This window comes from Dyella marensis, from assembly GCF_900112865.1.
GTDB lineage: Bacteria > Pseudomonadota > Gammaproteobacteria > Xanthomonadales > Rhodanobacteraceae > Dyella_D > Dyella_D marensis_A.
Genome location: NZ_FONH01000016.1, coordinates 57,672 through 99,785, shown reverse-complemented (window position 1 = coordinate 99,785; position 42,114 = coordinate 57,672). Strand labels below are relative to the sequence as shown.

Genomic DNA, 42,114 nt, shown 5'->3' with positions numbered 1-42,114 from the left:
GGCTGATCCGCCAGCGCGAAACGGCGGGCGCGCACTTGCCGATCATCGCGATCACGGCGCGTTCCGGCGGCGATGAAGAAGAGCGTGCGCGGGCGGCGGGAATGGATGGTTTCCTGCGTAAGCCGCTGACGGGCGAGCAGCTGGCCGAGGCGCTGGCGACGGTGGTGGTGGCCGAGCGGCACGTCGAGCCGGCGGCGTATCCGTGAGCTTTCCAGGTTGGAGCCCTTCTCCCTCCGGCGACCCGAAGGTAGTCCCCGTGGGAGAGCACGCGGGGAGCGCACATGGATGTGCGCGGCTCTGAGGAGCGAGGAAGGTGGCGGCAGCCGGATGAGGGTGCGGACGGAGCGGTGCACATCACCCTTGCGCTCCGCCCGTACCCTCACCCCAACCCCTCTCCCGAAGGGAGAGGGGCTCCAATTACATATCGTGCTTGGCGACCTCGATGCCCAGCCGCTTGTACTCCCCCCAGCGCGTGCGCGAACCCTCGCGCTCGGCGGGCTCCGCGGCGACCACTTCCAGCACCCGTTCGTAGCGGCCGGCCGGGCAGGTCTCGCGCAGGTTGATCAGCATCGGGCGGTCCGGCGTTTCCACGCCCGGCGGCACGATCAGCACGGCGGTGTTGTCGTCGTCTTCGTCGCCGGCGATCTGGTGCGGAATCCAGGCGTCCTCGTCGAAGTCCCACAGCAGCTGGTCGATCGCCTCGGCCTGCTCGAAATCGCGGGCGAGCACCAGGGTGGGCTGCTGCGCCGCATAGGCGCGCCTGGCCAGCTCGCACACCAGCAGCAGGGGCTGTTCGCGGAAGCGCGGCTTGTCGATCAGGTAGAAGTCGGCGCGGGGCATGGGCTTTGCCTGGGAATAGAGAATCGGGAATAGGGAATAGGAAGAGCAGGTTGCGCGAGCCTTGGAGGCTTTGCGATTCCCTATTCTCTATTCCCGACTCCCCGCGCGTTCACGCGCCCGCGCCGGAGGCGCGGTCGATCAGCCACTGCGCCAGCAGCGGTACCGGGCGGCCGGTGGCCATGCCCTTGCGGCCTTCGTCCCAGGCGGTGCCGGCGATATCCAGGTGGGCCCAGCGCTGGCCCTCGGTGAAGCGGGCCAGGAAGCAGCCGGCGGTGATCGCGCCGGCGTTCTTGCCGCCGATGTTGGCGACGTCGGCGAAGCCCGAATCCAGCTGTACCTGGTAGTCGTCCCACAGCGGCAGGCGCCAGGCGCGGTCCAGCGAGGCTTCGCCGGCGGCGAGCAGCTCGGCGGCCAGGTCGTCGTGCTTGCTCATCAGGCCGCTGGCGTGCTTGCCCAGCGCGACCACGCAGGCGCCGGTGAGCGTCGCCGCGTCGATCAGCACCTTGGGCTGGAAGGTCTGCGCGGTGTAGGTCAGCGCATCGCACAGGATCAGGCGGCCTTCCGCATCGGTGTTGAGCACTTCGATGGTGAGGCCGGAAAGGCTGGTGAGCACGTCGCTGGGACGGTAGGCGTCGCCGTCGGGCATGTTCTCCACCGCCGGCACCACGCAGGCGAGGTTCACCGGCAGGCCCATCTTCACCGTGGCGACGAAGGCGCCGAGCACGCCGGCCGCGCCGCCCATGTCGTACTTCATTTCTTCCATGCCGGCGCCGGGCTTGAGGCTGATGCCGCCGGTGTCGAAGGTGATGCCCTTGCCGACGAAGGCGTAGGGCTTGTCGCCCTCGGTGCCGCCCTTGTATTCCAGCACCACCAGCTTGGGCTTGTTGGCCGAGCCGCGGCCCACCGCAAGCAGGGAGCCGAAGCTGAGCCGTTCCATTTCCTCGTGATCGAGCACGCGGCACTCGACCTGGTCATGCGCCGCGGCGAAGGCCTGCGCCTGCCCGGCGATATAGGCGGGGTTGCAGATGTTCGGCGGCAGGTTGGCCAGCTCGCGGGCGAAGCGCACGCCTTCCGCGATGGCGGCGGCCTGGTCCAGGCCGGCCTGGCCGTCGTCGCCGCCGGCGAAGGCCAGCGCGCCCAGTTCCGGCTGCGCGCTCTTCTCGCGCGGCTTGAAGGTGGCGGTGTAGCGGTAGGCGGCATGGTCGGCGGCCAGCGCGGCGGTGCGCACGCGCCAGGCGGCGTCGCGGCCGGGCACCTCGACTTCGGTCAGGCAGGACACCGCCGCGTCGATCGGCAGCCGGCCGAGGGCCCGGGTGGCTTCCAGGCAGATCTTCTGGAAACGCGCGCCGTCGAAGGATTTCTGGCTGCCCAGGCCCACCACCAGCACGCGCCTGGCGGTGACGCCTTCCGGGGCGAACAGCAGGTTGATGCTGCCGGCCTTGCCGCTGATGTCGCCGCTCTCGACCTGGCGCTTGATCGCCCCCTGGGCGGCGGTGTCCACGCGGGCGGCCGCACTGCTGAACACGCCGTTCTCGTAGACGCCGACCACCACGCAGGGGGTGTCGACGGTTTCGGGAGCGACGGGGCCGAGGCTGAACTGGAGCGTCATCGATAAGATCCTGCGGAGGTCCTGCCGAAGCGGCGGACAGGCTAGACTTGGGGTTTGCCGGGCCCGAGCGGGGCGAGGCACGGAGCTTTTCACTTTACCTCATGCTGAGCATCCTCGACCGATACTTCCTGCGCGAACTGGCCCAGACGGTCGCCGCCGTGGCCACCGTGCTGCTGGTCATCATGGCCGGCTCGGCGTTCGCTCGCGTGCTGCAGCAGGTGGCCAACGGCAGCTTCCCCGCCAGCGTGATGTTCCAGGTGCTGGGCCTGAACATGCTCGACGGCCTGTCGAACCTGCTGCCGCTGGCCGGGTTCCTGGGCGTGTTCTGGGCGCTGGGACGGATGTACCGCGAGAGCGAGATGCACGTGCTGGCGTCCTCCGGCATGGGACCGACCGGCCTGCTGCGCCCGGTCGGCATCCTGGCGCTGGGGCTGGCGGTGCTGTCGGGCATCATGTCGATGTGGCTCGGGCCCTGGGCGGCGCGCACTTCCGACGCGCTGGTGGCCAATGCCAACCGTTCGGTGATCGCCGCCGGCCTCGACGCCGGCCGCTTCACCACGCTGCCCGGCAAGGGCGGCATCATTTTCGTCGACAGCCTCAGCCGCGACGGCAGCGTGCTGGGCAACACCCTGATGGTCACCGAGCGTCCCGGCAAGGAGAACGGTCCGCCGGTGCTCAAGCTGGTCACCGGCAAGAGCGGCCAGCTGTATCAGGACACCAGCGGCGACGGCCGTTATCTCTCGCTGCACGACGGTTGGCAGTACGAGCTGCCGCTGGGCGCCGACAACTGGCGCAAGATGAGCTACGCGCGCAACGACGCCTCGCTGTCCAACGTGCAGAACGACGACAGCGACGAGGATCCCGCGCATACGCTGGACACCATCGCGCTGTCGCGCGTCACCAATGCCGACGCGCGCGCCGAGCTGGCCTGGCGCGTCACCGTGCCGTTGATGGCGGTGGTGCTGATGATGCTGTCGCTGCCGATGTCCAAGCAGACCCCGCGCGAGCCGCGCTACGGGCGCATGCTGCTGGCGGTGGCGGCGTTCTTCCTCTACTTCAACCTGCTGGCGCTGTGCCGCGGCCAGATCATCAAGGGCCACTGGCATAACGCCGGGCCGATGTGGCTGGTCAGCCTGCTGGTGTTCGCCGGCGCCGCGTGGATGTTCCGCAACCAGTACGTGGCGCGCGCCCCGCGCAAGGGTAAAGCCTGATGGCCGTGTCGCTCCGCCTCAAGCGCGTCGACTGGCTGATCGGCACCACGGTGCTGGGCTCGCTGCTCACCGTATGGCTGCTGCTGACCGGCCTCGACGCCGTGCTGCAGCTGCTGCGCCAGCTCGGCGCGGTGGGCAAGAACGGCTACACGCTCACCAACGCGGTGGTGTACGTGCTGGTCACCTTCCCTCGCCGCATGTACGAGATGTTCGGCCACTCCGCGCTGATCGGCGGCCTGCTCGCGCTGGGCGGCCTGGCTGCCAGCGGCGAGCTGACCGCGCTGCGCGCGGCGGGCATGTCCAAGCTGCGCATCGGCGTGTCGGCGGTGGGCGTGGTCACGTTGATGATCATCGGCGTGGTCATCCTGGGCGAGACCGCGGCGCCGTGGGGCGATCGCCAGGCGCAGGCGATGCAGCTGCGCATGAAGTCGAGCAATCTCGGCATGGCCGGCAATACCGGCCTGTGGGCGCGCGACGGCGACCGCGTGATCAACGCCAAGGCGGCGATGGCCAAGCAGACCGGCGAGCGCAGCACGGTGCAGCTGGCCGACGTGCGCGTGTTCACGCTGAGCAAGGACGGACAGCTCACCCGCTTCGACTGGGCCAAGACGGCCGAGCACGATGGCCGCCACTGGGTGATGAGCGACGTGCGCAGCACCACCTTGGACGACGCCGGCACGCATAGCCGGGTGAGCCCCAGGGAGCAGTGGGATTCGAGCCTCAATCCGCAGGTGCTGGAGCAGTCGGTGATCCAGCCGCAGTATCTGCCGATGCGCGATCTGCGGCGGAATATCCGGTACCTCGAAGCCAATAACCAGAACCCCGGCGTCTACGCGGTGGCGTTCTGGACGCGTGCGCTGTATCCGCTGAATGTGCTGGTGCTGGTGTTGTGTGCAATGCCGTTTGCGTTTGGCACCTTGCGTTCCGGTGGCCTGGGCAAGCGCATGTTCATCGGCATCCTGCTGGCGATCGGCTGGTACTTCCTGCAGAAGGCTATGGTGAATTTCGGTACGGTGTATGGCGTGCCGCCGATGCTGGCGAATCTGTTGCCGGCGGTGATTCTGGCGGTGGCCGCCTGGCTTTATTTTCGCAAGCACGGATAGCCGCCCGCACCACAGGGAAGGCTGGACCGGAAAGTCCACGCGCTATTCGTCTCGGTGGCCTTCGTTGCCGTCACGACGTTTAACCCATGTCATGCTTGCCTGCGAGGCAGCGGATCTTGCCTCTGATCCGGATACAGCTGTTCGATTCCGAGCGGCACGGTCAGCGTTTCGGAATCCATCGATGCCCAGGCGACGCGGAGGCGCCGTGCGCATCATTGCATCGGTATTGCGCCGGATCGGTCCATTGAGGCACGCCTTTAGGCTAGTCCGACATCGGAATCGGAACGATCGCTCTGTGCCTCTTCGCTACGCTTTTGAACGGATGTGGCCTTGCGATCGCGCAGAAACCTCCGTCCGATAGGTAGTTTCGACGTCCACGCATGCAGATAAGAGGCGGCTATCGATGTCAGGCATTTTTCTGGTCGAGGACGACGATCGCCTGTCCGAGCTGATGCGCGACTATCTGACCGGCCATGGCTACCCTGTGACTGTTCAGCGGGATGGCGCCAGGGCCGTGGAAACGTTGCAGCACATCGATCCTGCGGTGGTTCTGCTGGACCTGCAGCTGCCCGGAAGGGACGGCTTCGAGGTATGCAAGGAGATTCGCGCGCATTACCGCGGCGTCATCATGATGCTCACCGCCCGGACCGACGATATCGACCAGGTGCTTGGCCTCGAACTGGGTGCCGACGATTACATCGCCAAGCCTGTACAGCCGCGGGTGCTGCTTGCGCGGATACGCGCGCACCTCAGGCGCAAAACCGTCGAGCCATGCGCGGGAGCGCTCTGTTTCGGGGAATTCAGGATCGAGCGCGCCGCACGTGAGGTCGTATGTCAGGGACGCACGATTGAAATGACCACCGCGGAATTCGATCTGCTCTGGTGTCTGGCCAAAAAGGGCGGGGAGGTGCTGAGCCGGGACGCTCTGATGCGAGACCTTCGCGGCATCGAGTTCGACGGCCTGGACCGCTCGATCGATGCGCGCATCTGCCGCCTTCGGCGCAAGCTCGGTACCGACGATGAAGGGCAGGAGTACATCAAGACAGTGCGCGGCAAAGGCTACCTGTTCTGTCGAAAGAACGGCCTGCCATCGGCATGAAGTGGGGTGGGCTTCGGGCTTCGTTGTTGCCGGTGCGCTATTTCGCGGGTGCTGCACTGTTCTATGTGCTGCTCCTGATGATGCTCGGCGGACTGTTCGGGTGGCTCGAGGCGACCGAGTGGGCCGAGGCCTCCGCTCGCTATGAGCGAGCGAAAATGCAAGGGCTCTACCGCCTTATCGAGCAGCGCTATCTGGTCACGCCAAGGCAGGACTGGGAGGCATTGACCAAGGCCATGAAAAGCGATTTTGCCTATCCGTTCCGGCTGATCGACCATGAGCAGGCGCGGAAAGAATTGCCGGACGCAGAGCACGCCTCCCTGGCGGAGGGGCTGATTGTCCTCGACGCGGAAAGAGTGAACAGCTACAAGGCGATCTCAGGTACGCCAATGGTCGTAGCGCTGAATCCTTATGCGATGAGCGTCTATGGAGAAGACGAATCGAATGCGCTGCTGGAAGAGATCGCCCCCTGGCTGATCATCGCCATGGGCCTCGCCCTGCCGTTCTATGTGCTGGTCTATCGGCTCTGGCGCGATATCCATCTTCTGTATGGCGTGGCATCGCGATTGGGTGCGGGCGATCTATCCACCCGTGCGGACAAGCTGAGTAACCGCCTGATCGTGCCCCTGGGGCATATCTTCAATCGCATGGCCGATGACATCCAGCGCCTGCTGGAGGCCCAGCACCTGCTGGCCCAGGCGGTGGTGCACGAGATACGTACGCCGCTCGCGCGCATGCGTTTCGGGCTTGATCTGATGGATGGCGCCGGCGACGCGGCATCGCGAAACAGCTATCGGGCGAGCATCGAGGCTGATATCGATAGCCTGGATCGACTTGCGGAAGACAGCATGGCGTATGCGCGCGTCGATCGCTGCGGGAGCGTGAACAGGGGTTACGTGGATGCCCGCCGGTTCATCGATACCTGCAGAGCGGAGCTCGCTTCCGGCGGAAAGGCGACGGTGACCTTTGCGGATCCGGACATTGCCGGCTTCCGGGCGGATGCGGAGCTGGTGAAGCTGGCCCTTCGCAACCTGATCGGGAATGCGCGGCGCTATGCGTCGGATCGGATCGAAGTCAGCCTGTGTCGCGTCGATGAGGCGATATTGTTCGTTGTCGAAGATGATGGTCCCGGTGTGCCGGCTGGGTTGCGTGGACGCATCTATGAACCGTTCGTGCAGGTGCGCAACGGTGGCGGCAATTGCGGCCTTGGGCTGGCGCTGGTCCGCGTCGTTGCGGAAAAGCATGGCGGCTGGTGCGACGTAGGCGATTCAAAGCTGGGTGGTGCGCTGTTCCGCCTGGCCCTGTCGGCGTGAGCGATTCGCGGATGAACGACGCGTTGTTTCGTGTTGCCTTCAGGCAGCGCAGTCCGGTTACTTGCTGTTACGAACGAAAAGCATGGCGTTGCCTTAAGGCCATCAAAAGCCTACTGAGAGGGCCTGCTCGTTCCGACAGCATGGCGGTGCGGGAATAGTCCCGCCCTCTGGAGTAGTCCGCCCATGAAATTCAAGAGTACAGCCTTTGTCGCAGCGGCGGTGTTCGCTGCCGCCTCGCCATGCGTCACCCAGGCGGCGGAACAGTCGAGCCGGAAGGAACGTCATGGGGCCTATCTTTTCGGCGACATCGGCTCGGCCAGCGTCCAGGCCGCCGCGCTGCAGGCACGCGTGCCAGGCGGCAAGGCGCTCAAGAAATCGACATCCTCGGCATTGGGATATGGCTTTGGCGTGGGCTATCGCTTCGGCGACCACTTCGCGCTGGAAGGAGGCTACCGCGGCATGTCGGGCGCCAATGTGCCGATGCTTCCCGCCGCTGACGGGCGAGCGCAGGGCAGAAAATTTCGCACGAACGGTCTGCAGATAAGTGCGCTCGGCATCATTCCGCTCGGCCAGCACTTCGAGCTGTATGGCAGGGCCAGCCTTGCATACATGCAGAACAAGTTCGGGCCGATCCCGCGCCAGGCCCAGCCGCCGAAAGCAGGGGCGCGTCGCGGCCGGTCCTCGAGCAATCTCAGCGATAGTATGGGGATCGTCACGTTTGGCCTGGGAGCCCAGTATCATGTGAACGATAAACTGGCGATTCGCGGCGAGATCGGCGGTCTCTCGGCGGCGGGCAAGAAGATCGAGCGGGCTGCCGGCGGTAGAAAGCTATGCGTCGGTCAGGCAACGCTCGGCCTGGTGTATCGCCTGGATTAACTGCGTAGTTCGGACGGGATGTGTTGCAAGCGGATCCGGGTGCATGCGCCGCGTGGCCTGGACCCCTTCTTTTACCAGCCGACTCTGATCCAGCACCAGGATCAGGTCGGCATTGCGCACGGTGGACAGGCAGTGTGCGATATCGCCCGCGCGATCGGCGGGTGCTGGCGCTCGCCGCCGGACAACGAGCGCCCGCGCTGCGCCACCATCATCTCGTAGCGTTCCGGCTTGCGCGCGATGAACGCCGCTGTTTCGGCTGCGACTACGGCAACCTCGATTTCAGGGTGATCGGTGCCGGTCTTGCTCACGCGCAGATTGTCGAGGACCGGGCGATGGAACACGCCGGGATCCCGGTACGCCACGCCAATATTCCAGCGCAGCGATTCCAGTACAGCAAGTTACGAAAACAGGCTATGCGCTCACTAAGGGAACACCAAATCTGCACTGACGGGTAGGGCGGATATCACCAGCATGGCTGAAGGCGATCGTCGCCGATCAAGGAATTTGCCATGACACCCATGCATGTTGCTCTTGCCGCCATTTCGCTGGGATTCGCCGCAGCCGCTCGTGTCGCCGCAGCGGCCAGCCCGGTAAGTCCGGAACAGCGCCACGGCGCATATGTCTTCGCCGCGGTGAAGAAGGTCAATGTCTATGCCGCAGCGGCCTGGGACGGGCTCCGCCACGGTCAGGCCCAGCATAAATCGAAAAGCTCGGGGGCCGGCTACGGGATCGGCCTGGGTTATCGATTCGGTGATCATTTCGCCGTGGAAGCGGGCTATGGCGGAATGACTCGCGGCGCGAACGTGTCCGCGCTGCGGGCTGGCGGCGGTCAGGTGGTCAATGCCAAGTTTCAGAAGGTCGGCGTGCAGTTGAGTGCACTGGGCATCATGCCATTGGGGAACCGCTTCGAGCTGTATGGCAAAGTCAGCCTCGGATACATGCAAGACAGGCTTGGGCCGGTTCGTGACGGTGTGCGTCACAACGCTGAAGCGCGCAATCGTGCCATCCGTACCGGCCGCCCGGTGCGGGTCCAACGATACTCGCGCGATGTCAGCGAAAGCGGCATGGAGCTATCGATTGGCCTCGGGGCTCAGTGGTACCTCAATAAGCAGCTGGCCATTCGCGGCGAGATCAGCAACCTGTCGGCCATGGGCAAGAAGATCGAACGCACCGCCGTCGGCAGGAAGCTGCGAACCAGCCAGATGTCGCTAGGCCTGCTCTATCACTTCGATTGACAGCCGAACCTGCTGCGGTACGAGCCATGGATTGCGCAGAGCTCCGCAGGGGTCGGCGCTATATGGCCTCTTCCGCGTCCGCGGCGAATTTGCCCTCTTCGGCCAGTCGGGCAAACAAGCCCCCGCGCCGGATCAATTCGGCGAATCGGCCCTGTTCCACCAGCCGGCCCTGATCCAGCACCAGGATCAGATCGGCATTGCGCACCGTGGAAAGGCGATGGGCGATCACGAACGTCGTTCGCCCTCGCGTCAGCGCATCCAGCGCCCGCTGGATGCGCGCCTCGGTGGTGTTGTCCAAGGCGCTGGTCGCTTCATCCAGCACCAGGATCGGCGCGTTCTTCAGCATCGCTCGCGCAATCGCCAGCCGCTGCCGCTCGCCGCCGGACAGCGAACGCCCGCGCTCGGCGACCATGGTCTCGTAGCCTTCGGGCTTGTGCGCAATAAACGCCGCCGCTTCGGCCGCCACCACGGCAGCCTCGATCTCCGCCTGATCCGCATCCGGCTTGCCTACGCGCAGGTTGTCGAGAATGGAGCGGTAGAACATGCCCGGATCCTGGAACACCACGCCCACATTCCAGCGCAGCGATTCCAGCGTGATGTCGCGGATATCGTGACCGTCAATGCTGATGCGGCCGGCGCTCGGATCGTAGGCGCGATACAACAGGCTGAGCGCGGTGGTCTTGCCTGCGCCGGTCGGGCCGACCAGCGCAACCGTGCTGCCGGGCTCGGCGCGGAAGCTGAGGTCGTGTAAGGCCGGCTGCACCGGGTCGTAGCCGAAGCTGACATGCTCGAACGCCACTTCGCCGCGCACCGCCGGAAGATCCTTGGCGCCGACGGTGTCGACAATGGCGGGGCGCTCGTCGAGCACTGCGAAGAAATCGCGCAATGACTGACTCTGGAAGAACAGCCCTGAAATAAAGTTCGCCAGCTGCTCCAGCCGCCCGATCAGCATCATCGAAAAGCCCACGAAGCTGACGATGCCGCCCACCGTCACCTCGCCGCGCGCATGCAGCGCACTGCCCAGCGCGAAGATTGCCACGATGGTCAGCGTGCTTGCCGCGCGGTTGAGCACGGACAGGATGGCCCAGCCGCGCAGCACGGGATATTGCGCATCCAGCACGCGGCGCATCATGTCCTTGAGCGCGGCGGATTCGGCGGCCAGGCGGGTGAAGCTCTGCACCACGGTGACGTTGCCGAACACATCGCCCGCGCGCGTGGCGATCTGGTGATGCAGTTCCTCCACCTCGCCCTGCGCGCGGTGCGTGCGGCGCACCGCCACCGCGTTGAAGGTGGCGAAGCTCAGCATCAGCGCGACCATCAGCAGGGCCAGCTTCCAGTTCATCCACAGCGCCAGCGGAATCATCACCACGATGGCCAGCAGGGTCGCCAGCTGTTCGCGGAAGAAGCCCAGCCACAGGCCGAACAGGTTACCCACGCCGTTGTTCATGATGCGCGCGAGGCGGCCGGTGTGATGCTCGCTGTGGAAGCCCAGCGACAGCGCCGCCGCGTGCTCGAAGAACAATGCGATGGCCGCCAGCCGGCGCCGGTGAGCGAGACGGTCCGCATGCAGCGACACCCACACGCCGGCCAGCACGCCGCCGAAACCCACGGCCGCCCACCAGGCGATCAGCCGCGGCGCCCCGGCGGAGGCGGGCGCGGCCAGCGCATCCACCACGCGGCCGAACAGCACCGGCTCCAGGAAGAACACGCCGGCCAGGGCCAGGTTGGCGAGCCCCAGGGTGATCGCCAGGTTGCGTTCCGGCGCCAGCAGGCCGAGCACGCGCAGGTAGAGGCGCAGGAACGACAAGGCGACGGCTTCCCGTAAGGCGCGGTATCGCGTGGCGCGTAGCATCGCATGGCGCGGCGCATGGCTGGAATTCGGCCACATCGGTTAGAGCGGGTGGTAGTCGCTGCAACTTTTGAGCTGGGAGCTTTCTCACGGCGGGAGCATGCGCGGCGCTGAGAGCGAGGAAGGTGGTGGCACCCTCACCTCACCCCCCCTCTCCCGGAGGGAGAGGGGCTCAACGGGCGGTGCTTACAAACGCTTCCCTGTTCCTCGATCTTCAAATTGGAACCTTCTCCCTTCGGGAGAAGGTGGCGGCAGCCGGATGAGGGTGCGGGTGGAGCAGTGCACATCACTTCCGCGCTCCGGCCGTACCCTAACCCCCCACCCCTTTCTCCCACGGGGATTGCCTTCAGGTCGCTGGAAAGACAGGGGCTCGCCCGCGGCTTCATCCGCCCATATCGCGCGCTGTGACAGACACATCACCGCCACGTCACAAAGCCCTTCTAACCTGCCTCACTTTCGCCACCCGTTTTGGGCGGCTTTTCTGGGGGCGGGCCTCAAATCCGCCGGACAAAGGGAAGGAACCACATGAACGTCAGTCCGCGTGCGCGGCTGTTGCCGCTTGTCATCGCTTCGCTGCTGGCCGGCCAGGCCTATGCGCAGAACACTTCCTCCTCGCTGAGCGGCCGCGCGCTCGATGCCGCGGGCCAGCCCGTGGCCGGCGCCCGCGTGCAGATCGTGCACGTGCCCTCCGGCACTACCCAGGCGGTCAGCACCGACGCCGATGGCCGCTACAAGGTGCAGGGCCTGCGGGTGGGCGGTCCGTTCGACGTCACCGTGAGCAAGGACGGCCTCGCTTCCGGCGAGAAGGACGGCGTCTACCTGCAGCTGGCGCAGGAGACCACGCTGGACCTTAGCCTCGGCGCGGCTTCCGCCAATGCCACCAACCTGCAGGGCGTGCAGGTCAGCGCCGACAGCGCCAGCGTCGCCATGGCGCAGATCTTCCAGCCCGATGCCAAGGGCATCAGCACCAATGTCTCGCAGCGCGAGCTGAAGGTGCTGCCGATCCCCAACCGCTCGATCCAGGACATCGCGCGGATGGACCCGATGATCACGGTGACCAACAAGAGCAAGGGCGAGATCTCCGCGCTCGGCCAGAACAGCCGCTACAACAACATCAGCATCGATGCGGTGCCGACCAACGACTCGTTCGGCCTGGAAGACAACGGCCTGCCGGCGCTCAACCAGCCGGTGGCGCTGGATGCGATCGAGGAATACAACATCTCCACCGCCAACTACGACGTGGCCAACAAGCGCGCGGTGGGCGCGGCGATCAACATCGTCACCAAGAGCGGCACCAACGATTTCCACGGCTCGGCCTATTACGCCTACCGCAACGCCGACGGCTGGGTAGGCAAGGACCGCGCCGGCAACCAGTTCACCGGCTACAAGCGCCAGTGGACCGGCGGCGCCACCTTCGGTGGCCCGATCATCAAGGACAAGTTGTTCTTCTTCGCCAACGTCGAGGAATCCAAGACGATTGCCGCCGCACCGAACTTCGGTCCGCTCGGTTCGGGCAAGGGCAATATCGTGCCGATCGCGCAGTCGGATATCGACCGCATCACCCAGATCGCCGGCCAGCGCGGCATGAAGCCCGGTGTGGTCAACGCCGCCGGCGCCGACCAGGACGAGAAGCGCGCGCTGTTCAAGCTGGACTGGAACATCGCCGACGGCCATCGCGTGAGCTTCCGCTTCGACCGCGTGAAGAGCACCCAGCCCAACCTCAACGGTTACAGCACCTCGTCCACCACGCCGAGCCTCAGCCTTTCCAGCTACTGGTTCACCAAGCACCGCCAGAGCAAGCAGTACGTGCTCAACGCGTACGACGCGTGGACCGACAGCTTCTCCACCGAGGCGGCGGTGTCGTACACCACTTATGACGCCACGCCGGTGCCGTTCGCGCAGCAGCCGCAGGTGCGCGTGTTCACCAACGGCAACATCAGCGGCAGCACCATCACCGGCCCCAGCGTATACCTGGGCGAGGAAGAGTTCCGCCACTACAACATCCTCAACATCAAGAGCCTCAACACTTTCTTCGCCGGCACCTGGGCGCTGGGCGACCACAGCGTGAAGGTGGGCTTCGACTTCCAGCGCGACAAGTTCTACAACCTGTTCGGCCGCACCGAATTCGGCGCCTATACCTTCCCGAGCATCGATGCCTTCGCCGCCGGCAACTGGTTCCAGTACACCGTGTTCCGTCCGACCGACGGCGACCTGCAGAGCATCGCCGCGCGCTGGACGCTCAACCAGTGGGGCTTCTTCGCGCAGGACACCTGGCAGATCGGCAACCTGTCGCTGCAATACGGCTTCCGCTACGACCTGCCCAAGGTCGGCAGCACGCCGCTGGCCAATCCGGTCTTCAATGCGGCCTATCCGGGCACGCCGAACAACGCCAGCTTCGACGGCAACGGCCTGTTCGAGCCGCGCATCTCCTTCAACTACAGCTTCGACGGCGAGCGCGCGATGCAGTTGCGCGGCGGCGTAGGCCTGTCCGAAGGCGCACCTCCGGGCGTGTGGCTGTCCAATCCGTACACCAACAACGGCGTGTCGCTGACCAGCTACTCGGCGTCCAATGGCGTCGGCTTCTCGGCCGATCCGAACAACCCGCTGATCCCGGCCGGTGCGCGCAAGGGCGGTTCGCCGGAAATGGACGTGACCGATGCGCGCTTCCGCATGCCGTCGGTGTGGAAGGCCAGCCTGGGCTTCGATCGCCAGCTGCCGTGGTGGAACACCGTGTTCACTGCCGAGGTGGAGCACCTGTCCACGCGCGATGGCGTGTACTTCCAGGACCTCAACCTGGGTCGCGCCAACGGGGCGTTGCCGGACGGTCGCCTGAGCTACTGGAATACCACCGACCCGAACGCCTTCCTGGTCACCGGCAAGAGTCCGACCGGCCAGTCGCTGTGCGCCACGGCGGATCGCAGCTGCGCGGTGGCGCGTGCCAACCGCGACCAGCGCTTCGGCAACGTCATTTATCTCAGCAATACCCGCAACGGCTCGGCCGATTACCTGACGCTCAAGCTCAGCCGCCCATTCACCGCCGACTCCGACTGGTCCGCTTCGCTGGGCGTGGTGTTCGGCCGCTCCACCGACGTCAGCTCCGGCAACGAGAAAGTGGCCGCCAGCACCTGGGCCAATGACGCCGTGTATCAGCCGAATGCGGACCGGGCCAGCCACAGCAATTTCGAGATCGCGCGCCGCGTGATCGCCTCGCTGACCTGGCAGCACCGTTTCTTCGGCGACTACGCCACCAGCATCAGCGCGTTCTACGACGGCCACACCGGACAGCCGTACAGCTGGGTGTTCGGCAACGACGTCAGCGGCATCAAGCCCGCCGGCCTGTCGGCACCGCCGGGGCTGATCTACATCCCGCGTGCGGGCGAGGTGCAATTCCAGAAGGGCACGCCGCAGCAGGCGATCGACCAGTTCTACGCCTTCATCCAGCGCGACGACTATCTGCGCGAGCACCAGGGCAAGGTCGCCGGCCGCAACGGTGCCCACTCGCCGTGGGTGAACGAGCTGGACCTGGCCTTCCGCCAGGAAATCCCCGGCCTGTTGAAGGGCAACAAGGGCGAGCTGCGGCTGGATCTGTTTAATGTGCTGAACATGGTCAACAAGCGTTGGGGTCAGGTGCGCGACGTGGGCTACCCGTACATGCGCAGCCTTGCCAACTTCGCCGGTGTCGATCCGGCGACCGGCAAGTATGTGTATGCGCTGCCGACCGACAAGAACGGCAACTTCAATAGCGGCGGTTATGTGCTGGAGGACGATCGTGCGCAGTCGCGCTGGTCGGTGCAGGCGACGTTGCGCTACACGTTCTGATCGATTCGCCAGGCTCACCGCGTAGGTTGGGGTGAGCCGCAGGCGAACCCCAACAGGTGCCACGCAATATCCGGCGTCCGGTTGGGGTTCGCTTGCGCTCACCCCAACCTGCGTCGCGTTGATTGATCGTCAGAGCTTGATATAGACCTTGCGTTTATCCAGTGTGTGGACGACCAGCCACCACAGGCAGAGGAAAGCCAGCGCGTACGCCAGCGAGGTGACGCGCGGATCGATGCTCCATGCTGTGGCCCACGCGTTCAGTGCGGCCGCCTGTGCCTCTGGCGTAAGCACGAGCGGCAACAGCGTCTGCATGGTTTCCGCGCCCGCGTAAGCTGCGACGGCATTGACGCCGAAGCGGCGGCCGAGTGGCGGCCAGTTGCGCTGGTCAACCAAGGTGTGGAACAGCCATAGCGCCAGCATCGCCAGCCCTGCGGTCCACAGCGCGAACGAGGAAGTCCACAGGTTCTTGTTGAAGGGCAGTGCGTACGACCACGCCCACGCCAATGCGGCGAGCGCGAAGCCAACCGCGATAAGAGGCCGAGTTTGTCCCGCCCGCAGCGTGTGGCCCGCCCACAGGCCAACCAGGCAGGTGGCGAGCGAGGGCAGGGTGCTGAGCAGGCCTTCCGGGTCGTGGCCGCGGCCGGTGGCGGCGTCGAACTGGTAGGTGCCGTGGCCGAACACGAAGGTGTCGAAGCGGTCGGGGATATTGGCGAAGGGTTCCAGGGTGCCGCCGGCCAGCAGCAGTGCCCAATAGCCGATGGCGAGCGTGGCGATGGCGGCCCACCAGCTGCGCGGTCCCGTGTACAGCGCAAATACGCTGACCGCCGCGAAACACAGGCCGATACGTTGCAGTACGCCTGGGATGCGCAGGTGGTTGTCCGGCGAGACCAGGATATCCAGCAGGTGGATTGCCAGACCCAGGGCGATGATGCGCGCGGCGCGTATCAGTGCCGTGCGCAGCAACTGTCCGCGCGCCGCGCCCTGCGCGAGCTTCGGCTCGAACGCCAATGCGGTGGATACGCCGACGATAAACAGGAAGAACGGGAAGATCAGGTCGGTCGGCGTGCAGCCATGCCATGCCGCGTGGGCCAGCGGCGCATAGACATGGCTTTCGTCGCCGGGATCGTTGACCAGCAGCATGGCGGCGACCATGCAGCCGCGCAGGGCGTCGACCGAGGCCAGGCGCGAGCTCATGGCTGGCCGCCGCTCTTGGCCGCGGCCTTGTCCAGCTGCACGCTGCCTATGCCGTAGTAGGGGGCTGCCGGCGCGCCGGTGATGATCAGGCATAGCGCGTGCGAACCTGCGGCGCTTAGCGGCGCCTCCAGCGCGAAATGCGCGGGCGAGGTGGCCGGATCGGGCAGGGGAAGTACGGCAAGCGGCTTGCCGTCGCAGCGATCCATACGCAGTTCCAGTTCGCCGTGCGCCGTCGCGGCCTGGCGCGCCACGATCAGATGGGCATCGTGCGCCAGCGCCACATTGCGCGGCAGGCGCGCCAGCTCGATCGCTGCCGAACGCATGCCATCGGCGGCCAGCGCCGGGGTGATGCGGCAGCTGTCGAAGTTGTTGATCACATAGACCGGCTGCAGCGAGGTGGCGTCGGGCGCGGGCTGCGCGCGCATCTCATCGATGTCCTTGGCGGGACAGGCGGTGATCTCGCTGCCTTCGGCACGGCGCAGCGTGGCGTCGTTGAGCGCACGTTCGCGGGTGGCGGTGAGTTGCAAGCTGTCAGAGAAGGCCGTCGCTTTGATGGTGGTGGGCAGCGGCACTACGAAATCGCCCTGGTATTCCATCGACGCTGTCGTGGGTTCGCTGCCGTCCAGCGTGTAGCGGATTACGCCGCTGCCGACCTGATTGGCCAGATGCACCTTCGCCTTGCCATCGCGCAGTGCTTGTGCACGATCGACCTGGATATCCACCGCATACGCACTGTCGCCATACGCGATCTTCTCCAGGCGATAGCGTGCGAGCTGCTCCGGCAGGCGCCGCAGAAAGTCCTGCCAGTCGTGCCGTGCCGCGGGTGTCCATGCGTTCTCCGCCAGCGCATCCAGGCGCGGGAAGATCGCATGCTGCAGATGCGCCGCGGTGGGCATGTGCTCGCTCCACACATTGGCCTGGGCACCAAGCACGCGCGCGGCCTGGCTGGCCGGCAGGCCAGGCGGAACGATAGGGAAGGTGTACACGCTCTTGAGCGTCTGCACCGGCAGGCGCCCGGCGGTTTCGTCGGCGCGCGCGCTCTGCACGTAATCGAAGTACAGGTAGGGATCCGGCGCGACAACCACGTCGTGTCCCGCAGCCGTCGCCTTGGCGATACCCTTGGTGCCGCGCCACGACATCACCGCCGCATCGCCCGGCACGCCGCCTTCAAGAATCTCGTCCCAGCCGATCAGGCGCCGACCATGCTGATCCAGGTAGCGGCCAAGGCGGCTCATCAGCCAGCCCTGCAACTGCTCCGGGTTGCTCAGGCCCAGCGCCTTCATGCGCTCGCGTATCGCCGGCGAAGCCTCCCACTGATCCTTGATCGCTTCGTCGCCGCCGAGATGGATATAGCGCGAGGGAAACAGCGCCATCACCTCGTCGAGCACGTTCTCCAGGAAATGCAAGGTGGGCTCGTCGACGTTGTAGAGATAGGGATTGATGCCCCAGTCCGCGGAAACGGCGGGGCGCTGCCCTGTCACGCCATATTCGGGATACGAGGCCACCGCGGCCTGCGCGTGCCCCGGCATGTCCAACTCCGGCACCACGGTGATATGGCGCTCGGCGGCATAGGCCACGATATGGCGGATATCGTCCTGTGAATAGAAGCCGCCATAGCGCGCGGGTTCGCCATCCTTGCCCATACCCGGCGGCGTGCGCCATGCACCGATACGGGTCAGCTCCGGATAGCGCTTGATCTCGATGCGCCAGCCCTGGTCATCGCTGAGATGCCAGTGCAGCACGTTGAGCTTGTGCAGCGCCATCTGGTCGAGGATGGCTTCCAGCTCGGCCACGCTTTGCATATGCCGCGCCGAATCGATCATCAGGCCGCGCCAGGCGAAGCGCGGCCAGTCGGCGATGCGGGCAGCGGGCAGGGCGGTCATCTGGCGGTCGCCGGTCGGCAGCAGCAGCTGGGCCAGGCTCATCGCGCCGTTGAACAGGCCGGCTTCGTCGCGCGCTGTAAGCGTGGCGCCGCTCTCCGTCACGTCGAGCACGTAGCCCTCGCGCTGGGCCACGGCCGCCTTGGCATCCAGGCGGATCGCGATAAAGCTGTTTTCCGTGGCCGCCCGTCCCCGCGTCGCCGATCCATCGACGACGGCCAGGGACGGGCCACCATATCGCGCCAGCGTTTGCTTCAGGACCCGGGCGACGCGGAGAGAAGGCGCGTCGTCTGGGTCGACGTGCAGCATCGCCACGGGGCCGATGGCCAGCTGGCCGTCGCGTACTTCCACCGTTGAGGGTCGGGGAATCAGCGACGGTTCGCTGCCCTGGGCAAACGCCAGGCACGAACCGGAAAGCAGGATGCCGAAGCAGAGCGTGCGTATGGTCATGGGCGGCTCAGAACTTGAAATGCGCGTTGAGCATGTAGCGGCGTCCGGTGGTGTAGGTGTTGAGCGGCTCGCGCTTGGTGTCCTGGTACTGGAAGTATTTCTCGTCCAGCAGGTTCATCGCGTCCAGCGTCACCGAGAAGTTCGGATTGAACGTCCAGCCGAAGCTGGCGTCCAGCTCGGTATAGGCATCGACCGTGGCCGGGGCCGCTCCGGCGATGAAGCCGCCGGCCAGGTATTTGCTGCGCCAGCCGTAGATCAGCCGCGCCGACAGCGGCCCCTTCTCGTAGTAGGGGCTGAGGTTGACCGCGTTGTCCGAGCTGTACGGCAGCGCTTCGCCCGCGCTGTTGCGAGCATGGGTGTAGGTGTAGTTCGCCGACAGGCCGAAGCCGCTGCTGCCGAACGGCTGCTGGTAGTTCAGGGTGAAGCCGCGGATCTTGCCGGCGCCGGCGTTGTAGGGGCGGATCACGGTGTAGTCGCAGAAGCCGGAGACATCGCAATTGCCGAGCTGGCCGTTGACATATTTCTGTACGAAATTGTCGTGGTCGCTGTCGTTGAAGCTGTTGTACTGGCGCTCGATCTTGGCGACCTGGTCGATGTAGTTGAGCACGTGCTTGTAGAACACCGACGCCGCCAGCACCGACTGCGTATCGAAATACCACTCGGCCGAGGCATTGAAGTTGTAGGACTTGTACGGTTGCAGACCGCTGTTGCCACCCGTGCCATTGAGGATGTCGTCGTTGAGGAAGGTGTTGGGCACCAGCTGGTTGTACGGCGCCCACGAGATCACCTTGGCCGCGGAGAAGCGCAGCACCACATCGTGCTGGGTGTCGTAGGCCAGGTTGAAGGTTGGCAGCCAGTCGTTATAGGTCGCCTTCGAGGTGCGGTGCCAATCGCCGGGGACCGGGTATACCGGCGCGCCGACCGCCTGGATGTACGTGCCATCGATCTTGGTATGCACATAGCGCACGCCGAAGTTGCCGCGCAGCGAGTCGAAGGAAAAGTTGCCCTGGGCGTAGAGCGCTTCGGCTTCCTGGCGCACGCCCCAGGTGCCGTTGATGTAGTTGGCGGCGCTGACGTCGGAGTAGTCGATCGGGCTGTGGTCGATCCAGGATAGCTCCGCGCCTTTGCTGGTCTGCACGTGGCGGCGCTGGTCGGCCGAGAAGCCGGAGAAGGCGCTGCTGTTGAGGAAGTCCGTGTAGCTGACGCTGCCGACGTCGGCCAGCGAGCCGTTGGTGATGCCCTGGGCGTAGGAGCGGTAGTCCGAGCCTTCGTTATGACGCGTATAGCGTGCGCCGATCAGCAGCTGGTTCACTGCGCCGTCGAAGTCCTTGCTGAAATCCAGCTGGCCATAGACGTCGCGCGAGGACAGCGGATTGCGCAGCAGGCTGTCGCTGCCGTCCGGCGCGATCCAGTTGGCCGGATCGCGCGCCGCCGACGGGTCGTCGAAATGGATGCCGCGCTTGATGTCCCAGGCATAGGCGCCGCCGTAGAGGAAGCCCAGGTAGTACTCCTGCAAGGTGTTGCTGGCCTTGCTGGCCCCGGCCTGGCCGCTGAGATTCCAGCCGTCGCCGCGATAGCTGCCCTGCAGGTCCAGGCCCTTGGTGGTGACGATGGATTTGCGCGCGAAGGAATCGAGGTAGATGGTCGGCGCACAGTTGACCGGATCGTTGCCGCAGACGTGGCCGCCGCGGACCACGCCTTGCTGGGCCGGGGTCTGCAGGCCGTCGAGGTTCTGTTCCGGACCCTGGAAGTACAGCGATTGCTCGAAGTTGCTGAAGTTCTCGCGCACGTACAGCGCGCTGGCGCGGAACTCCAGGCGATCGGTCGGCTTGTACTGCACGGTGGCGGTGACGGTGTCGCGCTTGCGGTGCTGCTGGAACCAGGCGGCGTTGAGCGAATCGGGCATCAGGTCGCTGCCCTGGACCTTGCCGTTGGCGAGCAGGTCCGCCACATAGGGGCTGACCTGCGCGGCGTCGCTCATCGATTCGTAGTTGAAGATCTCGGTGCCCTGGCGATCGGTCTGCTCTTCGTAGTGCGAGAGCGAGACCAGTGCGCCGAAGGTCGACGACGGGTTCTTCCAGCTGTACAGCACCGAGGCGTTCGGGCGGCCTTTGTCGGCCTGGTCGCCGTAGTTGTAGCCGAGCGTACCGGTGACCGTGTTCGCCTTGAGGTCCAGCGGCTCGCGCGTATGCATGACCACGGTGCCGCCGATGCTGCCCTCGGGCAGGCGCGCTTCAGGCGACTTGTAGATCTCCAGGCGGCCAAGCACTTCCGGCGCCAGCAGGGTGTAGTCGAAGCCGCGGTTGGGCTGTTCGCCGACCAGCCACGGCGTCTGCGCCACCGGGTGGCCGTCGAGGAAGGTGAGGTTGAGGCTTGGGTCGGTGCCGTCGATGCTGACGCGCTCGCCCTGGCCGAAGCGGCGGTCGATGGTGACGCCGGGAATCTGCGCCATCGCCTCGGCCACGTTGGTGCTGGGGAACTTGCCGATGTCCTCGGCGGTGATTGCATCGACGATGGCATCGGCATCGCGCTTGGTGTCCAGCGACCTGGCCATGCTGGCGCGGATGCCGGTGACGGTGACGCCGGCCAGGTCCTTGACGTTCTTCTGGTCGGCAGGCGTTTGCCGGGACGCGGCGGCGCCCGTGTTGTCCTGCGCGCTGGCAGGCAGGGCGAGGCAGAGCAGGCTGGCGGCGATGGCCACCGTCAAAACAGACATCCGGTACGGCATGACAGGTTCTCCCCAACGGTCGTGCGTGTGCGGTGGCGGACGATGGCGGCGCGCGCGGCTCCCCCCGGTGCGCGTGGTCGCTTCGGGCTTATGGCGGATTTGGCATGGTGGGTTGCTGCGTGCCGGCGGGCTCCGTCGTGCCAGCGGTGGCGTCATCGAACAGCGTTGCGGGCAGCGCCGGCAGGCCGGCGGCGCGGCGCGCAAGTTCCAGCGCACCCCACAGCGGCGCCTCGTCGGCGAAGTGCGCGCGGACGAGCATGGGCGGGAACGGCACCAGGCGATCCATCAGGCCGGACAGCGTCGCTTCGAACAGTGCGAACTGCCGGTTGATGCCGCCGCCGATGGCGATGCGTTCCACGTCCAGCGCGATGGCCAGGTTCACCAACTGCGCGGCCAGCGCATGCACACGGCGCTTCAGCTCGTGGCGAATCTTCGGATCCTCGCTGGCGAACAGGTCTTCCGCGCGGCGGTCTTCGCCGAGCGCCTGGCGCGCGAGCGCATCGAGCGAGGCGCCGGAGAACGCGCTTTCCATCGGCGCCACGCCATCGCGCCAGCCGCGCCAGTGCTCGGGTGTCTGCGTGCTATCGGCGGGAGTGAGCTGGTAGCCGATCTCCAGCGCTGCGCCATTGCGGCCGCGGTAGACCTCCCCGCCGATCATCGCGGCTGCTGCCAGCCCGGTGCCGACATTGAGGTAGAGGCTCGGATCGCTGCCGCGCAGCGCACCCCAGGCGTGTTCGGCGAGAGCGCCGGCTTTGACGTCGTTGTCGAGGGTGATGCCGGTCGAGGCGAAGGCCGCGGCCAGTTCCTCGAACAGGTTCAGGCCTTCGAGACCCGGCGTGTTCGGGGCCAGCAGCAGGTGCTGGCCGCGCATGACGCCGGGGAAGACTGCGGCGATGCCCAGCGGCGGCGTGTCGTTATCGAGCGCGAGTCCGCGCTTCACGCCATCGATAAGGCGATGCAAGGCCGCGGCGCCGCGCTGGTTCGGCGCATGCGTTTCCAGGCGGCAGCGGCGCAGCGCGCCCGAGGCCGGATCGTAGCTGGCCGCCTGCGTCTTGGTGCCGCCGACGTCGATGGCCAGCAACATGCGCGCGGGCGGGAGGGAGGCGCGGTGATTCATGCATGCTCCGTGCGCAGGCCGTGCATGCGCGACCACAGCCGGTGCGCGATCGAACCCAGCAGCAGCCAGGCAAGCGACCACTGGATCGGATATGCGCCCGGCGCGTTGGCGTTGGCGGAAACGTAGATGTAGCTCCAGCCTGCCAGCGCGATCAGCGCGGGGATCGGATACAGCCACATGCGGTAAGGACGCCGCATTCCGGGACGCCGGCGGCGCAGTGCGAACAGCGCGGCGATCTGCGCGATCGACTGCACCAGGATCATCACCGTGGTGAGCAGCTGGATCAGTGTGGTCAGCGAGGTCGCGCGTCCGACGGCAAAGCCGAGCGAGGTCAGCACGCCCATCGCCAGCAGGCCCCAGGTCGGAAAGCCCAGTCGCGGATGCAGTCCGGCAAAGGCGCGGAAGAAGACCCCGTCGCGTGCCGCTTCGTACGGCACGCGCGAGCCGCCGAGCACGCCGGCGAACACCGAGGCGGCGCAGGTGACCAGGATCAGCACGGTGACGATGCGCGCCGCCGTGGTGCCCCAGGTCTCGGCCAGCACCACCGAGGCGATCGAGTTATAGGCCGGCGAGCTGGTGTCCAGCATGCGATGCCAGTCGACCACGCCGAGCATGCCGACCTGCATGGTGAAGTACACGACGAACATGCCGAGGATCGAATAGACGATCGATGCGGGCAGGATGTGGCCCGGGTTCTTCAGTTCCGCGGCGATATAGGCGGTGGTGTTGTAGCCGAGATAGTCGTAGGTGCCGATGGTCAGGCTGCCGGCAAGGCCCAGCCAGAACGCGACGCCGCCGAGGTCGAAGGCGCCGGGCGGCAGGGTGAACGCGCGTGCAGCGTCGAAGTGAGTGAGCGAGGCGACGATCAGGCAGCCGATGCTGGCCAGCATGATCGCCCACAGCACGATGCCCAGCCGGCCGATCGAGCCCGTGCCGCGCCACAGCGCCGCGATGGTCAGCCAGATCAGCGCCAGCCCCAGCAGATGCCCCTGCATCGAGGTCATGCCCGGCCACAGCCAGCCCGTGTACTGCACGAAGCCGATCACGCCGGTGGCCATGGTCATCGGGATGAACAGCATCGCCGTCCATACGAACAGGAACGGCAGCAGGGTGCCGGTGCGCTTGCCGAAGGCCTCGCGCAGATAGACGTAGGTGCCGCCCGAACCGGGCAGGGCGGCGCCCAGTTCGGCCCATACCAGGCCGTCGCACAGGGCGAGCAGGGCGCCGAGCAGCCAGCCCAGGCAGGCCTGCGGGCCGCCCATCACCGCCACCATCGCCGGGATGGTGATAAACGGGCCGGCGCCGCACATCTGGCTCATGTTGAGCGCGATGGCTGCGGGCAGGCCCAGCAAGGGCTTGAGCCGGGGCGCGTCGGGAAGGGGCGAGGTCGGGTCTTGCATGTGCTCGGGAGGCTCCGGGTACAGCAAACGACTGGCTGGAATAGCCCGCTGGCAGGTTGGGCCAGGGCAAGCAGAACACAGGATTTCTATTAATTCAAGTTGAAGAAATTAATTGCCGCGGGTGTAGTCTGGCTCCGGAATCGCGCCAGGCCGGGCCGTTCCGCTTCGAACCGCCCGTAAAATGCCCAGGCGCCCGAACCCCGCACGGAACAAGCCCCAGTCAGCGATGCACACTTCGTCCCGGTCCAACCGGCCCACCACGGGCACCAACCTCGAGCACGCGCGCCTGCATAACCGCCGGGTGGTGCTGGAGGCGATCCGGCAGGCAGGACGGCTGACCCGGGCGGACCTCACCCGACTGACCTCGCTCACGGCGCAGACCATTTCCAACATCGTGGCCGAGCTGGTCGCCGAGTCGATGCTCACCACCCACGCGCCGGAAAAGACCGCGCGCGGGCAGCCGCCGATTCCGCTGTCGATCAATCCGGACGGCGGTTTCTCGGTCGGTTTCCATGTGGAGCAGCACCAGGTGCTGGCGGTGCTGCTGGATCTGAAAGGCAGCACCCGCGGCCGCCGCGTGCACGCGGTGAGCTATCCCAGCTTCGCCGACGCACTGCCGCTGCTGGCCGGCACCGTCGAAACCTTCCGCGCCAACCTGCCCCCGGACCGCCTGCTCGGCATCGGCATCGCCTTGCCCGGCCCGTTCGGCGTGGAAGGCATGAGCGCGGTCGGCCCCACCAGCATGCCGGGCTGGGACGACGCGGCCAGCCTCGCGCGCCTGCGCGAACTGACCCGGCTGCCAGTGCTGCTGGAGAACGACGCTACCGCGGCGGCGATGGGCGAGCGCCTGTACGGCGTCGCCGGGGGCCTGCGGGATTTCGCCTATCTGTTCTTCGGGCACGGCCTGGGCGCGGGTTTCTATCTCGACAACCGGCTGTACTCCGGCCACTGGCGCAATGCCGGCGAAATCGGCCACGTCATCGCCGTGCCCGACGGCAAGCCCTGCTATTGCGGCAAGCGCGGCTGCCTGGAGCGCTACGTCTCCGGCGCTTCGCTGCTGGAGCATCTCGGCATCGGTGTCGACCAGAACCTGATCGACGTGGATATCGCCGACCCGCGCCACGCCGCCGGCATCGAGCGCTGGCTGGCCGAAGCGGTGCCGGCGCTGCGCCATGCGGTGAACGTGCTCGAATCCCTGCTCGATCCGGAGACGGTGCTGGTGGGCGGCACCCTGTTCGACGACATCCTGCGCCGATTGATCGACGCGGCGTTTCCACTCCATCCCTCGGTAAGCGCGCGGGCGGACCGCGGCCACGAACGCCTGCGGCTGGGCACGGCCGGCCCGGATTGCGTGGCGCTGGGCGCGGCTGCGCTGGTCGTGCTGGCGGAGCTGAGTCCCGACTACCAGGCGCTGTTGAAGGCCTGATCCATGGCGCCGGCGCGTGCGCGACCGGCCGCCTTCATCGCATGAACTTGCCGCGCCCATTGCGCAAGCGAGGACACGCATCCTGCGCCGTGCCGATGCACCCTGAGGCAAGCCGTGCGGCCGGAACGGCCCGTCTCATGGCCAATTTACCCCCCTGCCGTCAGTCTCATTGACTGCCCGGCAATTTCGGTTCAATAATGAGAATGATCGTTCACTCTTGATCTGTCGCCTCCCCATGCGACGGCGACCGAGGTCTTCTCATGTACTCAAAGCGTATTTTCTTGCGCGGTCTGGCCCTGACGGTCCTGGCCGCCTCTGTCCTGGCCCTGGTCGCCTGCAAGGGCCAGCAGGCCGCTCCACAGCAGGGCGGTCCCGCCGAAGTGACGGTGGTGACGCTCAAGCCGCAGGCGGTCACCGTGACGCGCGAATTGCCGGGGCGCACCAGTGCCTTCCAGATCGCCGAAGTGCGGCCGCAGGTGAACGGCATCGTCAAGCAGCGCCTGTTCGAAGAGGGCGCGCTGGTGAAGGCGGGGCAGCCGCTGTACCAGCTCGACGACGCGGTGTATCGCGCGGACAACAACAATGCCAAGGCGGCGTTGGCGAAAGCGAAGGCCGCGCTGTATTCGGCCCAGCTCAATGCCAAGCGCACGAGCGAGCTGGCACGCATCGACGCGGTCAGCAAGCAGGACGATGAAACCGCTACCGCAACATGGCGCCAGGCCGAGGCCGACGTCGCCGCGGGGCAGGCGCAGGTGGAAAGCACCGGCGTGAACCTGGCCTTCGCGCGCATCGTGTCGCCGATCACCGGACGCATCGGCAAGTCCGCGGTGACGCCGGGTGCGCTGGTCACCGCCAACCAGGCCGAGCCGATGGCGCGCGTGCAGCAGATGGATCCGGTCTTCGTCGACGTCACCCAGTCCAGCGGCGAGCTGCTGGACCTGCGCAAGCGCATCGCCGCCGGCTCGCTGAAGGAAGCCGGCGGCACGCCGGTGAAGATTTTGCTGGAAGACGGCAGCACCTATGCGCACGACGGCAAGCTGCAGTTCGCCGACGTCAGCGTCGATCCCGGCACCGGCAGCTTCGCGCTGCGCGTGATCGTGCCCAATCCGGAAGGCGTGCTGCTGCCCGGCATGTATGTGCGCGCCGTGCTCGACAAGGGCAGCAATCCGCGCGGCATCCTGGTGCCGCAGGCAGGCATCTCGCGCGATCCCAAGGGCGGCGCCACCGCGATGGTGGTGGACAAGGACGGCAAGGCGGCGCTGCGCGAAGTGCAGGTCGGCCGCACCGTCGGCGACCAGTGGCTGGTCGAGGGCGGCCTCGCGGCCGGCGACCAGGTCATCGTCGAAGGCCTGCAGACGATCCAGCCCGGCATGCCGGTGCACGCCAGCGAAGCCGGCGCGCCGGCCGCCGCGGCTGCCGGACATGTGTCCGCGGCGCACTGAGGACACCGACCCATGGCACGCTTCTTTATCGATCGCCCCATCTTCGCCTGGGTGATCGCCATCATCGTGATGCTCGCCGGCGCGCTGTCGCTGCTGCGCCTGCCGGTGTCGCAGTATCCGGTGATCGCGCCGCCGCAGGTGACGATCAACGCCAACTACCCCGGCGCCTCGGCGCAGGCGGCGGAAGACTCGGTGACGCAGATCATCGAGCAGAACATGAAGGGCCTGGACGGCCTGCTGTACATGTCCGCCACCAGCGATTCCGACGGCTCGGTGCAGGTGACGCTGACCTTCGAGAACGGCACCAATCCCGACATCGCCCAGGTGCAGGTGCAGAACAAGCTGCAGCTGGCCACGCCGCTGTTGCCGCAGATCGTGCAGCAGCAGGGCATCAACGTGGTCAAGTCGAGTTCCGGCTTCCTGATGGTGGTCGGCTTCGTGTCCCAGGACGGCCGCCTGGACGGCGAGGACATCTCCGACTACGTCACCGCCCACCTGGTGGACCCGCTCAGCCGGGTGGCCGGCGTGGGCAATATCGAAGTGTTCGGTTCCAAGTACGCCATGCGCATCTGGCTGGATCCGAACAAGCTCGACACGTACAAGCTGACGCCGCCCGAAGTGGTGGCCGCGCTGCGTGCGCAGAACCAGCAGGTGGCGGTCGGCCAGATCGGCGGCAATCCCGCGGTGAAGGGCCAGCAGATCAATGCCTCGGTGATCGCGCAGCAGCGCCTGCAGACGCCGGAGCAGTTCCGCCAGATCGTGATCCGCAGCAACACCGATGGCTCCGTGCTGACCCTGGGCGAGGTCGCCCGCGTCGAGCTGGGCCTGCAGGACTACGGCTCGGCCAGCAAGTACAACGGCAAGTCGGCCACCGGCATCGCCATCTCGCTCACCTCCGGCGCCAACGCACTGGCCACGGCCGAACGCGTGAAGGCCGCGCTGCAGCAGATGGAGCCGACTTTCCCGCGCGGCGTGAAGTCGGTGATCGCCTTCGACACCACGCCCTTCGTGCGGGTGTCGATCGAGGGCGTGATCACGACCCTGCTCGAAGCGATCGTGCTGGTGTTCCTGGTGATGTACCTGTTCCTGCAGAACTTCCGCGCCACCCTGATCCCGACCATTGCGGTGCCGGTAGTGCTGCTGGGCACCTTCGGCGTGCTGGCCGCGATGGGCTATTCGATCAACATGCTCACCATGTTCGCCATGGTGCTGGCGATCGGCCTGCTGGTCGACGACGCCATCGTGGTGGTGGAGAACGTCGAGCGCGTGATGAGCGAGGAAGGCCTCTCGCCGCTCGAAGCCACGCGCAAGTCGATGTCGCAGATCACCGGCGCGCTGGTCGGCATCGCCCTGGTGCTGTCGGCGGTGTTCGTGCCGATGGCCTTCCTGAGCGGCTCCACCGGCGTGATCTACCGGCAGTTCTCGGTGACCATCGTGTCGTCGATGGCGCTGTCGGTACTGGTGGCGATCGTGCTGACGCCGGCGCTGTGCGCCACCTTGCTCAAGCCGATCGCCAAGGGCCAGCATGCTTCGGATCGCGGCTTCTTCGGCTGGTTCAACCGCCGCTTCGACCAGGGCACGCGCAAGTACCAGGGCGCGGTGGGCGCGATCATCGCGCGCGGCCGGCGCTTCCTGCTGGTGTTCGTGGCGATGAGCGCGGCGATGGTGGCGGTGTTCCTGCGCCTGCCCACCTCGTTCCTGCCGATGGAAGACCAGGGCTTCCTGTTCACCATGGTGCAGACGCCGGTGGGCGCGACCACCGAGCGCACCGCCCGCGTGATGGGCCGCATCGAACAGCACTTCATGGCCGACCCGGCGGTGGATTCGGTGTTCTCGGTGCTCGGCTTCAGCTTCGCCGGCAACGGCCAGAACGCCGGCATGGCCTTCGTGCAGCTGAAGGACTGGAGCGAGCGCCACGGCAAGGACATGAGCCTGGATGCGGTGGCCGGCCATGCCATGGGCGCCTTCGGCCAGTACAAGGATGCGATGGCCTTCGCCTTCGCGCCGCCGGCGGTGCCGGAGCTGGGCAACTCCGCCGGCTTCGACTTCTATCTGAAAGACAACAATGGCCTTGGCCACGAAGCCCTGGTGGCGGCGCGCAACCAGTTCCTGCAGGAAGCCGCGCAGAGCAAGCTGCTGGCCAACGTGCGCGCCAACGGCCAGGACGACACGCCGCAGTTCCGTATCGATGTCGATTACCAGAAGGCCGCGGCGCAGGGGCTGTCGATCGGCGACCTCAACGACACGCTGAGCATGGCCTGGGGCGGCCAGTACATCGATGACTTCATGGATCGCGGTCGCGTCAAGCGCGTGTTCGTGCAGGCCGATGCGCCGTTCCGCATGGCGCCGGAGGATTTCGAGAAGTGGTCGGTGCGCAACGCCGCCGGTGCGATGGTGCCGTTCCGCGCCTTCGCCAGCACGCGCTGGGATTTCGGTTCGCCGCGCCTGGAGCGCTACAACGGCGTGTCGGCGATGCAGATCAATGGCGAGGCCGCGCCGGGCGTGAGCTCGGGCGACGCCATGGCCGAAGTCGAGAAGCTGGTGGCGAAGCTGCCGCGCGGCGTCGGCCTGGAATGGACCGGGCAGTCCTACCAGGAGCGCGAGGCCGGTGCGCAGGCGCCGATGCTGTACACGCTGTCGGTACTGGTGGTGTTCCTGTGCCTGGCGGCGTTGTACGAGAGCTGGGCGATTCCCACCGCGGTGCTGCTGGTGGCGCCGCTGGGCATTCTCGGCACGGTGCTGGCGGCGACCTTCCGTGGGCTGGATCGCGATGTCTACTTCCAGGTGGCGATGCTCACCACGGTCGGCCTGTCGAGCAAGAACGCCATCCTGATCGTGGAGTTCGCCAAGGAGAACCTGGAGAAGGGCATGGCCCTGCTCGACGCCACCTTGCTGGCGGTGCGCATGCGCCTGCGTCCGATCCTGATGACCTCGCTGGCCTTCGGCCTGGGCGTGCTGCCGCTGGCGCTGGCCAATGGCGCGGGTTCCGGTGCGCAGCGCGCGATCGGTACCGGCGTGCTCGGCGGCATGGTCGCCGGCACGGCGCTGGGGCTGTTCTTCGTGCCGCTGTTCTTCGTGGTGGTGCAGCGCGCGTTCGGGCGCAGGAAGCGCATTGCCGTGAGCGGCGCGGCCGTCGCCGGAGACAGCTCGCATGAATAAGTCTTTCCTTTTGATTTGTGCAGCGGCTCTGGCCCTGGGCGGCTGCGTGAGCCTGGCGCCGAAGCTGCCGGCCGCGCAGCCGGATGTGCCGGCGGCGTGGCCGCTGCCCGAGCACGCGGACGCAGCGGCGACGGGCGCCACGCAAGGGCGCGCAGCCGACATCGGCTGGCGCCAGTTCTATGTCGACCCGCGCCTGGCCACGCTGATCGAGCAGTCGCTGCGCAACAACCGCGACCTGCGGGTCGCCGTGCTCAACGTGGAGAAGGCGCGTGCGCAGTACCGCATCCAGCGCGCCGATCGCCTGCCCTCGATCGCCGCCACCGCCTCGCTGCAGCGCGCCGGCGGCAGCGGCCAGCCGCCGGGGCAGGTGGGGCAGCAGTACCGCGCGGAGCTGGGCACCACGGCCTTCGAGCTGGATCTGTTCGGTCGCGTGAATTCGCTGAGCACCGGTGCGCTGGAGCGTTACCTGGCCCAAGGCGAAGCCAGCCGCAGCGCGCAGCTGAGCCTGATCGCCGAGGTGGCCAATGCCTGGCTGACCCTGGCGGCCGACCGCGAATCGCTGAAGGTGGCGCAGGCCACGCGCGAGACGCAGGAGGCTTCATTCAAATTGACTGAACAACGTCACGCGCTCGGTGCGGCATCGAGCCTGGACGTGAGCCAGGCGCAGACCACGGTCGAATCCGCCCGAGCCGACATGGCGCGCTACACCGGCCAGGTCGCGCAGGACGTCAACGCACTGCGCCTGCTGGCGGGCGGTGCGCTGGACGAGGCGCTGCTGCCGTCGGGCCTGGGCGACGACGCCAGCATGCTCGGCGCGCTGCCGGCGGAGCTGCCGTCCGAGGTGCTGCTGCGCCGTCCGGACATCCTGCAGTCCGAACATCTGCTGCGCGCGGCCAATGCCGATATCGGGGCGGCGCGTGCGGCGTTCTTCCCGTCCATCCTGCTCACCGGCAGCGTGGGCTCGGCCAGCGGGCAGCTCAACAACCTGTTCGACAGCGGCACGCGCGTGTGGAGTTTCGCACCGCAGATCAGCCTGCCGATCTTCCAGGGCGGCCGCCTGCGCGCGCAGCTGGCCGGCGCCAAGGCCGACCAGCAGATCGCGCTGGCGCAGTACGAGCAGGCGATCCAGGCCGGCTTCCGCGAAGTGGCCGATGCACTGGCACTCACCGGCACCCTGGCCGGGCAGCGCCAGGCGCAGGAGGCCCTGGTCGGCGCGGCAGCGCGCGCGGACGAACTCTCGCGTGCGCGCTACAAGGCCGGCAAGGACAGCTACCTGGTGGCGCTGGACGCGCAGCGCGCGCTGTACGCCGCGCAGCAGCAGCTTATTGCGACGCGACTGGCCGAGCAGACCAATCGGGTCACTTTGTATAAAGTGCTCGGAGGCGGCTGGAACGAACGCAGCCCTTGATCCCGACAGCTCATGACCCGTGACGAGAAAATCGACGAAGCATCCCTGAGCCCGCGCGCCCGCGAGCAGCGCGAGCGCATCCTGGTCGCGGCCCAGCACTGTTTCGTCAAGTACGGCTTCCACGCCGCCAGCATGGCCAATATCGCCGAGGCGGCGGCGATGAGCGCAGGCCTGATCTATCGCTACTTTCCCAATAAGAGCTCGATCGTGCTGGCCATCATCGAGCGCCAGAGCGAGATGGAGCTGGAAGACATCCGCGCGCTCAGCGCCTCGACCGATCCGGTCGAGGCGCTGATGGAATGCTTCGTGGAATGGAGCCGGCCCCGCCCCGACATGCGCATCATGAATGCCGCGCTGTTCCTAGAGACCAGCGCCGAAGCCACCCGCGACAAGCAGGTGGGCAAGGCGATCCATCACGCGGACGAGCTGGCCTGCGCGGAGTTTCGCCAATGGCTGGAGCAGCCGGCCGAGCAGGGCGGCATCGGCATGTCCACCACGATCAGCGAGCGCCGCTCGCTGGCCATGATGCTGCTGATCGAGGGGCTGGCGGTGCGTGCCGCGAGGGATCCCAAGCTGGATACGCAGCTGCTGCGCGAGGCGCTGGCGGAAGTGGTGCCTTATCTGATGGGCGAGTGACGTAGAGCCCCTCTCCCTCCGGCGACCCGAAGGTAGTCCCCGTGAGAAAGAGGGGTTGGAGTGAGGGTTCGGGCGGAGCGCAAGGGCGATGTGTGCCGCTCCGCCCGAACCCTCATCCGGCTGCCGCCACCTTCTCCCGAAGGGAGAAGGGCTCCAGCTTGGAACGGTGAGGTGATCCCCTCTCCCACCGGCGACCCGAAGGTAGTCCCCGTGGGAGAGAGGGGCAGGGGTGAGGGTTCGGGCGGAGCGCAAGGGTGATGCGTACCGGTCCACCCGCAGCTTGAGGATTGCAGCAGCAATCGCCAAGCTTGGCCTCCGCCATCGAGGAGCCATGCCGTGGACTGGGTCGACCTGCGCAGCGATACCGTGACCAAGCCCACCCGCGCCATGCGCGAGGCCATGCTGCTGGCCGTGGTCGGCGACGACGTCTACGGCGAGGACCCCACGGTCAATGCCCTGCAGGCGAAGCTGGCGGATGAGCTGGGCTTCGAGGCGGGCCTGTTCGTGCCGACCGGCACGCAGTCCAACCTGCTGGCGTTGATGGCGCACTGCGAACGCGGCGACGAATACCTGGTCGGCGCCGACGCGCATACCTACAAGTTCGAGGGCGGCGGTGCGGCGGTGCTGGGTTCGATCCAGCCGCAGCCGATCCCGCACGACGCCGACGGCACGCTGCCGCTGGACAAGCTGGCGGCAGCGATCAAGCCGGTCGATCCGCATTTCGCGCGCACCCGCTTGCTGGCCTTGGAGAACACCTGGCACGGGCGCGCCTTGCCGCTCGACTATCTGCACGCGGCGCAGAAGTTCGCGCGCGAACGCGGGCTGGGTTTTCATCTCGACGGTGCGCGGCTGTTCAACGCCGCCGTGGCGAGCGGCGTGCATGCGCGCGAGATCGCCGGCTTGTTCGATACGGTGTCGGTCTGCCTGTCGAAAGGCCTGGGCGCGCCGGTCGGTTCGGTGCTGCTCGGCCCGGGCGCGCTGGTCGAGAAAGCGCGGCGCTGGCGCAAGGTCGCCGGCGGCGGTTGGCGGCAGGCGGGCATGCTCGCCGCGGCGGCCATCCATGCGCTGGATCATCATGTCGCGCGCCTTGCCGAAGACCACGCACGCGCGGCCACGCTGGCGACGCGGCTGGGCCATCTGCCCGGCGTGAAGCTGCTGGGCCATCACACCAACATGGTGTTTGTCGACGTGCCGGCCGCGCGCCTGCGCGAGCTGGATGCGCATCTGCGCGAGGCGCAGGTGCGCATCAGCATCGGCTATCTGCCGACCTTGCGCCTGGTCACGCACCTGGACGTGGACGACGACGGCCTCGAGCGCGTGGTGGACGCGTTCGAGGCGTTCTTCACCGCCAGGAAGTGACCGGCGTAGGTTGGGGTGAGCGCCAGCGAACCCCAACGTCGGTGCATTCGGGAGCGGCTGTTGGGGTTCGCTGGCGCTCACCCCAACCTACGTCGTCCGTCAGCCCGCGGGCCGGTCGAAGCGCTTGATGAAATCCCGCACCTGCGGATACACCACCTCGCGCCAGCGACGGCCGCTGAAGATGCCGTAGTGGCCGGCGCCTTCGATCACCTTGTGCGCGCGGCGGTCGGTGGGGATGCCGCTGCACAGCGTGTGCGCCGCCTCGGTCTGGCCCAGGCCGGAGATGTCGTCCAGTTCGCCTTCCACCGTGAGCAGCGCGCTCTTGGTAATGGCGGCGGGCGTCACGCGCTCGCCGCGCACGTCCCACAGGCCGCGCGGCAGCAGGAATTGCTGGAACACGGTGTGGATGGTGTCGAGGTAGTACTCCGCCGGCATGTCCAGCACGGCGTTGTATTCGTCGTAGAACTTGCGGTGCGCCTGGGCGTCGTCCAGGTCGCCGCGCAGCAGGTCGAGATAGAAATCCCAGTGCGAGTTCAGATGGCGGCTGGGGTTCATCGCCACGAAGCCGGCGTGCTGCAGGAAGCCGGGGTAGACCTCGCGGCCATGGCCGGGATAATTCGGCGGCACGGTGTGGATCAGGTTGCCCTTGAACCAGCTCAGCGGCTGCGTGGTGGCAAGGCTGTTGACGCCGGTGGGATTGCTGCGCGGCTCGATCGGGCCGCCCATCATGGTCAGGCTGAGCGGGGTGGTCTCGCCGCGCGCGGCCATCAGCGACACCGCGGCGAGCACCGGCACGGTCGGCTGGCACACCGAGATCACATGCAGACGATGCGCACCGATATGGCGGATGAATTCCTGCACGTATTCGACGTAGTCGTCCAGACGGAACGTGCCCTGTTCCTTCGGAACCATGCGCGCATCGACCCAGTCGGTGATGTACACCTTGTGGTCGCGCAGCAGGGTGCGCACGGTGTCGCGCAGCAGGGTGGCGTGGTGGCCGGACAGCGGCGCCACCACCAGTACCGACGGCTCGTTCTTGAGGCGCTCGATGGTGTCCTGGTCGTCGCTGTAGCGCTTGAAGCGCTTCAGTTCGCAGAACGGCCTGGCCAGCACGGTGCGCTCGACGATGGCGATGTCCTGCCCGTGCGATTGGATCTGGTGGATGTCGAAGGCCGGCTTCTCGTACTCCTTGCCCAGGCGATGCAGCAGCTCGTAGCCGGCGGCCATGCGCTGCGCGCCTGGCACCTGGGCGAACGGGCTGGACGGATCGCTCAGCATCTTCGCGCTGGCATCGGCGTAGTGACTGAGCGGGCCGAGGAAGGCGCGCTGCCATTCGTGGATCTGATAGAGCATGGCTTGGGGAAGACGCGGGCGGAAAGATCTCATTCTATCCGTTATCGCCGTTCCGTGTTGCGATGCCGCAAGAATGTTATGCAAATGTAATCAGTCGCTTGGCGTAGGTTGGGGTGAGCCGCAGGCGAACCCCCAACGTTGCGGTGCGAATAGGGGGCGATGTTGGGGTTCGCCTGCGGCTCACCCCAACCTACGTTTTGCGGCAGACCAGCAGGATTTCGTCGACGCCGGCGGTATCGCCCAGGCCCGCGCGCCATTGCAGCGGCTTCTGCATGCGCACGGCGATCGGCATGAATACGCGGTTGTACCACCACATCGCGCGTTCGCGTTTGTGCGTGAGATACCACTGGCCGATCTCGAGCAGGCGCGAGGATTTCGGCTGCATGCCGTAGATCGCGCTCTGCTCGATGTGGAAGCCGTGCCGTGCGAGCAGCGCGGTGATGTGTTCCGGTTCGTAGCGGCGGCAGTGGCCGACGAATTCGTCGAACGGCGTCCATGCCGCGATATGCAGCGGCACCGACAGCAGCAGCGTCGCGCCGGGCGCGGCCACGCGGGCGAGTTCGCCCAGCGCGCCGTGGTCGTCCGCCACGTGTTCCAGGATGTCGAAAGCGCAGACCAGGTCGAACTGCGCATCCGCATAGGGCAGGGCACCGATGGTGCCATGCACCGCGCTGGCGCCCTGGCGGCGCAGCTTGCGTAGCGCCTCGGTGCTCAGGTCGACGAAGCAGGTGTCCTGCAGCGGCAGGCGCGGGCGCAGGCCCGGGGCGATTTCCAGGCGGCGCGTCGACAGCGCGGCCAGCTCGCGCACCAGCGGCCAGGTATTGAAGCGTTCCGGCGGCACCAGCCGGGCTTCGGCCCACAGCGGCTCGTAGAAGCTGCGATTGGCGGCGAGCAGGTCGGCGTCGCTGCGCGGCGCGGGCGCGAAGTGGGTGGGCATCGGCCTAGTGTGGCGCTGGCCCGGCTGACAAGCGAGTGAATCCGTCCGCGATTTCTTGCGTCAGGCGATGCGGATCAGCTCGGTGCCGGCGATCACGTCGTGCAGCGTGCGGCGGCGCGGATTGGTCAGCGCCCAGGCGAACCAGATCGTCCACGCGACCAGCACGGCCCACAGCGATGCCGCCGTGCCGAGTACGCGGGCCAGTTCCAGCAGCAGCAGCGGCGCCGCGCCGGCGAGCAGGCGGATCGCCGCCTGCGCGAAACGCACCGGTCCGCCGTCGCTGCGCACCAGGCGCAGCCGCCACGGCCGCATGCCCAAGGTCTGTCCGCCGCGCAGCCACGAGGCGATGAAGTACGCCGACAGCACCAGGCCCTGCAGCGGCTGGTACCACCACACGGTTTCCACGTGGCCCGCGGTGGCGATCAGCTGGCCGCCGGTGGCGCGCTGGCAGATGTAGCCGACGGTGGCGACGATCGCGATCACCGCCCACAGGTCGTAGAACAGCGCCAGCAGGCGGCGCGGCAAGGTGGCGGGTACGAGGGCGGCGTTGGGGATGCTCGGGTTCATTCGTCGGCTTGCGTCCGGCGCGCGCTATGCCCAGCATCTCGCGCATGTCAGAGAAAGCCGCAAGTATCGCCGAAGCCGACCAGCGCAGCATCGCCGCCTTCCTCGAGCGGGTGTGGTCGGAGGACGGCCTGTCCGATCGCACGCTCGAGGCCTATCGCCGCGACCTCGAAGGCCTGGCCCGCTGGCTGGCCGGCCGCGGGCTGGGCTTGAGCCAGGCGCGGCGGCAGCACCTGTCCGAGTATCACGGCGCGCAGCCGGTAGCCGTGCGTTCGATGGCGCGGCGGCAGTCCTCGTTCCGGCGCTACTACGGCTTCGTCGCGCGCAACGAGCCGGGTTTCGAGGATCCGACCCTGCTGATCGAGCGTCCGCGCACGCCGCGCAGCCTGCCCAAGGCGCTGGCCGAGCGGGAGATCGAGAGCTTGCTGCAGGCGCCGGACCTGGAAACCACCCTGGGTCTGCGCGACCGCGCGATGCTGGAGCTGATGTACGCGTCGGGCCTGCGCGTGTCCGAGCTGGTCGAGCTGCCGCTGGCCTCGCTCAATCTGCGCCAGGGCGTGCTGCGCGTCACCGGCAAGGGCGGCAAGGACCGGCTGGTGCCGGTGGGCGAGCTGGCGCTGGAACGGATCGAGGCCTATCTCGCCACGGCGCGCCCCGTCCTGGCCAAGGGCCGCCAGCCGGCGGCGCTTTTCTTAAGCAAGCGCGGCGAGGGCATGACCCGGCAGATGTTCTGGACCCTGGTCAAGCGCTACGCGCTGCGGGTCGGCATCGTGGCCAAGCGCATCTCGCCGCACGTGCTGCGGCATTCGTTTGCCACCCACCTGCTCAACCACGGTGCCGACCTGCGCGCCCTGCAGATGCTGCTGGGCCACAGCGCGCTCAGCACCACCCAGATCTATACGCTGGTGGCCAAGGAAGGACTCAAGCGGCTGCATGCGCAGCATCATCCTCGCGGTTAGGACGTGTCCGACAAAGCGTTCAAGCCGCCTGTGCGAGAATCCGCCATCCCCGATCATTCCGTACCCGAACGGAAGCCAGAGAGGTTTGCGATGTTCAAGAATGGATGGCTGGCCCTGTGCGCCAGCGTGGTTTGCGCGTTCGCGTTCGCCCAGCCGGCACGCGCCGCCGACGATGCGGCCAAGGATGCGCCCAAGGCCAGCGCCGAAGACATCGTGCGGCAGGCCGTGACCGGCCTGGCCAGCAAGGCGCAGATCGAATCGATCAGGCCCTCGCCGATCCCGGGCTTCTACCAGGTCATCGCCTCCGGCCAGCTGGTCTATGTCAGCGCCGACGGCAAGTACATGTTCACCGGCAACCTGATCGACCTGGCCAGCAAGAAGGACATGAGCGACCTGCTCTGGGCCGATTTCCGCAAGGCCCAGCTGGACAAGCTGCCGGCGTCCGACCGCATCGTGTTCGCGCCGGCCAGGCCGCGCTACAAGGTGAGCGTCTTCACCGACGTCAACTGCGGCTACTGCCGCGCGCTGCACCAGCACGTGGAAGACTTCAACAAGGCCGGCATCGCGCTGGAATACATCGCCTGGCCGCGCGAGGGCGTGCTCAGCACCGGCGGCAACCCGACCCCGACCTATACCGAGATGGTCTCGGTCTGGTGCGCGGCCGACCGCAAGGCCGCCTTCAGCGCCGCCAAGGAGGGCAAGCAGCCCAAGGCCGCCAGCTGCGCCAACCCGGTGAAGAGCGAGTTCGACCTGGGCGTGCGCCTGGGTGTCACCGGCACCCCCACCATCGTGGCCGAGGACGGCACCGTGCTCGGCGGCTACATGACTCCGGACCAGCTGCTGCAGGCCCTGCAGAAGCGCGGGATCAAGCCGGCCAGCTGAGCCGCCACCGCCAGGCGTAGGTTGGGGTGAGCCGCAGGCGAACCCCAACGGACGTTACGTACGCGGAGGCCTGTTGGGGTTCGCCTGCGGCTCACCCCAACCTACGCCGGAGGCCAGGGGCGGGGCGGGCTCGGATGTTGTCCTGCAGCATGGGGTAGAATGGACGGCTTCTCCGTAGAGCTCCCGTTCCCCGCAATGATCGCACTCGACGGGCAGGCCGCCCTTTCGCCGTTCCGCCTCGAACGCCTCAATGCCCGCCTGGATGCCCTGCATCGCGGCGCCCGCGTGCAGGCCTCCTGGTTCGTCTATTTCATCGACGCTGACGTCGTCCCCGAGGGCGAGCAGCGCCGGCGCCTGCTGGAAGTGCTGGAGGCCAAGGACAGCGCCGCCGAGACCGCTTCGCTGTGGGTGGTGCCCCGCCTGGGCACGATCTCGCCGTGGTCGAGCAAGGCTACCGACATCCTGCATGGCGCCGGCTTCGCGGTGCGCCGGGTCGAGCGCGGCGTGGCCTACCAGATCGCCGGCCTGCCCGAGCCGGGCGCGCCGGAATACGACGCGATGATGGCCGTGCTGTGCGACGCCATGACGCAGTCGGTGCTCCACCGCATCGACCAGGCCGGCGGCCTGTTCCTGGCCGGCCAGCCGGGCGAGCTGGTGCACATCCCGCTCGGCGGCGACGCCCGCGCCGCGCTGGCCAAGGCCAATGCCGAGCTGGGCCTGGCCCTGGCCGAGGACGAGATCGACTACCTGGCCGAGCGCTACGCCGAGCTGGGCCGCGATCCGACCGACGCCGAACTCTTCATGTTCGCCCAGGCCAATTCCGAGCACTGCCGCCACAAGGTGTTCAACGCCAGCTGGACGCTGGACGGCCAGCCGCAGGACAAGAGCCTGTTCGGCATGATCAAGAACACCCACCAGCACTCGCCCGCGTACACGCTGTCCGCCTACAAGGACAACGCCGCGGTGATCGAGGGCAGCCATGGCAAGCGCTTCTTCACCGACGCCGACGGCATCTGGCGTCGCCACGGCGAGCGCATCGACTACGCCATCAAGGTGGAGACGCACAACCATCCCACCGCGATCGCACCCTGGCCGGGCGCGGCCACCGGCGCCGGCGGCGAGATCCGCGACGAGGGCGCCACCGGTCGCGGCGCCAAGCCGAAGGCGGGGCTCACCGGTTTCTCGGTGTCCGACCTGCGCATCCCGGGCCATCCGCAGCCGTGGGAAGTGGAACGCCCGCTGCCGCCGCGCATGGCCAGCGCGTTCGAGATCATGCGCGATGGCCCGCTGGGCGCCGCCGCGTTCAACAACGAATTCGGCCGTCCCTGCCTGGGCGGCTACTTGCGCACCTACGAGCACGAGACCGGCGAAGCCGGCGTGCGCCGCGGCTACGACAAGCCGATCATGATCGCCGGCGGCCTGGCCAACATCCGCTCCGAGCATGTGCAGAAGCGGGACATCCAGCCCGGCCACAAGGTGATCGTGCTGGGTGGCCCGGCCATGCTGATCGGCCTGGGCGGCGGCGCCGCCTCGTCGGTGGCTTCCGGCACCTCCAGCGCGGAGCTGGACTTCGCCTCGGTGCAGCGCGACAACGCCGAGATGGAGCGCCGCTGCCAGCAGGTGATCGACAGCTGCTGGTCGCTGGGCGACAACAACCCGATCGTCAGCGTCCACGACGTGGGCGCGGGCGGCCTGTCCAACGCGATTCCGGAACTGCTCAACGACGCCGGCGTCGGCGGCGTGATCGATCTCTCCAAGGTGCCGTGCGACGACCCGTCGCTGTCGCCGATGCAGGTGTGGAGCAACGAATCGCAGGAGCGCTACGTGCTCGGCATCGCGGCCGAGCGCCTGGCCGAGTTCGAGGCCTTCTGCGTGCGCGAGCGCTGCCCCTACGCGGTGGTCGGCGACGCCACCGCGGAGCGCAGCCTGCTGGTGACCGACCCGCGCCGCAACCTCACCGTCATCGATCTGCCGATGGACGTGCTGTTCGGCAAGGCGCCGCGCATGCACCGCGACGCCAGGCGCGTGAAGCCGCGCATCGACGTGGTGCCGGATCTGTCCGGCATCAGCATGGACGAGGCCCTGCGCCGCGTGCTGCGGCTGCCTACGGTGGGCAGCAAGAGCTTCCTGGTCACCATCGGCGACCGCACCGTCGGCGGCCTCAATCACCGCGACCCGATGGTCGGCCCCTGGCAGGTGCCGGTGGCCGACTGCGCGGTGACCATCGCCGATTTCGACGGCTACGCCGGCGAAGCGATGGCGATGGCCGAGCGCGCGCCGGTGGCCCTGCTGAGCAGCGCCGATGCGGCGCGCCTGGCGGTGGGCGAGGCGATCACCAACCTGGCCGCCGCGCCGATCGCCTCGCTGGGCGAAGTGCGCCTGTCGGCCAACTGGATGGCCGCGGTCAATCATCCGGGCGAGGACGCCGCGCTGTTCGACGCGGTGAAGGCCGTGGGCATGGAGCTGTGCCCGGAACTGGACATCTCCATCCCGGTCGGCAAGGACTCGCTGTCCATGCAGACCGTGTGGACCGACGGCGACCAGCCGCAGCGCACGATCGCGCCGGTGTCGCTGGTGATCACCGGCTTCGCGCGCGTCAGCGACGTGCGCCGCACGCTGACCCCGCAGCTGCGCCTGGACCGTGGCGACTCCGACCTGTGGCTGCTCGACCTCGGCGGCGGCCGCGACCGCCTCGGCGGTTCCGCGCTGACCCAGGTGTTCAACCGCGGCGGCGGCGTGCCGCCGGACCTGGACGACGCCAAGTACCTCAAGGGCCTGTTCGAGCTGGTGCAGGAGGCCAATGCGGCCGGCCTGCTGCTGGCCTATCACGACCGCTCCGACGGCGGCGCCATCGTCACCCTGCTGGAAATGGCCTTCGCCGGCCATTGCGGCCTGGAGATCCAGCTCGAAGGCTGGGCCGAGGCGGCGCTGCGTGCGCTGTTCAACGAGGAGCTGGGCGCGGTGGTGCAGGTGGCCCAGGCCAACCGCGAGGCCTTCGAGGCGCTGCTGGTCAAGCACGGCCTGGCCGGCATGAGCTATCGCATCGGCCATCCGAAGGAAAAGCTCGGCATCAAGCTGTTCCACGGCGGCGAGAAGCAGTTCGCCTGGAAGTGGACCGAGCTGTTCGCGGCGTGGAACGAAACCAGCCACCACATGCAGCGCCTGCGCGACAACCCGCTCGGCGCCGATGCCGAACTGGAATGGCGCCTGGACGACGCCGACCCGGGCATCAGCCCGAAGCTGTCGTTCGATCCGGCTGACGACGTGGCCGCGCCGTACATCGCCAAGGGCGCGCGTCCGCGCGTGGCGGTGCTGCGCGAGCAGGGCGTCAACGGCCAGGTGGAAATGGCCGCCGCCTTCGACCGCGCCGGTTTCGACGCGGTGGATGTGCACATGTCCGACCTGGCCAGCGGCCGCATCAAGCTGGCGGACTTCCGCGGCTTCGCGGCCTGCGGCGGCTTCTCCTATGGCGACGTGCTCGGCGCGGGCCGCGGCTGGGCCACCTCGATCATGTACAACGAGCTGCTGCGCGCGGAGTTCACCGCGTTCTTCGCCGATGCGAGCAAGTTCGCGCTGGGCGTGTGCAACGGCTGCCAGATGCTGTCGCAGCTGAAGGACATCATCCCGGGCGCGCAGCACTGGCCGAAGTTCCTGCGCAATGCGTCCGAGCAGTACGAAGGCCGCGTCGCCACGCTGGAAGTGCTCGATTCGCCGAGCATCTTCTTCAAGGGCATGGCCGGCTCGCGCATTCCGGTGGCGGTGGCGCACGGCGAAGGCCGGGTCAGCTTCCCGCAGGTCTGCAGTCCGTCGAAGTCCGGCGGCGCGGTGCGCTTCGTCGACAACCGCGGGCGTCCGACCGAGCACTACCCGCTCAACCCGAACGGTTCGCCGGGCGGCCTGGCCGGCTTCACCGCGGCCGACGGCCGCGTGACGATCATGATGCCGCACCCCGAGCGCGTATTCCGCACCGCGCAGATGAGCTGGCATCCGGACCACTGGGGCGAGGATTCGCCGTGGATGCGCATGTTCCGCAACGCCAGGGTGTGGTGCGGCTGAGGGTCGCCCATGTCTCGATGAGCGGGCGCGCGGCGTGAGCTCGTCGCCCGGCCAGCGCTTCGCCAGCCGGCTGTTGTTTGCCGGATGGGCGGTACTGCTGGCGTTGTTGCCATGGTGGCTGGGGTTGGCGCTGCTGTTTGCGCTCACCGTGGGTGCGGTGCTCTGCACGCGCCGCTCCCATCCTTGGGGTGAGCTTTGCCGCAGCGGTCTGAA

Annotated in this window: 30 protein-coding genes (1 of these 30 cut by a window edge); 18 read left to right on the top strand and 12 right to left on the bottom strand. The window is 67.3% G+C overall.

Features of this window, described 5'->3' with window-relative positions; translation table 11 throughout:
* Window positions 1–206: response regulator (locus BM172_RS17300; RefSeq protein WP_177218835.1), on the top strand; the 206-nt coding region annotated here is incomplete at its 5' end.
* Between the two features lie 211 nt (window positions 207–417).
* Here the strand turns inward: BM172_RS17300 and BM172_RS17295 are convergent.
* Window positions 418–840: a DNA polymerase III subunit chi gene (locus BM172_RS17295; RefSeq protein ID WP_026635619.1), complete on the bottom strand. Its 423-nt coding sequence runs from the start codon at window positions 838–840 to the stop codon at window positions 418–420.
* Between the two features lie 109 nt (window positions 841–949).
* Window positions 950–2,449, bottom strand: coding sequence for a leucyl aminopeptidase (locus BM172_RS17290; RefSeq protein ID WP_026635620.1), 1,500 nt, complete (start codon window positions 2,447–2,449; stop codon window positions 950–952).
* A gap of 101 nt (window positions 2,450–2,550) precedes the next feature.
* Between BM172_RS17290 and lptF the strand changes: the two genes are divergently transcribed.
* From lptF to BM172_RS17265, 5 genes are all read left to right on the top strand, one after another.
* Entirely contained in the window at window positions 2,551–3,660 is a 1,110-nt protein-coding gene (lptF, locus tag BM172_RS17285) for an LPS export ABC transporter permease LptF (protein WP_026635621.1), read from the top strand.
* On the top strand, window positions 3,660–4,763 hold the full coding sequence (gene lptG / locus BM172_RS17280) for an LPS export ABC transporter permease LptG (RefSeq protein ID WP_026635622.1): 1,104 nt from the start codon (window positions 3,660–3,662) through the stop codon (window positions 4,761–4,763). Before lptF ends, lptG begins: the two co-directional genes overlap by 1 nt.
* Window positions 4,764–5,166: 403 nt before the next feature.
* Window positions 5,167–5,862, top strand: a complete 696-nt coding sequence (locus BM172_RS17275; protein ID WP_026635623.1) for a response regulator — start codon at window positions 5,167–5,169, stop codon at window positions 5,860–5,862.
* 32 nt (window positions 5,863–5,894) lie between these two features.
* Window positions 5,895–7,172 carry an ATP-binding protein gene (locus BM172_RS17270; protein ID WP_231504212.1) on the top strand — a complete coding sequence of 426 codons (1,278 nt, stop codon included), beginning with the start codon at window positions 5,895–5,897 and terminating at the stop codon, window positions 7,170–7,172.
* Window positions 7,173–7,355: 183 nt separating this feature from the next.
* The gene (locus tag BM172_RS17265) at window positions 7,356–8,048 is read left to right on the top strand and encodes an outer membrane beta-barrel protein (RefSeq protein ID WP_026635625.1); all 693 of its coding nucleotides are present in this window, start codon (window positions 7,356–7,358) and stop codon (window positions 8,046–8,048) included.
* A gap of 101 nt (window positions 8,049–8,149) precedes the next feature.
* Here BM172_RS17265 and BM172_RS17260 read toward each other — a convergent pair whose 3' ends face one another.
* Window positions 8,150–8,389, bottom strand: a complete 240-nt coding sequence (locus BM172_RS17260) for a hypothetical protein (protein ID WP_155964715.1) — start codon at window positions 8,387–8,389, stop codon at window positions 8,150–8,152.
* 168 nt (window positions 8,390–8,557) lie between these two features.
* On the opposite strand from BM172_RS17260, the gene BM172_RS17255 reads away from it, so the two are divergent.
* Window positions 8,558–9,283 (top strand): outer membrane beta-barrel protein, encoded by a 726-nt coding sequence (locus BM172_RS17255; protein ID WP_026635627.1) that lies wholly within the window; start codon window positions 8,558–8,560, stop codon window positions 9,281–9,283.
* Window positions 9,284–9,341: 58 nt separating this feature from the next.
* Here BM172_RS17255 and BM172_RS17250 read toward each other — a convergent pair whose 3' ends face one another.
* On the bottom strand, window positions 9,342–11,090 hold the full coding sequence (locus tag BM172_RS17250) for a glucan ABC transporter ATP-binding protein/ permease (RefSeq protein WP_026635628.1): 1,749 nt from the start codon (window positions 11,088–11,090) through the stop codon (window positions 9,342–9,344).
* A gap of 567 nt (window positions 11,091–11,657) precedes the next feature.
* On the opposite strand from BM172_RS17250, the gene BM172_RS17245 reads away from it, so the two are divergent.
* Complete coding sequence (locus tag BM172_RS17245) at window positions 11,658–14,951, top strand: TonB-dependent receptor (protein ID WP_026635629.1); 3,294 nt, start codon at window positions 11,658–11,660, stop codon at window positions 14,949–14,951.
* A 129-nt stretch (window positions 14,952–15,080) separates the two neighbouring features.
* Here BM172_RS17245 and BM172_RS17240 read toward each other — a convergent pair whose 3' ends face one another.
* The 5 genes from BM172_RS17240 to BM172_RS17220 all read right to left on the bottom strand — a co-directional run bounded on the left by BM172_RS17240 (window position 15,081) and on the right by BM172_RS17220 (window position 23,720).
* Window positions 15,081–16,145, bottom strand: a complete 1,065-nt coding sequence (locus BM172_RS17240; RefSeq protein ID WP_026635630.1) for an acyltransferase family protein — start codon at window positions 16,143–16,145, stop codon at window positions 15,081–15,083.
* A complete protein-coding gene (locus BM172_RS17235) occupies window positions 16,142–18,475 on the bottom strand; it encodes a family 20 glycosylhydrolase (RefSeq protein WP_051548770.1) in 2,334 nt (777 codons plus the stop codon). Before BM172_RS17235 ends, BM172_RS17240 begins: the two co-directional genes overlap by 4 nt.
* A gap of 7 nt (window positions 18,476–18,482) precedes the next feature.
* Window positions 18,483–21,203 carry a TonB-dependent receptor gene (locus BM172_RS17230; protein WP_026635631.1) on the bottom strand — a complete coding sequence of 907 codons (2,721 nt, stop codon included), beginning with the start codon at window positions 21,201–21,203 and terminating at the stop codon, window positions 18,483–18,485.
* Window positions 21,204–21,291: 88 nt separating this feature from the next.
* A complete protein-coding gene (locus BM172_RS17225; protein ID WP_081805189.1) occupies window positions 21,292–22,320 on the bottom strand; it encodes an ROK family protein in 1,029 nt (342 codons plus the stop codon).
* Complete coding sequence (locus BM172_RS17220) at window positions 22,317–23,720, bottom strand: APC family permease (RefSeq protein WP_026635632.1); 1,404 nt, start codon at window positions 23,718–23,720, stop codon at window positions 22,317–22,319. The genes BM172_RS17225 and BM172_RS17220 overlap by 4 nt, the downstream gene beginning before the upstream one ends.
* A gap of 226 nt (window positions 23,721–23,946) precedes the next feature.
* Between BM172_RS17220 and BM172_RS17215 the strand changes: the two genes are divergently transcribed.
* The 6 genes from BM172_RS17215 (at window position 23,947) to ltaE (ending at window position 33,150) form a co-directional block, all read left to right on the top strand.
* Entirely contained in the window at window positions 23,947–25,146 is a 1,200-nt protein-coding gene (locus tag BM172_RS17215) for an ROK family transcriptional regulator (RefSeq protein WP_026635633.1), read from the top strand.
* Between the two features lie 260 nt (window positions 25,147–25,406).
* Entirely contained in the window at window positions 25,407–26,588 is a 1,182-nt protein-coding gene (locus BM172_RS17210) for an efflux RND transporter periplasmic adaptor subunit (RefSeq protein ID WP_026635634.1), read from the top strand.
* A gap of 12 nt (window positions 26,589–26,600) precedes the next feature.
* Window positions 26,601–29,747, top strand: a complete 3,147-nt coding sequence (locus BM172_RS17205; RefSeq protein ID WP_026635635.1) for an efflux RND transporter permease subunit — start codon at window positions 26,601–26,603, stop codon at window positions 29,745–29,747.
* Window positions 29,740–31,155, top strand: a complete 1,416-nt coding sequence (locus BM172_RS17200; protein ID WP_026635636.1) for an efflux transporter outer membrane subunit — start codon at window positions 29,740–29,742, stop codon at window positions 31,153–31,155. The genes BM172_RS17205 and BM172_RS17200 overlap by 8 nt, the downstream gene beginning before the upstream one ends.
* A 12-nt stretch (window positions 31,156–31,167) precedes the next feature.
* Entirely contained in the window at window positions 31,168–31,791 is a 624-nt protein-coding gene (locus BM172_RS17195) for a TetR/AcrR family transcriptional regulator (RefSeq protein ID WP_026635637.1), read from the top strand.
* A 336-nt stretch (window positions 31,792–32,127) separates the two neighbouring features.
* Entirely contained in the window at window positions 32,128–33,150 is a 1,023-nt protein-coding gene (gene ltaE / locus BM172_RS17190; protein WP_026635638.1) for a low-specificity L-threonine aldolase, read from the top strand.
* Window positions 33,151–33,249: 99 nt separating this feature from the next.
* On the opposite strand, the gene BM172_RS17185 is transcribed toward ltaE, so the two are convergent.
* The 3 genes from BM172_RS17185 to BM172_RS17175 all read right to left on the bottom strand — a co-directional run bounded on the left by BM172_RS17185 (window position 33,250) and on the right by BM172_RS17175 (window position 36,007).
* Complete coding sequence (locus BM172_RS17185; RefSeq protein ID WP_026635639.1) at window positions 33,250–34,503, bottom strand: polyhydroxyalkanoate depolymerase; 1,254 nt, start codon at window positions 34,501–34,503, stop codon at window positions 33,250–33,252.
* A gap of 190 nt (window positions 34,504–34,693) precedes the next feature.
* Entirely contained in the window at window positions 34,694–35,440 is a 747-nt protein-coding gene (locus tag BM172_RS17180) for a class I SAM-dependent methyltransferase (protein ID WP_026635640.1), read from the bottom strand.
* A gap of 60 nt (window positions 35,441–35,500) precedes the next feature.
* Window positions 35,501–36,007 carry an RDD family protein gene (locus BM172_RS17175; RefSeq protein WP_026635641.1) on the bottom strand — a complete coding sequence of 169 codons (507 nt, stop codon included), beginning with the start codon at window positions 36,005–36,007 and terminating at the stop codon, window positions 35,501–35,503.
* 44 nt (window positions 36,008–36,051) lie between these two features.
* Here BM172_RS17175 and xerD point away from each other — a divergent pair, with 44 nt between their 5' ends.
* The 4 genes from xerD to BM172_RS17155 all read left to right on the top strand — a co-directional run.
* Window positions 36,052–36,963: a site-specific tyrosine recombinase XerD gene (gene xerD / locus BM172_RS17170; protein ID WP_026635642.1), complete on the top strand. Its 912-nt coding sequence runs from the start codon at window positions 36,052–36,054 to the stop codon at window positions 36,961–36,963.
* A 90-nt stretch (window positions 36,964–37,053) separates the two neighbouring features.
* Window positions 37,054–37,845 carry a DsbC family protein gene (locus BM172_RS17165; RefSeq protein WP_026635643.1) on the top strand — a complete coding sequence of 264 codons (792 nt, stop codon included), beginning with the start codon at window positions 37,054–37,056 and terminating at the stop codon, window positions 37,843–37,845.
* Between the two features lie 195 nt (window positions 37,846–38,040).
* Window positions 38,041–41,901 (top strand): phosphoribosylformylglycinamidine synthase, encoded by a 3,861-nt coding sequence (gene purL / locus BM172_RS17160; RefSeq protein ID WP_026635644.1) that lies wholly within the window; start codon window positions 38,041–38,043, stop codon window positions 41,899–41,901.
* Window positions 41,902–41,935: 34 nt separating this feature from the next.
* Window positions 41,936–42,114: the 5' end (the start) of a hypothetical protein gene (locus BM172_RS17155; RefSeq protein WP_051548774.1), read on the top strand. It continues 565 nt past the right edge of the window; 179 of the gene's 744 nt are visible here — the first part of the coding sequence; it begins with the start codon at window positions 41,936–41,938; the stop codon falls past the right edge of the window.

What these genes read in the sequence shown, in the direction of transcription:
- BM172_RS17295 (WP_026635619.1), bottom strand. Translation starts at nt 840, where the DNA reads ATGCCCCGCGCCGACTTCTACCTGATCGACAAGCCGCGCTTCCGCGAA.
- BM172_RS17290 (WP_026635620.1), bottom strand. Translation starts at nt 2,449, where the DNA reads ATGACGCTCCAGTTCAGCCTCGGCCCCGTCGCTCCCGAAACCGTCGAC.
- lptF (WP_026635621.1), top strand. Translation starts at nt 2,551, where the DNA reads ATGCTGAGCATCCTCGACCGATACTTCCTGCGCGAACTGGCCCAGACG.
- lptG (WP_026635622.1), top strand. Translation starts at nt 3,660, where the DNA reads ATGGCCGTGTCGCTCCGCCTCAAGCGCGTCGACTGGCTGATCGGCACC.
- BM172_RS17275 (WP_026635623.1), top strand. Translation starts at nt 5,167, where the DNA reads ATGTCAGGCATTTTTCTGGTCGAGGACGACGATCGCCTGTCCGAGCTG.
- BM172_RS17265 (WP_026635625.1), top strand. Translation starts at nt 7,356, where the DNA reads ATGAAATTCAAGAGTACAGCCTTTGTCGCAGCGGCGGTGTTCGCTGCC.
- BM172_RS17255 (WP_026635627.1), top strand. Translation starts at nt 8,558, where the DNA reads ATGACACCCATGCATGTTGCTCTTGCCGCCATTTCGCTGGGATTCGCC.
- BM172_RS17245 (WP_026635629.1), top strand. Translation starts at nt 11,658, where the DNA reads ATGAACGTCAGTCCGCGTGCGCGGCTGTTGCCGCTTGTCATCGCTTCG.
- BM172_RS17240 (WP_026635630.1), bottom strand. Translation starts at nt 16,145, where the DNA reads ATGAGCTCGCGCCTGGCCTCGGTCGACGCCCTGCGCGGCTGCATGGTC.
- BM172_RS17235 (WP_051548770.1), bottom strand. Translation starts at nt 18,475, where the DNA reads ATGACCATACGCACGCTCTGCTTCGGCATCCTGCTTTCCGGTTCGTGC.
- BM172_RS17230 (WP_026635631.1), bottom strand. Translation starts at nt 21,203, where the DNA reads ATGCCGTACCGGATGTCTGTTTTGACGGTGGCCATCGCCGCCAGCCTG.
- BM172_RS17225 (WP_081805189.1), bottom strand. Translation starts at nt 22,320, where the DNA reads ATGAATCACCGCGCCTCCCTCCCGCCCGCGCGCATGTTGCTGGCCATC.
- BM172_RS17220 (WP_026635632.1), bottom strand. Translation starts at nt 23,720, where the DNA reads ATGCAAGACCCGACCTCGCCCCTTCCCGACGCGCCCCGGCTCAAGCCC.
- BM172_RS17215 (WP_026635633.1), top strand. Translation starts at nt 23,947, where the DNA reads ATGCACACTTCGTCCCGGTCCAACCGGCCCACCACGGGCACCAACCTC.
- BM172_RS17210 (WP_026635634.1), top strand. Translation starts at nt 25,407, where the DNA reads ATGTACTCAAAGCGTATTTTCTTGCGCGGTCTGGCCCTGACGGTCCTG.
- BM172_RS17205 (WP_026635635.1), top strand. Translation starts at nt 26,601, where the DNA reads ATGGCACGCTTCTTTATCGATCGCCCCATCTTCGCCTGGGTGATCGCC.
- BM172_RS17200 (WP_026635636.1), top strand. Translation starts at nt 29,740, where the DNA reads ATGAATAAGTCTTTCCTTTTGATTTGTGCAGCGGCTCTGGCCCTGGGC.
- BM172_RS17195 (WP_026635637.1), top strand. Translation starts at nt 31,168, where the DNA reads ATGACCCGTGACGAGAAAATCGACGAAGCATCCCTGAGCCCGCGCGCC.
- BM172_RS17185 (WP_026635639.1), bottom strand. Translation starts at nt 34,503, where the DNA reads ATGCTCTATCAGATCCACGAATGGCAGCGCGCCTTCCTCGGCCCGCTC.
- BM172_RS17180 (WP_026635640.1), bottom strand. Translation starts at nt 35,440, where the DNA reads ATGCCCACCCACTTCGCGCCCGCGCCGCGCAGCGACGCCGACCTGCTC.
- BM172_RS17175 (WP_026635641.1), bottom strand. Translation starts at nt 36,007, where the DNA reads ATGAACCCGAGCATCCCCAACGCCGCCCTCGTACCCGCCACCTTGCCG.
- xerD (WP_026635642.1), top strand. Translation starts at nt 36,052, where the DNA reads ATGTCAGAGAAAGCCGCAAGTATCGCCGAAGCCGACCAGCGCAGCATC.
- BM172_RS17165 (WP_026635643.1), top strand. Translation starts at nt 37,054, where the DNA reads ATGTTCAAGAATGGATGGCTGGCCCTGTGCGCCAGCGTGGTTTGCGCG.
- purL (WP_026635644.1), top strand. Translation starts at nt 38,041, where the DNA reads ATGATCGCACTCGACGGGCAGGCCGCCCTTTCGCCGTTCCGCCTCGAA.